The sequence below is a fragment of the Streptomyces canus genome, from assembly GCF_001514145.1.
Lineage (GTDB): Bacteria > Actinomycetota > Actinomycetes > Streptomycetales > Streptomycetaceae > Streptomyces > Streptomyces canus.
The window spans coordinates 227,598-283,410 of sequence record NZ_KQ948668.1 but is presented as its reverse complement, the minus strand read 5'-3'; the positions used below and the strand labels follow the sequence as shown (position 1 = coordinate 283,410).

Here is a 55,813-nt window from a genome sequence, read left to right as displayed (position 1 = left end):
CTGCGAACGCAGATACGCGGCGAACGCGATCGTGAGGCCGACCAGGAGAAGCCCGATCAGCATGAACCCCAGCATGGTGTCCTGCTCGGCCAGAAAGGGCCGTACCGGAAGCGCCAGCACGGCGGCCCCGTCGAGCGCGGCACAGGCCACGACCCAGTTGCGCGGGCAGTGCCGTACGGCGACGAACAGCAGGCACAGCAGGATCGCCAGCTCGCCCGGGCCGAACAGGACGCCGGAGCGCGCCACCGAGTCCACCGTGCAGAGCAGGGAGGCGACGGCCGGCACGGTGGTACGCAGCTGCGGGGTGAGCCGACGCGGGTGCCGGTCCGCAGGCCACAGCACGGCGACGCCACCGAGCAGCAGCGTGGCGGCCAACGGCCAGGAGGGACCGTCGCCCTCGGTCGAGTAGGCCACGTCGACGAACACGGCCGCGAACAGCGCGCCGACACCGGCGCCGCCCGCGCAGCCCCGGGCAGATACGGACTTCATGCCGCTCACCGTATGCGCGGCCGCCGCACACGGGATCGGCCGAACGGTCGAGGCGCCGCCGTGCCGGGCCCGGAGACCATGGCCGTTCGGCCGAGGCGGGCGCCCGTGTCCGCGGGTGAGAGTGGAGCCACGTCCCCCGGCAGGAGTCCTCCGCCCCCGGAGGCCTTTCCTCACTGTCCTCAGGAGCATGCGATGCAACGCACGACCCTCGTCACCGGTGTCGGCGCAGTGGCCGGCGCGGCCGTGGTCTTCGGGCTCGGTACCTACTTCTTCACCGGTACCGAGTCGACCACCTCCCTGGACACGCAGAGCACGGCGTCCGTCGGTGGCCACAAGGCGCTCGCGGCGTACGTCGTCGAGGGCCGCACCCAGAGCAAGTACCACCCCCTGCCGTGGGTCGGCGTGAAGGTCACCGACGTCTCCTGCCCGAGCGGGCTCAAGGCCGTGGCGGGCGCCACCCTCGTCTGCACCGGCAAGAAGAGCGGCGGTGGGACCGTGGACATACCCGTCAGCGTGGTCAAGGCCTCGGCGACGTCCATCACCTGGAAGTTCGACCGCTAGCCGGCAGGGAACCGGCTGACGTGACGAACACCGGTCGCCTTCCGACCGGCACCGGGCCCGGCCGTCACCCTCCGGCCGGGCCCGGTGTCACGACTACACCCCACCCTCGGCCACACCCCACCCTCCTCTCCCTGAGGCATGATCGACCCATGACGAGCCCCACCCCGCCGACAGCGCCCATCCGGGTCCTGATCGCCGACGACCAGGACATGGTCCGTACCGGCTTCCGTTTCTTCCTGGACGCGCAGCCGGACATCACCGTGGTCGCCGAGGCCGCCGACGGGGAGACGGCGGTGCGGCTGGCCAGGGAGGTACGGCCCGACGTGTGCCTGCTGGACATCCGGATGCCGAAGCTGGACGGGCTGGAGGCGACGCGGCTGCTGGCGGGGCCCGACGTCGCCGATCCGATGCGCGTGGTCGTGGTCACCACCTTCGATCTCGACGAGTACGTCTACGGCGCGCTGCGCGGCGGTGCCTGCGGGTTCCTGCTGAAGGACTCCGGGCCCACGCTCCTCGCCGAGGCGGTCCGTGCCGCCGCGGCCGGCGACTCACTGGTCTCCCCCTCGGTCACCGTCCGCCTGCTCCGGCACGTCACGGCGGACCGGACGCCGGAGCCGGTCACCGCGCCCCGTCCCGCGCCGGTCACCGAGCCCCTGACCGACCGTGAGCTCGACGTGGTCCGCCTGGTCGCCCTCGGCCGTACGAACGCCGAGATCGCCGCAGAGCTGTACGTCTCGCTCTCCACGGTCAAGACCCATCTCTCCAGCGTCCAGCTCAAACTGGCCGCACGGAACCGCGTGGAGATCGCGGCCTGGGCCTGGCAGAACGGGCACGCGCGACGGGAGGGCTGAGCCGGCCCTCGGACGGGGCGTTCGAGTCGCTGTTTCCGGGACAAGCTGATCATCGGACGGCACAATGGCGGCAACGGCCGCAGGCACGAGAAGGAGCACAGTCGTGAGCGAGAGCCACACCCCGTCGGGTGCGTCGGCGAGGCTGAACACAGGTGTGGCGCACAACGCGCGCGTGTGGAACTACTGGATCGGCGGCAAGGACAACTACGAGGTCGACCAGCGGGTCGGTGATCATGTCGCCGGGATGTTCCCGATCATCCAGGAGATCGCCCGCGCGGACCGCTGGTTCCTGGGTCGCTCGGTGCGCTTCCTCACCGAGGAGCAGGGCATCCGGCAGTTCCTCGACATCGGCACCGGGCTGCCGACGGTGGACAACACCCACGAGATCGCTCAGCGCATCGCCCCCGACGCGCGGATCGTCTACGTCGACAATGACCCGATCGTGCTGATCCACGCCCGCACCCTGCTGACCAGCACCCCCGAGGGCGTCACGGACTACATCGACGCCGACGTCCACGACCCGGCCGCGATCCTCGAACGCGCCGCGCAGACCCTGGACCTGAGCAAGCCGGTCGCGGTGATGATGCTCGGCATCCTCAACTTCGTCCTCGACACCGAGGAGGCCCGGCGGATCGCGCGGGAGGTCATGGCCGCGATGCCCGCCGGCAGCCATCTGGCCCTGACGCACCCCACGTTCGACGCCGATCTCGGCGGCGAGGGCCAGATCCCGGCCATGAAGTTCTGGAACGAGAACGCCACTCCGCCGATCACGGCCCGCAGCGGCGAGGACATCGCCACGTTCTTCGAGGGACTCGACCTCCTGGAACCGGGCCTGGTCTCCTGCTCTCAGTGGCGTGCCGAGTCCGACTCCCCGGTCGTGGTACCGCAGTTCGGCGCGGTGGCCGTGAAATCGTGACACGGGATCCGATCCGGCCGAGCCCGTCGTGGAGGACGTATGACCACCCTTGCCGACCCCGTTCCCGGCGGCCGTCCCGGTGACGTGGACCGGGCCGCCGCACTGAGCGACGAGCTGGCCGACAAGGGCGTGCGCGGTGTGGTCCTGGCCTACGTCGACACCGCGGGCATCTGCCGGGTGAAGACGATCCCGACGGCGAAGCTGCCCTCCGCCGCGGCCTGGGGCGTGGGCATGTCGCCGGTGTTCGACACGTTCCTGGCGAACGACTCCATCGTCACGACCGACACCCTGGGCTCCCCCGACGGCGATCTGCGCCTCTACCCCGACCTCGACCGGCTCGTGGCGCTGGCCGGGCAGCCCGGTTGGGCCTGGGCGCCGGTCGACCGGATCACGCAGGAGGGCGAGCGGCATCCGGGCTGCTCCCGCACGGTCCTCAGGCGGATCGTCACCGAGGCCGCCGAGCGGCACGGGATCACCTTCAAGGCGGGCGTCGAGATCGAGTGGGCGGTGGGCCGGGGTCCGGCGGCGGACGGTGACTTCGTGCCCGCCGTGTCGGGACCGGCGTACGGCGCCACCCGGCAGGTCGAGCTGGGCGACTACGCGGCCGACCTGCTGGCGGCCTGCGACGAGCAGGGCGTCGAGGTCGAGCAGCTCCATCCCGAGTATGCGGCCGGGCAGTTCGAGATCTCGACGGCTGCCCTGGATCCGGTGGCGGCGGCCGACGTCAGCGTGCTCGTACGGCAGACGATCCGAGCGGTGTCCCAGCGGCACGGGCTGGTCGTGTCCTTCGCCCCGGCCGTCTTCGCGGAGGGCGTCGGCAACGGCGGCCATCTCCACCTCTCCGCCTGGCGCGAGGGCGTGAACCTGCACTCGGGCGGCAAGGGCCGGTACGGCATGACGCCCGAGGCCGAGTCGTTCGTCGCGGGTGTCCTCGCCCATCTGCACGCGCTCACCGCCCTGACCGCGCCGAGCCCGGCCAGCTATCTGCGTCTCCAACCCTCCCAGTGGGCCGGTGTGTTCACCGCCTGGGGCCGCGAGACCCGGGAGGCGGCCGTCCGGATCATCACCGGCACGGCGGGCCGGACCGACCGGGCCGCGAACCTGGAGCTGAAGCCGGTCGACCTGGCCGCGAACCCGTATCTCGCGTTCACCGGTCTGATCGCCGCCGGGCTCGACGGCCTGACCTCGGCCATGCCCCTGCCCAGGGAGATCACCGGCGATCCCGCCCTGCTCGCCGCCGACCGGGCGACCGCCATGGGCGTACGCCGGCTGCCGACGTCCCTCTCCCAGGCGGTCCGGGCGTTCCGCGCCGACGAACAGCTGCGGGCCGCGCTGGGCCCGGTCCTCGCCGACGCCGTGGTCGCCGTGCGCTTCGGGGAGAGCGATTCCGTGGCCGACCTGGACGACGAGCAGATCGCGGCGGCGTACCGCTGGAAGTACTGAGCATGAGCGGACGGGTCCACGAGGCCCTCGACGCAGCCCGGCTGGTGGACCACCACTGCCACGGAGTCGTGGTGGACGGCCTCGACCGGACGGGCTTCGAGTCGCTGCTCACCGAGGGCGCGGCCTGGCCGGGGATCTCCCCCTTCGACAGCCCCGTCGGCGTGGCGGTCCGCCGGCACTGCGCACCCCTGCTGGACCTCCCGCGCCACGCGCCGCCCGACGCCTACCTGGCCCGCCGCGCGGAACTCGGCCCGCAGGAGGTCAACCGCCGCTTCCTGACCGCGGCGGGCACGGACGTGTTCTGCGTGGACACCGGGTACGCGCCGGATGGTCTCACCACACCGGCGGAGCTGGCAGCGGCCGCGGGCGGGACGGCGTACGAGATCGTGCGGCTGGAGGGTGTCGCGGAGGCGGTGGCGGCGCGGGGCGTGGGGCCGGACGCGTACGCGGACGAGTTCCGCGCGGCCGCTCTGGAGGCCGTGGGGCGGCCGGGTGTGGTGGCCGTGAAGTCGGTCGCCGCCTACCGCACCGGCTTCGACCTGGACCCGGCGCGCCCCTCGGACGCGGAGGTCACCCGTGCCGCCGCCGGCTGGCTCGCTCATGGTGGACGACTGGCCGATCCGGTTCTCGTACGGCATCTGCTGTGGACCGCCTTGGACCTTGGGCTGCCGCTCCAGTTGCACACCGGGTTCGGCGACAGCGACATCCGTATGCACCGCGTGGACCCGACCCACCTCACGGACTGGCTGCACCTGACCGCGGGCACGATCCCGGTCCTGCTGCTGCACTGCTGGCCGTATCAGCGGCAGGCCGCCTATCTGGCCGCGGTGTTCGAGCAGGTGTACCTCGACGTGGGCCTCACCCTGCACTACGTCGGCCCCGCACGGTCCCGGGCGATCCTGGCGGAGGCGCTGGAGATCACGCCGTTCCGCAAGCTGCTGTACAGCTCCGACGCGTACGGAGTGGCCGAATTCCATCTGCTCGGCGCGCTGTCGTTCCGGCGGGGTCTGGCCGGACTGCTCCAGGAGCGGGTGGACGCCGACGAGCTGAGCCTGCCGGACGCGTTGCGCGTCGCGGCCTGGACGAGCGGGGACAACGCCCGCCGCCTCTACGGACTTCCCGCCCTGTCCCCCGTCCCACCAGGCGAGCGCGACTGAGCGCCCGCCGTCCCCGGAAAGTATGATCTAGCAATGTCTGACTTGACCGAAACCACGCCCGGCTGGCTGAGCGCCGACGATCTCGAGCAGGCGCGCGCCCGGATGCCCATCCTGTACGTCGAGGCCGTGCCCGTGCGCGTCGACGACAGCGGCGAAGTCACCAGCGTCGGCCTGCTGCTGCGCATCGGACCCGACGGAACGGTCAGCCGGACGCTGGTCTCCGGCCGCGTTCTGCACCACGAGCGGGTCCGGGACGCCCTGTTGCGCCACCTGGAGAAGGACTTGGGACCCGTGGCCCTGCCCCGGATCCCGCCCTCCCTGCAGCCCTTCACGGTGGCGGAGTACTTCCCCACCCAGGGGGTCACGCCGTACCACGACCCGCGCCAGCACGCGGTGTCCCTCGTCTACGTCGTCCCGGTGAGCGGCGACTGCCAGCCCCGCCAGGACGCCCTGGACCTGGTGTGGTTCAGCCCGCAGGAGGCCCTGTCACCGGCGGTGGAGAGCGAGATGCCCGGCGGGCACGGAGTGCTGCTCAAGCAGGCGCTCGCCCACATGGGCTGCGCTGTCTGAGGCCCCGGTCAGTCGGTCTCCTTGCGCTGCGTCGTGCCGGGCTCGCCGCTGTCCCGCGTCCACTCGACGACCAGTTCGTCCTTGCTGCCGAAGCGGACCAGGTGGCTGCCGACGACACCCTCCAGGAGATCGAGGTGCTCGGACTCCGTCTCCAGCCTCAGCAGCAGCGCATCCTCGGTGGCGGTGAGGGAGCCCTTGCCTCCGTTCTGGAAGAGCAGGCTGCCCTCACCGCTCTCCTCGTCCCACGTGGTCCGGCTGCGACGCCCGAGGTGCGAGGCGAGCTGCTTGGCGTAGCGGTGCGGGCGGTCGGTGGCGACGCGGGCTTCGGAGCGGGGCATGGGTACTCCCAGGAGTGCGGTGGCGCAGTACGGACTCGATGCTGCCGCAACACCGGTCGTCCCACGTCCATTCCGCACCCCTCGCCCACCGCAACATAGGTGTGCGGCCTATGTGCGGGTCTTGCTCGTCATGGAGAACTCGTCGGCCTCCGCCAGGTCGAAGTCGCCATGGTCGCTGCCCAGGCCCTGCGCCACCAGCGCCGCCGCGGCACTGCCCAGGATCGCCGCCTCGCGTGGCGTACGGCCCAGGCCCACCCCGCGCAGGAAGCCCGCCGAGAAGGCGTCGCCGCAGCCGGTGGTGTCGACGACCTCGACCTCGAAGGCGGGGACGGTCTCCGTGCCCTCGGCGGTGACCAGGAGGGCGCCGTCGCCGCCACGCGTGACCGCGACCAGGCCCACTCCCCCGGCCAGGAACTTCTTCGCACCGGTCACCAGGTCCTCTTCCTCGCTGAAGCCAAGGATCTGGTCCTCGTTGGGGAGCAGGAAGTCGACGTACGGGAGCAGCGGTTCGATCTGGTCGAAGGTGCCGAGCGCACCCGGTGCGAGCAGGTCCACCGAGGTGGTGACGCCGTGGTCCTTGGCGTGCGCCAGGATGCGGGCGGCGACCTCGGCTCCGATCAGCTCGGGGCCGCCGAGGTGGAGGTGGCTCGCCTCGGCGACCGCGTCCCAGGGCACGTCGTCGAGGCCGTAGGTGATGTTGGCGCCGAGCAGGTGGAGAGTGGGGCGGTCACCGTTGGGGCGGATGGGCAGGACCGTCGCGGAGGTGGAGGTGTCGATACGGCGGACGAGCAACTCGGTGTCGATCCCCGCCTTGTCGAGGAGTTGTGTGAGCAGGTCGCCCGTCGGGTCGGTGCCGATCGCCCCGGCGGTGCGCACCGAGGCACCCAGCTTGGCGAGCGTGAGGGCGGTGCCCGCGGCCGTGCCGGCGGCGGTCATGCGGATGTCCTCGACCAGGGTCGCGCCCTGGCCCTCGGGTATCTCCTCGACCGGCCGTACCAGCACGTCCAACACGTGCACACCCATGGTGACGACGTTCTGTGCCTTCATCGAGTTCCCTCCGGTGCGGATTGCGTGGTGCCGTAGTCGCGGGCGAGGGCGGCCTCGATCACCGCGATCTGCTGCTGTTCGTCGAGGATGCGGGGCTGCCCCAGGGCGGCCGCGCGCTGGTAGACACCGCAGGCCCACTCCAGGAGCAGTGCGTGCTCGACCGCCTTGTCGAGGGTCGGGGCATGGGTGACCGCGCCGTGGTTGGCCATCAGGGCCGCACCGCGCCCCTCCAGCGCGGTGAGGACCGACTGGGCGAGTTCCGGGGTGCCGAAGGTGGCGTACGGCGCGACCCGGACGGTGCCGCCGAGGGCCAGCAACTGGTAGTGGATGCAGGGCAGTTCGTCGAGGACGAGGGAGAGCGCGGTGGCCATCGGGGCGTGGGTGTGCACGACGGCGGTGGTGCCGTAACGGCGGTAGACGCCGAGGTGGAGGTCGAGCTCCGAGGTCGGCAGCAGGCTTCCGGCCACGATCTCTCCGTCGAGGTCCACCACGGTCACCTGGTCCGGGGTGAGCTCGGCCAGGACGGCGCCGGTCGCGGTGATCGCCACGTGGTCCTCGACGCGTACGCTGACATTGCCCGCCGTACCGATGAGCAGTCCCTCGGCTCCCAGACGGCGGCAGGCGTCCGCCACGGCGGCCCGCTCCTCGCTCAGCACCGGGCTTGAGTCGGTCATGCGCGCGACGCTAACCTAAACCTGAAACAAAGTCACGTTCACGTTCGGAGGTTGTCTCGTGAGGTGGTCACGTGGGTGAGCGGAGGTCGTCCCGTGGCTGAGCCCACCCCGGACGCCGAGTCGGCCGCATGGGTCGCCGCCCTGCGCCGCACTCCCCAACAGGCCCGTAGCCGGGCCCGGTTGGCCAGGGTCCTCGAAGCGGCGGAGCGCATCCTGGTCGAGGAGGGCGTCGAGTCGCTCACCACGACCCGGATCGCGTCGGAGGCGCGGGTGTCGGTCGGCTCGCTGTACCAGTACCTGCCCGACCGCGGGGCGATCATCGACGCGCTCGCGGCCGGCTACTTCGCCAAGCTGGAAGCGGCGATGGACGCGCTCGTCGAGGCTGCGGCCACCGAACGCTGGGAGGACCCCGTCGGTGTCCTCGTCGACGCGTACGCGGAGATCTACCGCACTGAACACGGCTTCCGCGCCCTGTGGTTCGGCAGCGGACTGACCGAGCGGACCCGGACCGCGGACCGCGAGCACAAGCGCCGGATGGCCGACGGGATCCGCCGTATCCTGCTCGCCCTGCGGCTCGCCGAGGACGACGAGACCCTCGCCCGCGTCTGCCACGCCGCGATCCTCGCCGCCGACGCCCTCGCCCAGGAGGCCTTCCGCCGGGAAACGAAGGGGGACGCGGCGCTGCTCGAGGAGACCAAGATCCTGCTGCGCGGTTATCTCACGGACATCGCGGCGCGGTACAACGGTTCCTGACGTCTTCTGCGCAACGGGGGTCCGATGCAGCTCACCTTCACCGGCCGGGTGATCGAGTGGCGCGGCCCGGCGCCCTACTACTTCGTCCCGGTGCCCGACCAGGAGTCCGCCGACATAGGTGAGGTGGCCCGGATGGCCACCTACGGCTGGGGCGTGATCCCGGTCGAGGCCCGGATCGGCGAGGTCACCTTCACGACGTCGCTGTTCCCGAAGGACGGCGGCTATCTGCTGCCGCTCAAGAACGCGGTGCGGACACCGGAGGGGCTCGACGCGGGGGACGACGTGAGGGTGGAGATGACGGTCCGCTTCTAGCTCTCACGGGTCTCCTGCGCCACGACGACGGCCACGTATCGTGCAGCCGTGACCGAGACCGAGCCCCTGCGGCTGCCCGACATGCCGTTGCACGATCCGTTCGTCGTCGCCGACGCCGAGACGCGGACGTACTACCTCTACACCTCCAACGAACCGTCCGTCTCGGGTGTGGAGGGCGTCGGGACGATGGTCTACCGCAGTCGGGATCTGCGGGACTGGGCGCGGCCCGTCGTGGTGTTCCGGACGGACGAGCAGGAGGGGATCTGGGCGCGGGACGGCGGGTGGGCGCCGGAGGTGCACGCGTGGGGTGGCAAGTACTACCTGTTCACCACACTGCACGACGAGGGCCGGGTGCTGCCGGTGCCACCGGCCGGGCGGTGGGGCACGCCCTTCCAGCTGCCGAACCATGCGCGCGGCACGATCACCGCGGTGTCCGACTCGCTGCTCGGGCCCTTCACCGCCGTCGACCCGTCCGGCCCCACTCCGCCCGCGCGCCTCATGACCCTCGACGGCACGCTCTACGTCGACCCGGCCGGGCAGCCCTGGATGGTGTACGCGCACGAGTGGCTGCAGACCGTCGACGGGACGATGGAAGCCGTGCGGCTGGCTCCCGATCTGACCGGGACGGTCGGCGAGCCCGTCTTTCTGTTCAAGGGCTCGGACGCGTTCTGGCTCGGTGAGCAGATCCCCGCGGGCGTACCGCACCAGCTCGCGCCCTACGTCACCGACGGCCCGCAGCTCCACCGCACCCCTGACGGTGCCCTCCTCATGCTGTGGTCGACGTACGAGAAGAACACGGCCGGTGCGGACGGCACCGTCAGCGGCGGTTACGTGCAGACCTACGCCGTGTCCAAGTCCGGTGAGCTGACCGGCCCTTGGGAGCAGCGCCGGCCGCTGGTCCGGGACGACAGCGGGCACGGGATGCTGTTCGGGACCTTCGACGGCCGGCTGATGATGATCCTTCACCGCCCTTTCGAGAACGCGCGCGGGAAGCTGTACGAGATGCGGGTCGAGGGCGACGAGTTGCGGGTGCTGCGGCAGTGCACCGATCTGGACGGCGACGACATCAGCGGGTGAACGGTTCGGCCCGCTTGACGTAGGCGTGGTAGGTCGTCGCTGGTCCTCGTCAGCGCCCGGTCGTCGGCAGCCACACCCGCATCGTCGACGGGCCGCGGTTCGCCCAGGAGTTGTACGGCACCAGCAAGATCCCTTCTTTCTCGGCGGCGGGCACCTCGGTCTGGTCCGGCGGCCGGTACGGCCACTCCTCGTCGTGCGGCTCGACGAGTTCACCCGGCGCCACGACCGTGTCACCCGGTCCGTCCACCGGCTCGGCGGTGGTATCCACCCGCACGGCGTCGACTTCCCGTCCGCCCGGCAGGTCCACCGACTCGGCGCAGTACACCAGGGGGCCGCGCTGGACGGCGACCGTCCCGCGTACCGCGTCGATGCGGGGGTCCGGCCCGATCCAGCGCGGGGCGACGGGCAGTTCGAGCCGGATCTCGTCGCCGGGGCGGAAGACGCGGGTGACCGTCGCCGTGCCCGGGGCGACGGTGCGGCGGGTTCCGTCCGCGTCAAGCAGCCGGGCCGTGGCCCCCTCCGTCCATGCCGGGACGCGCAGGGACAGGGTCCATGGGTGGTCCGGGGACCGGGCGATCCGTACGGTCACGGTCCCGTCGGACGGGTAGTCGGTGCGCACGCGCAGGGCGATGCCGTCGACGGAGATTTCGGCGTCCGCGTACTGGTGGAGCTGGATGCCGTGGTCGTCGACGGAAGCCAGATACGCGGGCAGCAGGGCCAGAGTGCGGGCCACGTTGGTCGGGCAGCAGGACACCGCGAACCAGGGGGCGCGCAGACTCGATTCGGCGCGCGGGCTCACGGCGTCCGCCACCGGGACGGTGCCGCGTCGGCGGCGGTGCAGGGTGTTGGCGTAGAAGAAGGAGCGGCCGTCCTCGGAGGGTGAGGTCGCCACGACGTTGAACAGGGTCCGTTCGGCGAGGTCGGCGAAGCGTGGTTCACCGGTGGCGAGGAGGAGCCGCCAGCTGAGCATCACGGAGGCGACGGCGGCGCAGGTCTCCGAGTAGGCGCGGTCGGGCGGGAGGACGAAGTCGTCGCCGAAGGACTCGTCGCGGTGGTGGGAGCCCATGCCGCCGGTCAGGTAGGTGCGTCGGGCGACCGTGGTCTCCCACTGCCGTACGACGGCCGCGAGGAGTTCCTCGTCCCCCGTCTCCACGGCGACGTCCACGGCACCGGCCGCGAGGTAGAGGGCGCGGACGGCGTGGCCGCGCAGGACGGTGGCCTGCCGGACGGGCAGGTCGTCCTGGTAGTAGACGCGGCCGAACTCGCCGTCGGCGAGCGTGCCTCGGCCTCGGCGGTCGATGAAGAGTGCCGCCTGGTCGAGGTAGCGCTGTTCGCCGGTCGCCCGGGCCAGTTCGACCAGGGCGGTCTCGATCTCGGGGTGTCCACATACGCCGTCGATGCCGCCGGGGCCGAAGGTGGCGCACACGTGGTCGGCGGCCCGCTGGGCGACCTTCGCCAGCGCGCCCTCGCCACGGGTGCGGATCTGCGCCACGCCCGCCTGGATCAAGTGGCCGTAGCAGTACAGCTCGTGGCCCCATTCGAGGTCGCTGTAGCGGGGCTGTTGTCCGGGGCGGCCGAAGGCGGTGTTCAGGTAGCCGTCGGGTTCCTGGGCCGAGGCGATCGTCTCGGCGATGGTGTCGAAGCCGGTGCCTGCCCAGGCCATCGCTTCGAGCAGCTTGTAGACGTCGGAGTCGGCGAACTCCCGTCCCCGCCGCTGCTCCACGGGTGCGCTGAAGTTGCCGGTCCAGCCGACGCGTTCCATCCAGTCGCGGCAGTGGTCGAGGGTGGCGGTGGCGTTGACCTCCCTGCGCCCGGCCCAGAAGCCGCCGGTGATCCGGACCTCCTCGAGTCCGAGAGGCCGTAGCCGACCGCGACTCGGTGCGACCGGTACGACAAGGTCCCTGTTCGCCTTCAACAACGCGTCATCCCTTCAGGGCGCCCGACATGAACCCGCGCACGTAGTGCCGTTGCAGAAGCAGGAAAACGAGGAGACAGGGCACGGCGAGCACCACCACGCCCGCCTCGGTGGCGCCGTAGTCGACGGCCCCCATGCTCTGTTGGCGCAGATTCGCCACGGCCAGCGGCAGGGGCGCCTTCTCGCTGTCGGAGATGAGGATCAGCGGGGCGATGAAGTCGTTCCAGGCCGCGAGGAAGGCGAAGAGGCCCACCGTGATCACTCCCGGCCGCACCGCCGGGATCAGCACCCGGCGCAGGGCGCCCGCGGTGCCGCAGCCGTCGACGAGGGCCGACTCCTCCAGTTCGCGGGGGACCGCCTCGAAGGAGATCCTCATCATGAAGGTGGCGAACGGCAGTTGGAACATGGCCAGCACCAGGCTCAGCCCGAGCAGGGAGTTCTGGAGGTGCAGCCGGCCGAGGAGGACGTAGAGGGGGATCAGGAGGGTGGCGTACGGGACCATGAGGATGGCCAGGGTCAGCAGGAACAGCAGGTTCTTGCCGGGGAAGCTGAACCGTGCGAAGGCGTAGCCGCCGAGGAGCGACACACCGACGGTGAGCGCGACCGTGAGGGCCGAGACGACGGTCGAGTTGAGGAGGTAGCGCCACAGTCCGGCGTCGTAGTCGAGGAGGGTGCGGTAGTTGCCGAAGCCGTAGCCGGACTCCTGGGCGGTGCCGGGCTGGGCGCTGACGGAGGCCCAGGTGTTCCAGAGCAGCGGGAAGAGGAAGATGACGGCGAGGCCGGAGGCGACGACGTAGTACGGCGTCTGTCCGAGAGCCCGGGTGCGCACGGCGTGGTCCCCCTTCATGATTCGTCGGCGTGCCGCAGACCGCGGAACTGCAGGGCGTTGAGGAGGAGCAGCGCGGCCAGCACGAGGATCGAGAGGGCCGCCGCGGTACCGAGGTCGAGCCGCTGGAACGCCTCCCGGTAGATCAACTGCACGACCGTCACGGTGCTGTTGTCCGGACCGCCCTTGGTCAGGACGAAGAACTGGTCGAAGGCGAGCAGCGATCCGGTCACGCACAGCAGCAGGGACAGGGCGAGGGAGGGCCGCAGCAGCGGCAGGGTGATGGAGCGGAAGATCTGGCCGCGGCCGGCGCCGTCCATGCGCGCCGCCTCGTACAGCTCGTGCGGGATGCGCTGGAGGCCGACGAGCAGGATCAGCATGTAGAAGCCGGCGAACTTCCAGACGACGAGGAACACCGTCGACAGCAGGGCTGAGGTCGGTGTGCCGAGAAAGGACACCGGGCCGTCGACCAGGCCGAGTTCCTCCAGGGGGCGGCTGAGCGGGCCGGTGGTGGGGCTGTACATGCCCCAGAACAGCAGGGAGGCGGAGGCGAGCCCGAGGGCGCCCGGCAGGAAGTAGACCGTGCGGAAGAAGCCGGTGCCGGGGCGGGACTCCTGCACCAGCAGCGCGAGGAGGAGCGCGAGGCCGAGGAGGACGACGGTGACGATCCCCGTGTAGAGGAGCGTGAAGCGGACCGCGGGCCAGAACAGGGTGCTGTCGGTGACGTCGGTGTAGTTCTCGGGGGTGTTGGCCCCCTGGTCGCCGGCGAGCAACGGCCAGTCGTGGAGCGACATCTGGCCGACGAGGAGGAGGGGCAGGACGAAGAGGACGGCGACGAACACGGCTGTCGGGGTGGCGTATCCAAGGCCTTGGAGGGTGCGGGAGTGCCACAGGCGGCGCTGCCGGCGTTCCGTCCGGACCAGGGGTTCGACTGTCTCCCGGTCCGGTGTCTTCACCTGCATGTCCCTCCTCAGCCGTAGCCCCTGCGGCATGGTCAGTCGGTCAGTGAGGCGGTGACGGCCTCGTTGTCCTTCTCGACCTTCGCCGCGTCACCGAAGACGGCGTCACGCATCAGGGTCAGCCAGGGCCCGTTGGGGTCGTTGAAGGTCTGGCCGAACTTCAGGGCGTAGGGGGTACGGCCGTCCGCCACCAGCTGGTTGATGGTGACCAGGCGCGGGTCGGCCTTGGAGTACTTGTTGGACGCGAGGTCGGTGCGGGCCACCACGTCCTTGTGCGCGGCGACCACGTCGACCTGTGCCTCGTCGCCCACGGACCAGGCGAGGAAGTTCCAGGCCTGGTCGGTCTTGTCGCTGGTGGCGGAGATGCCGATGGCGTCCCCGCCGACGAAGGTGGACTTGCCGCCGTCGGGTCCGGGAATGGGGGCGACACCGAGGTCGAGGTCCTTGGGCATCAGGCCCAGGGTCGTCGACGGCATGGGCATCACGCCGACCTTGCCCTTCGGGAAGACTCCGGTCCAGGTCACCCCGGTCTCGTCGCGGGCGCCGGGGGCCACGATGTCGTCCTGGACCCAGCCGCGGTAGGTGTCGTAGACCTTCTCGGCGGTGTCGGAGGCCAGGAGGGCCTCGGTGCCGTCCTTGTTCAGTACGTCCTCGCCGGCCGCCCAGATCGACGGCCACCAGGTGAAGACGCCACAGCCGCCGCAGTTGCCGCCGAAGAAGGTGCCGCTGACGCCACCGCCCAACTTGTCGACGGCCCGCGCCTGTTGGTCCCACTCGGCCAGCGTGGTGGGCGGCTTGCCGGGGTCGAGCTTCGCCCGGCGGTAGAGGTCCTTGTTGTAGAAGAGCACCGAGAGGTCGAGGGTGTGCGGGACGACGTACTTCTTGCCGTCGTACGTGCCCGCCTTGATGTGCGACTGGGCGAGGTCGTCCGCGAAGGGCAGGGCGTCGATGCGGCCGGTGAGGTCGGCGAAGAGCCCACTGGAGGTGTAGTTCGGGACGAACACCACGTCGGAGGCGAACAGGTCGGGGAGGTCCTTGGAGCCGGCGGCCGCGCCGACCTTGGCCTGGTAGTCGTCGGTGGGGACGACGGTCAGTTCGACCTTGTTCTTGTGGTGGGCGTTGTACGCCTTGACCAGGGCCTCGCTCTGCGGGCGGGTCGCCGCGCGGGTCCACATCGTCAGCGTGGCGCCGTCGTCGACGCCCTTCGCGTCCGCTGTGCCCCCTCCCCCGCCGCCGGAGTCGTCGTCCCCCGATCCGCAGGCCGTGGCGAGGCCGACGGTGGCGGCCAGGGCGACTGCGGCGGTGACGAGTCGGCGGACGGGTCCACGCGATCCGAACGGGCTCCCCATGACGATCCCCCTACGTGACGAGCACCCGGAAGAAACGGGCCGAAAAGGCTTTCGTCAAGCTAGAACCGAGCTCACTGCCCGTCAATCCCCCGCGCAGAACAACGAGTTCAGGTGGGCGAGCGAAAATTCTCGCGTACGGTTGAGAGTGCGCGACGCGAGACAGGAGACCCCGCATGACACCCGCCCCCGGCCCCGCTCGTTCGCACACCGCCACCCTCACCGACGTCGCCCGGCTCGCCGGCGTCTCGGTGGCCACGGCGTCCAAGGCCCTCAACGGCCGCAGTCAGGTGCGCGCCGAGACCCGGCAGCGCGTGATCGAGGCGGCGGAGCGGCTGTCGTTCCGGCCCAACCAGCTGGCCCGGGGACTGCTCGCCGGACGGACCGGCACCGTCGGGCTGCTCACCAGCGACCTGGAGGGCAGATTCAGCATCCCGATCCTCATGGGCGCCGAGGACGCCTTCGGCGCGGGCGAGGTCGCGGTGTTCCTGTGCGACGCGCGCGGTGACGCGATCCGCGAGCAGCATCATGTGCGCGCGCTGCTCGGGCGCCGGGTCGACGGGCTGATCGTGGTGGGCAGCCGGACCGATCCACGCCCCTCCCTGGGCCGCGACCTGCCCGTTCCCGTCGTGTACGCGTACGCCCCCTCCGACGACCCGGCAGATCTGTCGATCGTGCCTGACAACGTGGACGCGGGCCGGATCGCGGTCGAGCACCTGCTGGCCTGCGGGCGCACCCGGATCGCGCACATCACCGGCGACCCGGGCTATCTCGCCGCGCGGGACCGGGCGGACGGCGCCCGGGCGGCCCTCGCGGGCGCGGGGCTGGACTTCGTCGGGGAACCGCGGTTCGCGGAGTGGTCGGAGGGGTGGGGGCGGGCGGCCACCGCGATGCTGCTGGAGCGGCACGCCGACGTGGACGCGGTGCTGTGCGGCAGCGACCAGATCGCGCGGGGGGTCGTCGAGATCCTGCGGGAGCGCGGGCACCGGGTGCCGGAGGACGTGGCGGTCATGGGCTTCGACAACTGGCAGGTCCTGACCTCGGCCTCGAGGCCGCCGCTGACGAGCGTCGACATGAACCTGGAGCAGGTCGGACGGGCGGCCGCCCAGGCGCTGTTCGGTGCGATCGACGGCATTCCCCGCTCGGGGGTGGAGACGCTGCCGTGCCGGGTCGTGATCCGGGGGTCCACGGCTCACCTGTCCTGAACCATGCGGTTGGCGAACTCGGTCATCACCGACCTCTCTTGACACTCCATCAGCTCGCTCCTACGTTGCGAAAACCTTTTAGGTCGTTTCAGCAAAGGGGAGCATCCGATGCGAAGACGAACTCCGCCGCGACGACGAACCGGGACCGTCCCCCAGCGCCTCCTCGTGATCCTGGCGCTCCTCCTGTGTTCCGTCTCCCTCGCGGCCCCGGCCCGTGCCGCGCAGACCATCGGGTTCCCCACCTTCACCGGGCCGGCGATCCCCGCCCCGCCCGTCGCCCAGACCACCGGCGACATGATGCGGGCCATCTACGACGCGGAGAGCTCGGGCACCGACTTCTGGATGGACCGGCTGCTGGCCCGCACCGGCGACGACCCGGCCGGACCCTGGCTGATGAGCCGCGGACGGGCGCTCTTCATGAAGGAGCACGACCCCGCCCGGCTCGGGTTCGCCGGCAAGGTCGCCTACTGGGAGAGCGTCAACGACAACAGCGCCTACACCGTCGCGGTCACCCCGGGCACCTTCACCGAGCAGGTCTCCCAGCGCCGTCAGACGCCCAGCCACTGGAAGAGCGTCCACACCAGCGGCTCGGTCTCGGTCGAGCAGACCAAGTTCATCACCGACAACAACGTCGCCGTGACGAACCTGTCGATCAAGAACAACGGCAGCGGCTCGACCACCCTGCAACTGCGGGCGACCTCGCCGTACGCCACCACGGGCACCGGCAGCGAGCTGACCGGCCAGGTCAACGCCTACAACAACCTCACCACCCTCCGGCCCCGGCTCACCGGCGACGGTTTCAGCGTGTCCGGCGGCGGCCTCAACCGGTCGGTGACGATCGCGGCCGGGGCGACGGTGACCGCCAAGGTGGTCATGGGCTTCGTCACCGACGAGATCCCCGAGTCGCTGACCGAGTACAACGCCTACGCGGGCTACTCCAACGCGACCGCCTTCGCGACCCACGTCCGGGCCTACAACCTGTGGTGGGCGCAGAACGTGCCCTACATCGACGTACCGGAGCCGGCGATCAAGAAGAACATCTACTACCGCTGGTGGCTGATGCGCTTCAACAACCTCGACGCCGACATCCCCGGGCAGACCTTCCAGTTCCCGACCTCCACCGAGGGCGTCCTCGGCTACAACAACGCGATCGCGCTGACCCAGCCGATGCACATCGACGACCTCAAGTACCTGCGCAACCCGGCCTATTCGTACGGGGACTGGCTGAGCGTCGGCCAGGTGTCCAAGGGCGGGCGCTTCCTCGACAACCCGGGCGATCCGGCGAACTGGTCGAACAGCTACACCCAGTACATCGCGGAGGCGGCCTGGAAGAGCTACCAGATCCACGGCGGCCAGCCGGCGATCGCGGGCCAGCTCGCCCACTACGCCGAAGGCGACGTGAAGGGACAGCTCGCCTACTACGACCACGACGACAACAAGCTGATCGAGTACGACTGGGGCGCCCTGACCGGCAACGACGCCGACGCGGTCTCCTTCCACTGGAAGCCCGGGAACATGGACCGCGCCGAGTCCGCCTACCAGTACAGCGGGGCTCTCGCCGCCGCACAGGCCTACGAGGCGACCGGCAACACGGCCAAGGCGACGGAGATGCGCACGCTGGCGAACCAGATCAAGGACGCCATCGTCAATGTGCTCTGGAACCCCAACCGGCAGTTGTTCGAGCACCGGTTGAAGTCGACCAACGAGTGGGTGCCCTGGAAGGAGATCAACAACTACTACCCGTTCTCGGTCGGGGCGGTCCCCGACACGGCCACGTACAAGCAGGCGTTGCGCCTGTACGACGACCCCGCCCAGTACCCGGTCTTCCCCTTCTACACGGCCAATCAGGTCGACAAGAAGGCGGCCGCCGACGCGGGCGAGCCCGGCTCCAACAACTTCTCGACGATCAACTCCACCGTCCAGTTCCGGCTGTACTCCTCGGTGTTGCGCAACTATCCCAACTCCTGGATGAAGGCGACGGACTACAAGAAGCTCCTCTACTGGAACGCCTGGGCCCAGTACGTCGGCGGCGACACCCGGTGGCCGGACGCCAACGAGTTCTGGGCGGACTGGAACGGCAGCGCGATCACCTACCGTTCCTGGATCCACCACAACATCCTCGGCAGCAGCAACTGGACCGTGATCGAGGACGTGGCGGGGCTGCGGCCGCGCAACGACGCCAAGGTGGAGCTCTCCCCCATCGACATCGGCTGGGACCACTTCACGGTCAACAACCTCCGTTACCGGGGCGCCGACCTGTCGATCGTCTGGGACGACCCGGCCGACGGTGTGGTGCGGTACCCGGGCATCCCGGAGGGCTACTCGATCTACGTCAACGGCAACCGGGTCGCCACGGTCGGCTCGCTGGTGCCCTTCACCTGGGATCCGGCCACCGGTGACGTCACCACGAGCGGCACGGTCACCCACCACACGGCCGTCGCCGGGCTCAAGGCGCCGAACCAGGTCGTGCAGGACAGTCCCCGCATGGTCGACATGCTCGCCAAGGCCGGCGTCGACCTCACCGCCGACCTGACCAACGTCGCTGCCGGTGCGACCGTGTCGGCCTCCTCCACCGGCTCCGGCAGCACGGTGGGCGGAGCGGTCGACGGCTATCCCACCAACGAACCGTTCTGGGGCGCCGGCGGATCGGCCGCCCAGGACTGGTACGAGCTCAATTTCGGCACGGCCCGCACGCTCAACGAGGTGCGCCTGTACTTCAAGGACAGCCGCCCGGCGAGTACGGCCTACCGAGCACCGTCGGCGTACACCGTCCAGTACTACAACGGCAGTTCATGGGTGGACGCCCCCAGCCAGACGAAGAGTCCGGCGGCACCGCGTGCCAACTACAACCTGGTGAGGTTCCCGGCGATCAGCGCCCAGCGTGTCCGCGTCCTGGCCACCAACGCCTCCGGCGCCAGGACGGGCCTGACCGAGGTCAAGGTGTTCAACCGGGGCGGTGTGCAGCCACCGGCCAACCAGGCGTCGTCGGCGACGGCTTCGGCGTCGTACACCTCTGCCTGGGAGAGCGTCACCGCCGTCAACGACGGCATCGACCCGCCCTCGTCCAACGACACCGTCAACCCGCGCTGGGGCACCTGGCCGGAGACGGGACAGCAGTGGGCCGAGCTGACCTGGCCGGCGGCGAAGACCCTCAACAGGGCCGACGTGTACTTCTTCGACGACGACCAGGGCATCGACATGCCGAGTTCCTGGAAGCTCCAGTACTGGAACGGCAGCGCCTACGTCGACGTGCCGGGCGCGAGCGGCTATCCCCTCGCCAAGAACCAGTACAACAGCGTCACCTTCACCGCCACCAACACCACGCGGCTGCGGGTGCTGCTCACGAGCAACGGCAGCAACTCCGTCGGCCTCCTCGAAGCAAAGGTGTACGGCCCGTGACCAGATCCAGACTCCTCCTGGCCCTGCTCGTCCTGGCAACGGCCTTCCTCGTCGCACCGCCCGCGTCCGCCGCCGTCTCCTTCACTTCGACGGCCGTGAACCAGAACGGCGGCAACTGCCTCGACCTGCCCGGGAGTTCGACCACAGCCGGTGCCCAACTCCGGGCGTTCACCTGCTCGTCGGGCGCCAACCAGAACCTCTCTTACACGCCCGTCTCCGGTACGAGCGACACGTACACGATCACCGCCCAGTCCGGCCAGTGCGTCGACGTCTACGGCGCCTCCACCGCGGACAACGCGGCGATCATCCAGTGGCCCTGCCACGGCGGCACCAACCAGCAGTGGCGGCTGGTGCCGGTGACGGTCTCCGGAACGGACAAGACCTTCAACCTGGTGTCAGTCGGCTCGGGCAAGTGCGTTGCGCCGAGCGGTGGTTCGTCGGCGTCGAACACCAACCTGGTCCAACTGCCGTGCGCCACAGGCAACGGCAGGGTGTGGCGGCTGCCCGCCTTCACCGGCGGCGGCACCACCCCGGGCACCTTCACCAACCCGCTCTCCCAGCACGGGCCCGACCCCTGGCTGACGTACTACGACGGCTCCTACTACCTCGCCACCACGACCTGGAACTCGACGGTCACCATGCGCAGGGCGAGCACACTCGCAGGGCTCGCCACGGCCCCCGACCAGGTCATCTTCAACCTGACCCGGCCCAACGGGGCGGGCACGATGTGGGCGCCGGAGTTCCACCTGCTCGACGGGCCCAACGGGAAACGCTGGTACTTCTACTACACGGCCGGGCGCGAGCCGTACGACCTGGGCACCCAGCGCATCCATGTGCTGGAGAGCGCCGGACTGGACCCCATGGGCCCGTACAGCTTCAAGGCCGACCTGCTCGACCCCACCCAGGACAACACCTGGGAACTGGACCCGGGCATCCTCCAACTCAACGGACAGCTCTATCTGTTGGGCACCTTCTACAACGGTTCCCAGCCCATGTTCATACGGCCCCTGTCGAACCCGTGGACCGCGAGCGGCACCCGGCGTGTGCTGTCGACGCCGACCTACAACTGGGAGACCGTGGGCGGCGCGGTCAACGAGGGCGCCGAGGTGCTCCAGCGCAACGGGAAGACGTTCATCGTCTACTCGGCCAGCCACTGCTCGACACCCGACTACAAGCTGGGGATGCTCACCTACAACGGCGGTGATCCGCTCAGCTCCTCCTCGTGGGTCAAGTCGTCGAACCCGGTCTTCCAGCGGTCCAACGCCAACGGCGTGTACGGCCCCGGCCACAACGGTTTCTTCAAGTCGCCCGACGGGACCGAGGACTGGATCGTCTACCACGCCAACAGCTCCGCGAGCGGCGGCTGCGACATGAACCGCACCACCAGGGCGCAGAAGTTCACCTGGAACGCCGACGGCACTCCGAACTTCGGCACCCCGGTGGCGCTCGGGGTCACACTGACCGCGCCCTCAGGTGAGTAGTCGGGAGAGGAACGGTGCGAGGGTGCGGGTGAACGTGTTGTGCTGCGGGGCGGCGAACAGCGGGTCGAGGTGGTTCATCCCGTTGTCCGTCTCGTACCTCGCGTACGGGATGCGCGAGTCGGCGACGACCTCGCGGGCCGCCGAGACGATCGTTCCCTTGGCGTAGCTCGTCTGGAAGGCGTACAGCGGAACGTCCAGGCCTGCGGCGTGCCTCAGCCGCAGGCCCAGCGAGCGGGCCGTGTCGGTCTCGGCGTAGAAGTCGGTGACGTCGAGGTCGACCGACAGCCGGGCCGGCCAGTACCACTCCCACACGGCCGGTTCGGGGCCGCCCGCGTACGCGGCGGCGACCCGGCCGATGGGGGTCATGCCCGCGTCGACCCAGCCGCGCGGTTCACCGCTGTCGGCCAGATGTCCCGAGTGCACGCTGATGTCGTTCGGCCAGCCGATGCCGGCGTCCACCAGGGTGCCCAGGAGGGCCGCGTTGGTGACCGGGACCGGCGGCCGCAGGGCGTCGGGCATGCGGGGCTGCAGGACCGAGGGGCCGTCCGGGTCGCGGTGGGCGTACCAGCCCGCGAGCTGGTACCAGATCTGGGTGCTCTCCGCCCGGTCACCCAGCCCCACGGCGCTCAGGGTCATGTCGAAGACCGCGCCGTCCTCGATGGCCGCGAGCCGCTCCTTCACCTGCTCCGGCGAGTTGGCGACCGGCTCTCCCGTCCCGTCGAACGCGCCGCGCACTCCGCCGTCGACCAGCACCAGGGCAGCCACGTCCCGGTACCCGGGGCAGCCGTCGAAGTCCCAGGCGGCGTAGGCCATGGCGGTGGTCGCTCCCCATGAGTGGCCTCCGAGCACCACCCGCCGTCCGCCCCGGGCGGCGGCCCGTACGACCGCGCGCAGATCCTCCAGCGTGCGGGTCAGGCCCCACCCGGCGGCGAAGGCGGAGGCCGCGGGGTCCTGCGAACGGTAGTGACCGTCCAGGTAGTACGCGGCCGGGTCGGCGGTGCGGAAGCCCGAACGGTCGGCCAGGTTCTCCTCCCGCCGGTCGAACGCCCACACCTGCACTCCCGGAACAGCCGCGACGAGGTCCCGGGCCGCCCACCGGAAGTCGTTCGCCGCCCCGAACATCCCCGGGACCATCACCAGCACCGTGCGGGCCGTGTCGGGGCCGACCTTCAGCACATGGACGCGGTCCGTCCCCACCGGGCCGCCGCCACCGCCCACGGTCAGCGGGACATACGGCTCCCGGACCGGTCCGGCGGCCGCGGCCGACCCGGCCCCCGCCGCCAACAGGACGGCCCCACCGGCCATACCGCCCAGCACCGCCCTACGAGACAGACTTCCCGTCACTTCCGTCGTCCTCTCAACTGACCGCCCACAGACGCCGGATGACAACGTACGCCCCCCATCTGACGAGCCCGCACCCGGAGTCGGCCACGCACCTGATCAGCCCCGGAGGGGTCCCTGCAGAGACCCGCCGGTCTCAGATCGCCTCGCGGATCGCCTGTTCGAAGCCCACGACGTGGCTGCGCGCGAGCCGCGCCGCCGTGTCGGCGTCACCGGCGACGATCGCCTCGATCAACGGTCCGTGCTCCTCTCCCCCGGTACTACCCGCAGACCGGTGAGGACATGGACGCGGCCGTGGCGCGCGAGTGCCGGGCGGCCCGGGAGGGGGTGGCGTTCATGGACGCCTCCACCCTCGGCAAGATCGAGATCTGGGGCGCGGACGCGGGCGAGTTCCTCAACCGGATCTACACGAACGCCTTCAAGAAGCTCAAGCCCGGCACGGCCCGGTACGGCGTCATGTGCAAGCCCGACGGCATGATCTTCGACGACGGTGTGACCCTGCGTCTCGACGACAACCGCTACTTCATGACCACCACGACAGCGGCGCGGCGGGCGTCCTGGACTGGCTGGAGGACTGGCTGCAGACCGAGTGGCCCGAACTCGATGTGCACTGCACCTCGGTGACCGAGCAGTGGGCGACGATCGCCGTCGTCGGCCCGCAGTCGCGTGAGGTGGTCGCGAGCCTGGCCCCTGACGTCGACCTGTCTGCCGAGGCGTTCCCCTTCATGGCCTTCCGCGAGACCACCCTGGCCTCCGGCGTCCCGGCCCGGATCTGCCGGATCTCCTTCTCCGGCGAACTCGCCTACGAGATCAACGTCTCCGCGTGGTACGGCCTGGCGGTCTGGGAGGAGGTGGACGCGATAGGCCGGCCGTACGGCACCACCCCGTACGGCACCGAGACGACGCACGTCCTGCGGGCCGAGAAGGGCTACATCATCGTCGGCCAGGACACCGACGGCACGGTCACCCCGCGGGACGCGGGGATGTCCTGGGTGGTGTCGAAGCAGAAGGACTTCATCGGCAAGCGGTCCTTCGCCCGCGCCGACACCGCCCGCACCGACCGCAAGCAACTGGTCGGTCTGCTCCCGGCCGACCGCACGACCCGGCTGCCCGAGGGCACTCAACTCGTCACGGCGGACGTCTCCTTGGAGACGGTGCCCGTGCCGATGCTCGGCCACGTCACCTCCAGCTACCACAGTCCGGCCGTGGGCCGCCCCTTCGCCCTCGCCCTCGTCGCCGACGGACGGGCGAGGAAGGGCCAGACCCTGCTCGCCCCGGTGGGCGAGGCCCTGGTGCCGGTCGAGGTGACCGACTTCGTCCTCTACGACCCCGAAGGGACCCGGCGAGATGGCTGAACCGATCACGGAGGGACCGGTGGCCCTGCGCACGAGCCCGCTGTCCCACCTTCAGGAGCGGATGGGCGCCGCCGCCGTCAGCGGCGCCCGGGGCGTCACCCTGGCCGAACTGCCGTTCGTCACGATGGTGAACATGCGGGTCGACCCCGCGTCCGCGGCGGCCGACCGGATCGGCAGGACCCTGGGGGCGCCGCTCCCCCGCCGGTGCGGCGACACCGCCGCCTCGGGCCTGGATACGATCATGTGGCTCGGCCCCGACGAGTGGCTCGTGCTGTCCCCGGCCGATGCGGGCACCGTGACCGCCAAGGTACGGCAGGCCCTCGACGGCGCTCCCGGCTCGGTCGTGGACGTCTCGGCGAACCGCACCACGCTGGAGCTGAGCGGCCCGGCCGCCCGGGAGGTGCTGGAGAAGGGCTGCCCGCTGGACCTGCACCCCCGCGCCTTCGGCCCCGGCCGCGCGGTGTCGACCACGGTGGGCCCCATCGCGGTGCTGCTCTGGCAGCTCGACGACGCTCCGACGTACCGCCTGCTCCCGCGGTCCTCGTTCGCCGGCTATCTGGCCCGCTGGCTCATCGACGCGATGAGCGAGTACGGCGGACCGCGGCTCGCCTGACGGGTGCCCCACGGAATACGGAAAAGGCCGTTTTCTCATCGCTGAGAAAACGGCCTCCGACCTGCGTGAAGCTGGTCGGGACGACAGGATTTGAACCTGCGACCCCTTGACCCCCAGTCAAGTGCGCTACCAAGCTGCGCCACGTCCCGGTGCCCGCCTGACCTGGGGTTTCCCCTGGCCGAACGTGCAGAGAAACCATACCGCACTCGGGTCGGTGGTCGCGCACCCCTTTCGCCCGCATCACCCCCTGGGCGGATCGGGCAGCCCCAGCCCCGGATACGCGTCGAGCAGCCCGGACGGCGCCGCCTGCCGCCAGGAGTCGGCGAGGATGTCCCGCAGTTCGCCCTCGTCCTCGATCGCGGCGAGGCGGGCGCGCACCCACGCGAACTGTGCCTCGTGATCGGCGATCCAGAACTTCCCCGGCTCGGCCAGCACCAGCTCGTCGCGCTCCTCCTTCGGACAGCGCACGGCGAGGGAGGTCTCGTCCTCGGGCAGCGTGGCGAACATCTTCCCCGCGACCCGGAACGTGGGCATGCTCCAGGCGATCTTCTCCGTCGTGTCCGGCAGGGACAGGGCGACACGGCGTACGTCTTCGGCGTCCGGCATGACAGGCACCGTAGCGGCTGCCACTGACAATCACCTGGTCGGAGCGGTCTCCCCGAGTCGCTTGTAGTACAGGGTGGTCGGCCGCAGCACGCCGGCGGGGTCGGCCGCGTAGTCGGGGATGACTCCGGCGCGGGTCCAACCGGCGCCGCCGTAGAGGCGCTCGGCTGGGCTGTCGGTCTCGGTGTCCAGGTGGAGCAGGGTGATTCCGGCCGCGCGGGCGGCCTCCTCCGCGATGCCGAGGAGCCGTCGCCCGAGGCCGTGTCCGCGCGCGTCCCGGTGCACCATCAGTTTGACCAGCTCCGCCCGGTGGCGGGAGTTGGGTTTGTCGGGGAAGGCCAGGCTGACGGTACCGACCGCGCGGTGACCGTCGTGCGCCGCCCACACCGCCAGACACTCCGCGGCCACCGCGTCCGCGCGCTGCTTCCACCAGGCGACGGCCGCCGCCCGGTCCATCGGTGCGAGGAATCCGATGGAGGCGCCGCCGTCCACCGTGTCGACCAGCAGATCGGCCAACTCGTCCGCACGGTCCAGCAGTCGGACCTCGTCCAGGCGGGTGACGATCACGGCAGGACCACCGCCAGCACATACCGCACCGGGTCGGGACCCGCGCACCGGAACCGCGTCGGTCCCCACACCCGCAGCCGCAGACAGTCCCCGGTGCCGAGGTGGTGCTCGACGTCCTGGGCGGTGACGTCGAGCGCACCCTCCAGAACCCAGATGTGCTGCTCCAGACCTGGCACGGGCGGCCGGTCGTAGGCGAGGTCGGCACCTGCGGCGAGCCGTCCCTCGACGAGTTCGCCGCGCAGCCCGGCGTGCGGCGGCGACACGGACCGCCGTACGAACCCGGAGGCCCGGTCCTCCCACACCGTCTGGTCGGCACCGCGAATCAGCAGCGCGGGCTCGGCCTCGACCTCGCTGAGCAGCTGGGACATGGTCCGCCCGTAGACCCCGCACAGCCGGTTCAGCAGCGAGGCGGTGGGGCTGATCTCGGCCCGCTCGGCGCGGGAGAGGGTGGACTTGCTGACGCCGCTGCGCTCGGCCAACTCGCCCAGCGACCAGCCCCGTTCGGCCCGCAGAGCGGTGAGTCGGACGCCGAGGCGGGTGTCGACGGGGTCCGGCCCGGGTTCATCGCGTTTCACATTCGGGACGCTATCCCATATACGAGAAAGCTCGCTAGCCGTTGCCGGCTCTCTCATCCCCGGCAACGGCTCCGAGCGCGTCCAGCACGGGACGGATGAGGGGGTGCTCCTCCGCTCCCCGTCGCACGGCCGCGAAGACCCGGCGCGTGGGAGCGACCCCGTCCACCGGCCGTACGACCACCCCGGTGAGGTCCATCCCGATCAGCGCCGAACGCGGTACCAACGCCACCCCCGCGTCCGCCGACGCCAGTGCCACCACCGCCCGGAAGTCGTCCGACGAGTGCTCCAGGCGCGGCTGGAATCCGGCGCTCTCGCAGGCCAGGACCACGACGTCATGGCAGGGGTTGCCCGGGTAGGGGCCGATCCACGGGTCCTTGGCGAGGTCGGACAGCGGCACCTCGCCCGCGTCGGCCAGCCGGTGACCCACCGGGACGACCGCGTCGAAGGGCTCGGCGTACAGGGGCACGTGGGCGAGGCGGGGGTCGTCGGCGGGCGGGGCCCCGCGGTACTCCACGGCGACCGCCACATCGACCTGCCGGTCGAGGACCATCGGCAGGCTGGCGTCACCCTCGGCGTCCTGGACGCGGAGGTGGATGCCGGGGGCCGTCGAGGCGAGGCGGGCCACCGCGGGTGCCACGACCAGGGCGATCCCGGTCGCGAAGGAGGCGACCGTGACCGTGCCGGCCACGCCCGAGCTGTAGGCGGCCAGCTCGGCCTCCGCCCGCTCCAGCTGGGCGAGGACCGCGTTGGTGTGGCCGAGCAGGATCTCGCCGGCCGGAGTCAGCCGTACACCCTTCGCACCGCGCTCGACGAGCCGGTGGCCGGTCTCCTGCTCCAGGGCCGTGAGCTGCTGCGAGACCGCGGAGGGGGTGAGATACAGCGCGGCGGCAGCCGCCGTGACCGTGCGGTGGTCGGCCACCGCACGGAGGATGTGGAGCCGCCGCGCCTCGATCATGGGATCGATTATCGCAATACGTCCGGACTAGGCCGCCAGCTCGGCCCTGGCCGCGACGAAGGCGTCGACCGCGCGGTTCACGTCCTCGGTGGAGTGGGCCGCCGAGAGCTGCACCCTGATGCGCGCCTGCCCCTGCGGCACGACCGGGTACGAGAATCCGATCACATACACCCCGCGCTCCAGCAGCAGCTCCGCCAGACGGCCCGCCTCGGAGGCGTCCCCGATCATCACGGGCGCGATGGCGTGATCACCGGGCAGCACGTCGAAGCCCTCCTCGGTCATACGGCGTCGGAACAGCGCGGTGTTCTCCCGCAGCCGCACCCGCAGGTCGTCCGCCGACTCCAGCAGGTCGAGGACCTTCAGAGAGGCTGCGGCGATCACCGGGGCGAGCGTGTTCGAGAAGAGGTACGGCCGTGAGCGCTGACGCAGGAGGCCGACGATCTCGGCACGGGCGGCGACGTAACCGCCGGAGGCGCCGCCGAGCGCCTTGCCGAGGGTGCCGGTGATGATGTCGACGCGGTCCATGACGCCGTGCAGCTCGGGGGTGCCGCGGCCGCCGGGGCCGACGAAGCCGACGGCGTGCGAGTCGTCGACCATGACCATGGCGTCGTACCGGTCGGCGAGGTCGCAGATGTCCCGCAGCGGCGCCAGGTAACCGTCCATGGAGAAGACGCCGTCGGTGACGATCAGCTTGCGCCGGGCACCCGCGGCCTCTTTCAACTGCCGTTCCAGATCGGCCAGATCACGGTTGGCGTAGCGGAACCGGCGAGCCTTGGACAGCCGGATGCCGTCGATGATGGACGCGTGGTTCAGGGCGTCGGAGATCACCGCGTCCTCGGGGCCCAGCAGCGTCTCGAACACACCGCCGTTGGCGTCGAAGCAGGAGGAGTACAGGATCGTGTCCTCCTGGCCGAGGAAGGCGGACAGCCGCGCCTCCAGCTCCTTGTGGACCTCCTGCGTGCCGCAGATGAAGCGGACCGAGGCCATGCCGTAGCCCCACCGGTCCAGGGCGGCGTGGGCGGCGGCGACGACCTCGGGGTGGTCGGCGAGGCCGAGGTAGTTGTTGGCGCAGAAGTTGAGCACCTCACCGGGGCGGCCGCCCGCGGAGACGTTCACGGCCCTGGACTGCGGGGTGTCGATCACGCGCTCCGGCTTGTGCAGGCCGGCGGCGCGGATCTCGTCGAGGGTGGCGCGCAGGTCGTCGCGCACGGAGTCGAACATCGTCAGTCCCTAAGTCAGTTGGTCCAGTCGAGGATGACCTTGCCGCCGCGGCCGCTCGCCGCGTCGGCAAAGGCCGCCTCGAAGTCGCGGTAGCCGTACCGGCCGGTGATCACGGGGGCAAGGTCGAGGCCGCCCTCCAGGAGGACCGACATCGCGTACCAGGTCTCGAACATCTCCCGGCCGTAGATGCCCTTGATGGTGATCATCGAGGTGACGATCCGGGCCCAGTCGACCGGGAACTCCGCGGCCGGCAGTCCCAGCATGGCGATCCGGCCGCCGTGTGTCATGTTGGCGATCATGTCGCGCAGGGCCTCCGGCCGACCGGACATCTCCAGGCCGATGTCGAAGCCCTCACGCAGCCCCAACTCCTTCTGCCCGTCGACAATCTGAGCCTCCGACACATTCAGCGCGAGGCTCACCCCGATCTTGCGGGCCAGTTCCAGGCGCTCCTCGCTGACGTCGGTGACGACGACGTTGCGAGCACCCGCGTGCCGGGCGACCGCCGCCGCCATCAGTCCGATCGGCCCGGCGCCGGTGATCAGCACGTCCTCGCCGACCAGCGGGAAGGACAGCGCGGTGTGCACGGCGTTGCCGAACGGATCGAAGATCGCGGCCACGTCGAGTTCGACGGGGACGCGGTGCACCCACACATTGGCCGCCGGCAGGGCGACGTACTCCGCGAACGCCCCGTCCCGGCCGACGCCGAGCCCGACCGTGGCCCGGCACAGGTGCCGCCGCCCGGCGAGGCAGTTGCGGCACTTGCCGCAGACGAGATGCCCCTCGCCGCTCACCCGGTCGCCAATGGTGATCTCCGAGACGTCGCGGCCGGTCTCCACGACCTCGCCGACGAACTCGTGGCCCAGGACGAGGGGCGTGCGGATCGCCTGCTGCGCCCAGCCGTCCCAGGACCGGATGTGCAGATCGGTGCCGCAGATGCCGGTGCGCAGCACCTTGATCAGGACGTCCCCGGGGCCGACGGCCGGCTCCGGGACGTCCGCGAGCCACAGTCCGGGCTCCGCCTTCTCCTTGACCAGCGCCTTCACGGCTTGGCTCCTGTGGGTGCGAGGGGTGGAAACGCCCTGCAATCTGCCGTACGACGCCGTCCTGGTCCATCGAGGATTTCTTAAGCGGTGCCACAGCTCCGCTTCACGCCCGCTGCGGGGCCTGGTCGAGGCGGGAGACCTGATAGTGGCTGATGCACCAGTCGTCCCCGGCCCGGGTCACGAGTACCGCCAGCTTGACCGCGAGTGCGGGCCGGTCGGTGAACGTGAAGTCGACGTCCAGGTAGCCCATGACGAGGCCGTCGGCGGGGCGCCGCGTCTCGAGGATGCGGTACTCCGCCTTCAGGCCGGGCGGCTGGGAGGCGTAGTACTCGGCGACGCCCTGCCGTCCGACGCTGTAGGGATGCAGTCCCTGGAACACCGCGTCCTCGGTGAAGAGGGCGGCCACGCGCTCCGGTTGGTGGGCGTCGACACCGGCCTTCCACCGGTCGAGGACTCCGCTCAGGATCGCCTTGTCGTCTGTCGAACTGGTCATGTCCGCTCCTAGGTCGATGAATTGACAGTCCGTCAGTGTCCGGCGCTCATACCGCCGTCGACGTGCAGGATCTCGCCGGTGACGAACGGCGCCGTCTCCAGGAAGAGCACGGCGTCCACGATGTCGCTCACTTCGCCCATCCGTCCGACCGGGTGCAGGGCGGCGAGGAACTCGTGGGTCTCCTCCGCGTGCATGGGGGTCTTGATGGTGCCGGGCGACACGGCGTTGACGCGGATGCCACGGGTGGCGTACTCGACGGCGAGGGACTTGGTGGCGGACTGCACACCGCCCTTGGTCAACGAGGCCGGCACGGACGGGACCCTGGAGTCCGCGTTGTCGACCAGGCTCGTGGTGACGTTGACGATGTGACCGCCGCCCTGGGCGAGCAGGTGCGGGACGGCCCGCTGGGTGAGGTGGAAGACGCCGGCGAGGTTGATGCCCGTCACGGTGGCGTAGTCCTCGGCGGTGTACTCCGTGAACGGCTTGGCGACGAAGATGCCCGCGTTGTTGACCACGGTGTCGATCCGGCCGAACCGTTCCACGGCAGCCTCCACGATCCGCCCCGCGGTGGCCGGGTCGGCGATGTCGCCCTGGACGGTGAGGACGTCCGCGTCGTCGACGGGTGCGATGGTGCGGGAGGTGGCGACGACGGCGTAGCCGAGCTTGCGGTAGCCCTCGACGAGGGCGGCTCCGATGCCCTGCGAGGCGCCGGTGACGATCGCGACCTTCTGGTTCTGCGTGCTCATGGTGACCTTCTTCGAGTCGGTGACCGGTACTAGCCGACCGGTCGACTATTTGGAAGGTAGGCCCGTCCACGGGGTGACGGAAGGATCGGCTTCCTACGGCCTGGAAGGCACTGCCTCCCAGCACAGGTCAGCCGGGGATCGCGTACGGATCGTCGGCGGGCAGCCAGGCGTCCGGGGCGTGGATGCCGAGGTCGCCGACGCCCTCGCTCAGCGCGTCGACGACGGCCAGGACACCGGCCCGCTCCTCCTTCTCGCGCCACACCAGGGACCAGGTCCAGTAGACCTTCGGTCCGACGATCTCGCGGCGGACGAGGTCGGGCGGGAGCGGACTGGTCTGTCCCTTGGGCGAGTTGAGGACGGGGCGGGTGCAGCGGCGCACGTGGTCGAAGAACGCGGGGCCCGTGATCGCGCCGTCGGAGATGCGGACCGTACGGGCGCCGGTCGCCTGCGCGAGCTCTTCGGCGTACACGTTCCAGGCGGCCCAGGCGGTGAGATCGTCGTCGATGAGCACGTGGACGTCCCTGGCCGCCACGTCGGGTACGTCGCTGCTGTCGCCGCCCCTGGCGACGGCGTAGAGCCGGTCGGCGCCGATCAGCCGGGCCCGCAGCCCTTGCCTGCGAAGGTCCTCGGTGCGTACCCAGCAGACGGCCAGGTCCAGGCTGCCGTCGGCGACGCGCGCGGCCTGGGTGTGGGAGGGAGCGACCCAGGCGTCGAGGTGCACCTGGGCCACCGCTGCCGTACGCGACATCAGGTCCGGGGGAAGCCAGTTGACGTATCCGAGCCGTACGGACTGCGAGCCGTTCAGGCTGCCGGCCCGGCGTTTGAGGTCGTCGGCGCGCTCCAGCAGGGCGCGGGTGTGCGGGAGGAGGGCGGCACCGGCCTGGGTGAGGGAGACCTTGCGGCGGTCGCGGTCGAACAGCCGGACGCCCAGGTCTCGTTCGAGTGCCTTGATCTGCTGGGAGAGCGAGGGGCCCGCGATGAGCAGCCGCTCGGCGGCCCGGCCGAAGTTCAGCTCCTCGGCGACCGCGACGAAGTACCGCAGCTGGCGCAGTTCCACGGGCGCCATCGTACGCGCGCTGGGAGGCTGCGCCTCTCAGCAGCGAGGAAGTCGGTCGTGGCATCGGTGCAGGTGACGCGCGCACGATGGGCTCACCGACGACGAGCGGAGCACGTCATGCGAGAGTTCCTGGTCGAGATCACCACCACCGTTCCCGAGGGCACCGGACAGGAGGAGGTCGGCCGGCGGCGGGCCGCCGAGGCCGTCCGCGCGAAGGAGCTGGCCGCCACCGGCCGTCTCGCCCGACTGTGGCGCCCCGTGGGCGAGTTGCGCAGCATCGGCGTGTGGCGGGCCGCCGACGAGGAGGAGCTCCACGAGAAGGTGCTCGGTACCCTGCCACTGCGCCCTTGGATGACCCTCACCGTCACCCCGCTCGTCCCGCATCCCAACGACCCCGGCACGAAGTGAGCGCCTCGTCCCCCTGGAGTCATGCCGCCCGGGCCGCGGCGGCGCTCGCGGCAGGCATGGGAGTCGGCCGCTTCGTCTACACCCCGATCCTGCCCCTGATGCACGCCCAGGCAGGCCTGTCCACGGGGGCCGGGGCGAACCTGGCCACCGCCAACTACGTCGGGTATCTCCTCGGCGCCCTCGCGGGCATCCTGGCCCCCGTACTGGTCCGGTCGCGCGCCGTACTGCGCGCCTCCCTGATCCTGCTGACCGGCACGCTCGCCGCGATGCCCCTCACCCACAGCACCACCGTCTGGAGCCTGCTGCGGCTGCTGGCCGGCGTGGCGAGCGCCCTGGTGTTCGTCGTCGCGGCCGGATCCCTCCTGCACCACCTGCGGGACCACCCGCCGCACCTGGCCGGCTGGGCGTTCGGCGGAGTGGGCGGCGGCATCGCGCTGTCCGGCCTGCTGGTCCTGGTGCTGCGGTCCGCCGCCGACTGGCGCACCGCCTGGTGGGCCGCCGCCGTACTGGCCACGCTGCTCGCGGCCGCCTCGTGGAATCTACGGCCGCAGGAGGCGCCCGTCGCCGCCCCGGGCGGGAGCGGTGCGAGGCCCCGCACGCACCGCTGGTTCGGAGTGCTGTTCGTCAGCTACACGTTGGAGGGCGTCGGCTACATCGTCGCCGGGACCTTCCTGGTCGCCGCCGTCGGACAGGAGTCCCCCGGCCGGCTCGGCAGCGGCGCCTGGGTGCTCGTGGGCCTGGCAGCCGTGCCGTCCTCGGCCCTGTGGGCCCGGCTGGGCCGCCGGTGGTCACGCCCCGGACTGCTGCTCACGGCGCTCGTGATCCAGGCGGCCGGCATCGCCCTGCCCGCCCTGGTCGGCGGTACGGCCGCGGCCCTCGGGTCGGCGGTGCTGTTCGGCGCCACGTTCATCGGCATCAGCTCGCTCGCCCTGGCCACCGGAGCGCACCTGCGGTTCCCCCGCTCGGTCGCCCTGCTGACCGCCGGGTACTCGGTCGGACAGATCCTGGGCCCGCCGGCCGTCGCCCCGCTGCTGCACCACGGCTACCACGGGGCTCTCCTGCTGGCCGCCCTCGTGGTCCTGGTCGCGGCCGCGGCGGCCGCCGTGCTGCGGATCGGTTTTCCGCACCACATGGTCGTAAAGGGACACACAGTGCCCGAGCAGCAGCGAGAATCGACCGAGGACGCCCGGCCCGCCGCGGCCGGCCCCTGAGCACTCACCGCCGCACCCGGCCGACTGACATGGAGCCGCTGATGACCACCGCACGGGACCTCGCGATCGTCGTCCTCGATGTGGCCGCCGACAAGCCGGTGGAGCAGGGCGATCTGTCGCTCGTTCTCGCGGGAGCCGAGGTGCTCGACCTCCTCGACGCCCACGCCCTCGCCCTGGACGGCGACCGCATCCTGCCCCAGGCCCCGTCCCCCACGGGCGACCGTCTGCTGGACGATGCCGCCGAGGCACTCGTACGGCAGGAGCCGTACGAGTCGGTCGAGGACTGGCTGTGGCGTCGGGGCCGCGGGCTGTCCGCGGCCTACGTCGACGACCTGGAGCGGGTCGGGCTCACGGCCCGCTCACGGGGCCGCCGGATCCCGCTGCGGACCGGGCGGACGGAACTGGTGGACTCGCCGGCCAGGCGGCAGGCCGAGGAGCGCCGGGCGGCGGGCGAACCCGTCCTCGCCGCTCTGGTGTCCGCCGCCGGGATCGGTGACGAACCGGCCGGGGAACTCGCCGACGACGCGGCCACCGTGCTGGCCGCGGTCGGGGACGCGGTGATGGAACTGGAGGCCGTACGCCAGCGGAAGGTCATCGAGGACGCCGCGTTCGACAACGTCTGGCGCGGTTACTAGGAGCCGGCGACGCCGAGCAGGGCTCGGCAGTTGTCCCACAGGGGGCTCAGGCGCTGGGGGCTGTTGTAGAGCTTGGCGAACATCACCTGGCCCTCCAGCTGGGCCACCACCGCCCGTGCCGCCTCCCGTGGGTCGGACACGGTGACGTCGCCGCGGTCCCGGGCCTCGGCGACGACCGCCTCGACCATGTCGACCTGCGCGTCGAAGATCTCCTGCAGCCGTCCGCGCACGGGCTCGGCGTGGTTGCTCAGCTCCAGAGCGAGGTTCCCGAACAGACAGCCCGAGACCGTGCCGCAGCCCTCCTGGACGGCACGCTGGCCGGCCTCGGTCTGCTCGAAAAGTCCGCGCAGTCGCCGCACGGGGTCCGCGTCGGTGACCAACACGGTTTCCCAGTCCCGCCGTTGGGCCGCCCAGTGCTCGTCGACGACGGCGAGCGCGAGGGCCTCCTTGGACGCGAAGAAGTAGTAGAAACTGCCCTTCGGCACCCCGGCCGCCTTGCAGATCTCGGCCACGCCCAGCGCCGAGTAGCCGCGCCCCTCGATGAGCGAGCGCGCGGCACCGAGGATCTTCTGCCTGGCGTCACTGGTCCGTCCCACACAGCGAGTCTACGTGGGTACTGGACCGGTCGTCTGGTGATGTGGCCGTCAGGCCCGTCACAGCACCGGGAGCCCGTCGGCCTCCCGTCGCTGCAGACGCGCGACCAGTTCCGCCGCCGACGACTTGATGGTCTCCAGGCCGGACTTCCCCCAGGTCCGGGGCTGCACGTCGGCCGCGCACACCGTGCCCAGCACCATCCCCGTGGAGTCGATGAGCGGCGCGCCCAGATAGGAACGGATGCCGAACTCGTCGACGACCGGGTTGCCCGCGAACCGTGGATAGTCGCGGACGTCCTCCAGGACCAGCGCCTTGCGGCGGGCGATCACATGGGGGCAGAACCCATGGTCACGCGCCATATAGCGGCCCACTTCCGGTTTGGCCTCGTCGCCGTCCGCCGGGGGCCGGGCCACGGGAATCCTGAGACCGGCGAAGAACTGCCGGTTCTCGCCGATGAAGTTGACCATGGCGTACGGCGCCCCCGTGCGCTCGGCGAGCCGCTCGGCGAAGGCGTCCAGAGCGGGCTCCGGGCGCTCCCCGAGGTCCAGCAGGCGCAGCCGTCGCGCCCGGTCCGGGGCCTCCTTGTCCTCCGGCGTGAGCAGCAGACGACCGGCCGGGCGTGGTGGGTCGTAGCTCATGGGCGGGTTCCGTCGCTGTGGACGTCGGTCATATGCGGCTCCGTGACGGTGTGTGCGGGGATCACATGTGGGCGCCATGGCTCGGTGCGGGCGCCGGGCTGTGGGCGATGAGATGCCGTACGAGGGTGAGCAGGGTCTGCACACCGGAACTGGAGATCCGTGCGTCGCAGCGCACGATCGGGATCTCCGGCGGGAGGTCGATGGCGGCGCGGACCTCCTCGGGGTCGTAGCGGTACCCCCCGTCGAACTCGTTGATCGCGACGATGAATCCGAGGCCGCGCTGCTCGAAGAAGTCCACGGCGGCGAAGCAGTCCTCCAGTCTGCGGGTGTCGGCGAGGATCACCGCGCCGAGCGCGCCCTCGGAGAGTTCGTCCCACATGAACCAGAACCGCTCCTGCCCGGGCGTGCCGAACAGGTACAGGACGTGTTCCGGATCGAGGGTGATCCTCCCGAAGTCCATGGCCACCGTCGTCTCGACCTTGTTCTCGATACCGTCGAGACTGTCGGTCGCGGCGCTGACCGTGGTGAGCAGTTCCTCCGTGCTGAGGGGAGCGATCTCGCTGACCGCGCCCACGAAGGTCGTCTTGCCTACCCCGAACCCTCCCGCCACCAGGATCTTCAGTGCGGTGGGGAAGGGATCAGAGCTGTCGTCGTAGTCCATCGAGCACTGCCTCCAGAAGAGCCCGGTCAGTCGGGTTGTGGGTGAACTCGGGGGGCTTGGTGGTCAGCGCCCCGCAGTCGACGAGGTCGGACAGCAGCACCTTGGTGACCACCGCCGGCAGCTTGAGATGGGCGGCGACCTCGGCGACCGACACGGGCGCGCGGCACAGGTCGAGGGCCTGCGCGTGCTCGGGGCCGAGGTAGCCGATGGGGGTGGCCCCGGTGGCCCTCACGTGCGACAGCAGGTCGAACGCGATGGACGGCCGGGTGCGGCCGTTGCTGACCGTGAAGGGCCGCACCAGCCGCCCGGCCGCGTCGTCGAGCCAGGGCCCGTCGCCGGCCGCCGCCACGCTCAAGGCCTCATCGCCGGGGATTCGACGGCGTGCTGCCGGGGCGCGGTCACCAGGTAGGGACGCACGCTCTTGACGAGCATCGCCATCTCGTAACCGAGGACGGCGGCGTCGGCCTCACGTCCCGCCAGCACGGCGAGACAGGTGCCGGAGCCCGCGGTGGTCACGAACAGCAGCGTCGAGTCGAGTTCGACGACGACCTGCCGGACCTCTCCGCCGTCGCCGAAGCGGACGCCCGCGCTGCGGCCGAGGGAGTAGAGGCCGGAGGCCAGGGCCGCCATGTGGTCGGCGCTGTCCCCGTCGAGGCCGTGGACCGACTTCACGAGCCCGTCGCAGGACAGCAGGACCGCGCTGCTGGTGTGCGGTACGCGCTGCACGAGGCCGCTCATCAGCCAGTCGAGATCGGATACATGGCCGGTCGGCGCTTCGCTCGCCATGGTGGATCGACTCCTTGAGGTACGAAGGTCTGCGGGAGCGCTGGGGGGTGGGGTGAACGCGGGGGTGGTCATCCGGCGGGTGCGCTCCCGTCGTGCCGGGGGGTGGTGCGGTCGAGATCGAGACCGTGCGCCTCGGATATGTGGGGCCGGCCCATGGGGGTTACGTCAAGGGGGGCGGCGTCCGTGTGGTTCGCGTCGAGGTCGAAGCCGAAGTCGAAGGAGGCGGACGGGTTGGGGGACGGGGCGGTGCGGGACTCCGGAGAGGCGGATGCCGCGGAGCCGGTGTCTGTGTGGGCCGCATCTACGGAAGAGGGGTCCGTGGTGTCCGTATGCGTGTGGCCCGTTGTCACCGCCGTGTCAGAGGGGGCCGAACCCATGTGGGCGGGGTCCATGTGTGCGGACACCGTGTGGGCCCCATCGACGCGGGCTGGGTCAACGGGGTCGGCCTCCCTGCGCGGCGACGGCAGCGTCGTGGTCGGTTCGCCTGGCGCCTGCTCCAGGTGCTGCTGGGCCTCGGCAAGGCTGATACCGCGCTGGAAGGCGGCCATCAGTCCCGGGTCGTGGCCGGCCGGGTACTCGGGATCCTGCCGTGGCACCGGGCCGCCGCGCAGCTGGGGTGCGATGTGCTCCTGTGCGCGGCGTCGGGGCAGCTGGGGTTTGCCCATGGTGCCGCGCACGGTCCCGGTACGCGGGGTGGGCGGCGCGGTCACATGCTCCACGACCAGCCGCCGTTCGTCGGGCCTGATCCCGGGCACGGCCTCGGCGGGGGTCGGCCGCTCGGCGCGCGCCCCGCGCACCGGCAGCGGCGCGGGCCGCCCCGAGTGCGCTCCACCGCCGTTCGACCCGGCACCCCGACCACCGGGCTTCCGCTCGGGCACGCCACGGGCCAAGGACCCGTTCCCGTCGGACCATGCCTCGCCCCCACTCGGTGCCTCCGAGCCGCCGTTCAGGAAGGGCCCACCTCCACGCGCCAGGGAGTCGCTGCCGCCAGGCACCAGCCCGCCACCACTCGGTACGCCTGAGCCACCGCCCAGGAAGGACCCACCGCCACTCGACGAGACGCCGCTGCCGCCGGGCACCTGCCCCGCGCCACTCGGCACCCCCGAGCCACCATCCGGGAGAGCCCCTCCGCCACTCGACGAGAAGCCGCTGCCGCCGGGCACCTGCCCCCGGCCGCTCGGCACTCCCCCGCCGCCATCTGGCGAAGACCCGCCACCCCCGGACAAGCGGCCGCGTTCACTTGGAACGTTCCCCCCGCCGCTCGGTGCCTCCGAGCCACCGTTCAGAAAGGGCGCACCGCCACTCGGCGGAGGATCGCTGTCACCAGACCCACGCCCCCGACGGCTCGACACGCCCCCGACGCCATCCAGCCCAGCCCCGTCGTCGGCCACTACGCCTCCGCCGCCGCGCGTCAGCGACCCCGCACCGTCGGCCATGGATCCGCCGCCAGTCGACGCGCGGTCACCCTCACTTGGGGCGCGACCATTCCCGTTCCGTACGGGTCCGCTGCCGTTTCGAACGACCCGGGCGCCCTGCGACACCGCTCCACCGCTCGTCGTCGTAGACGCCGCGCTGCCGTTGCGTCCTGACTCCGTGCCCCGGGACTCCGCCCGGCGCGGGCCGTCCCCGGGACGCGGCTCGGCGGGCGCGCCCCGGTGCCGTGCCTCATGTCCGGGTCGCGGATGGGCCGGGCCCTGCGCGGATACGGCCGTACCCGCGCCCCCACCCGACCCCACGGCTTCCGGCGACTGCGCGCCGATCGCCCCCGGCGCGGATCCCAGCAGCGCCTGCGGCACCACGAGGACAGCCTGGACGCCGCCGTAGATGTTGGTCTGGAGCCGGACATGGATCCCGTGCCGCTTCGCGAGCTGTGACACCACGAACAACCCGATGCGCCCGTCGGCCAGCAGACTCGCGACGTTGACCTGGTCGGGATCCGCCAACAGGGCGTTCATCCGGTGCTGTTCGGCGACGGGCATGCCGAGCCCACGGTCCTCCACCTCGACGGCGAGCCCGGAGGTCACGAGGTTGGCGCGCAACAGCACTTGAGTGTGCGGCGCCGAGAACACCGTGGCGTTCTCGACGAGTTCGGCCAGCAGATGGATGACGTCGGCGACGGCGTGCCCGCGCAGCGTGCCGTCGATCGGCGGCACGAGTTTGACCCGTGAGTACTGCTCGACCTCGGCGATGGCGGAGCGCAGCACCTCCGTCATGGAGACGGGGTTACTCCACTGCCGACGCGAGACGGCACCGCCGAGGACGGCGAGGTTCTCGGCATGCCGACGGATCCGCGTGGCGAGGTGGTCGACATGGAAGAGCCCCTTGAGCAGGTCGGGGTCCTCGATCTCGTTCTCCAGCTCGTCGAGGATGGAGATCTCGCGGTGCACCAGAGACTGAAGCCGCCGCGCCAGGTTGACGAAGACCTCCAGCTTCTGTTCGCTGCCGGCCTGGCTGGAGAGCTGGGCGGCCTGGACGACGGCGGTGACGGCCCCGTCGTGGGCGCGGGCCAGGTCGGCGGCAAGCAGTTCGAAGTCGTCGGCGCCGTCGGGCGGCCCGCTGCGTGGGCCACCCGACGGCGGAATCTCCCCGCGGCGCAGCCCCTCGACCAGGGCCCGCAGGTCGGCCTCGCGGCGCGCGCTGCTGCGACGCAACGCGCCGACGCGGTCGCTCACCGTCTTTGCGGCGCGGTCGGCCGCCACGGCGGCGATGAGGATGGCCGCGAGGGTCACCGAGACCGCTCCGGCCAGGACTCCCCACAGAATGAGGCTGGGTTGCGCCCCGGTGGAGCGGACGGTGAACAGGACGGCCGCACAGCCGCTGAGGGCGACCGCGATCGGTGGGAGCACGGCCAGCCGCAGCAGTTGCGGCCGTATGTGCGTCTCCGGCAGCGAGGGGGCGGGGCGGGCGACCGGCCGCCCGTGCCGCCCGCCCTCACGGCGGTCTGCGCGTGCGGCCGGGGCACGGAGGTGAGACATCGGTGGTGTCCTTGTACTGGTCCGTCGGTCCTGTGGGCCGGAGGGTCCCGGGCCGGCCGGCCCGGTTCGGCGGGCTCCGGCACGTGCCCCTGCGGGTTGCTGGGCGGGGTGCCGAGCGGGGCGCGCGGCGGCATGATCGTCGGTCACCGGCGCGTCGCCTCCGTCCTCCCCGCACCGCGGCAGTTCGCCGTGGGCATGCGTCATGGCGTACCGGTCGAGAGAACCGAAAACCTCAACCCCTCGTCGCCCGGCGGACACTCACAGTAGTCGCCAACGCGTCAGGTGCGAGCGGCACTTGACAAAGTCCCCCGCGGAGCGTCCCGCTCTGGTATGAGGTTTCGCACGACAGACCGACAAGCAGATCGGCCGGGAATCTCCGAACGAGTGAATACCGATCAGTCCTGGTCAGAAGCGGTCATGTGCGTCCAGCCAGGCTCCCGGGCGTACGCGCACCTCGGATGCCGGGTCAGCCGTTTCCCCGAGCATGACAGACCCACCGACACCCCTCCGGAGCATTGGCCCGAGCATTCCCGATTGTCACTGACCGTGTTGTTCCGCCTCAGTCGCCGGCCACGGCAGGAAGAGCCCGGGACGACGTCGCGCCGGGCCGGGTGCCCGCGTCCGGGAACGCGGTCAGGACCGGCAACTGCCACGCGCCGACGACGAACCCGACGTACCGCACACGGCTGGAGCCCACCGTGCACCCGATCACCCGATCACCCGCAATCCGGCGTCCGCCAACACCGTCGTGGGGCCAGGACCGCGTCCCGTCCTGTCCCACAGGGCACCGCGCGGTCACATATCGGAGAAGGCGCTCGGACCGGGACGGCCACGAACGCCGCCCTGCCCCAACCCGCACCCATCGCCCCCGGACCGGCCCCCACAACACGCGCACGCATCACACCAGCCACCCCCACGCCCGCACGGTCACATAACGGCGAACGACCCCCGGACCAGGACGGCCACGAACGCCGCCCTGCCCCAACCCGCACCCATCACCCCCGGACCGACCCCCACAACACGCGCACGCATCACACCAGCCACCCCCACGCCCGCACGGTCACACAGCAACGAAGGACCTCCTGACCCGGAAGATCACAAACGTCGCCCTGCCCCCTGCCCACCGAAGTCGGCCTCGACCACACGGCCCGCAGCCACCCACACGGAGACCCACCACATGCAGGGATGGCGCCCCCCCTCACCCTCAGCGGCGGCGCAACCGAAGCCCCTGCGCCCACCCCGGCCACAAGGCGAACGGGGCCCCCGCCCCGCTCGACTCCCCCACGCCCCTCAGGCGACTGGCCCGCACCCACCCAGAACCGCAGGGCACCACGCGCCCAGCCACCATGAACCCGCAGCCGCCCCCCAACACGGTGAAGCAGAAAGGCGACCGTGTCTCAGGCCTCGGCCACCGGCACGGGCTCCTCCGCCACAGGTACGGGCTCCGCCACCGTCGGCAACGCCGCCCATCCCCCGGCCGGCGCCTTCGCCACCCCCCGCCACCAAGGATCGGCCACCGGGGCGGCGCCCGGCTCGAACGGCTCCCCCGGCCGAGGCGTGGCCAGCGCGATGCCCGCCTTGTGGGACAGCAACATCGTCCGATCCGCGGGCTCGGCCCAAGGATGCTGCGCGAGATTGAACGTGCCCCAATGGATCGGCAGCAGCACCCCCTCCGCCGCATCCCCGCCCTGGAGATCCAGATGAGACTGCACAGCCTCTTCGGGCGTCATGTGAATCTCCGGCCAGAACTCCGAGTAGGCGCCGAGCTGGATCATCGTCGCGTCGAAGGGCCCGAACGACGCACCGATGTCCTTGAAGCCCTCGAAATACCCGGTGTCACCGCTGTGGTAGACCCGGTGTTCCCCACTGGAGACGACCCAGGACGCCCACAGCGTGTGCTGGGTGTTCCGCAGCCCACGCCCGCAGAAGTGCCGAGCCGGGGTGGCCGTGAGCGTCAGCCCGGCGACCTGGGTCGACTCGTGCCAGTCCAGCTCACGCAGCCGGTCCGCGGACACGCCCCAGTGCTCGAGATGGGCTCCCACACCGAGCGGCACGGCGAAGACGGTGTCCGTCCCGGCCAGTTGCTTGATCGTGGGCATGTCCAGGTGGTCGTAGTGATCATGGGAGATGACGATCACGTCGACCGGACCGAGCGCGGCGAGCGGCAGGGGTACGGGGTGCAGCCGCTTGGGCCCGGCGAAGGGGAACGGGGAGCACCGCTCGCCCCACACGGGGTCGAACAGCACCCGTCGTCCGTCGATCTCGGCGAGCACGCTGGAGTGCCCCATCCACGTCAGCCGCAGTCCGGTGGCGGGCGGCTTGGAGAGGTCGGCGAGGGTCGTGGCATGGACCGGGATCCGGCCTTGCGGCGCCCGCTGCTGCCGGGCGTCGCTGTCGAAGTAGCCCTTGGCGAAGTCGATCGCCGACCCGTCGGGCCGGATCCTGGCGGATCCGCCGGGGTTCTGGAAGACACCGTCTTTGAAGTGGGGGGATCTACGGATACGCGCCATGCGCTCACCGCTCGGGTCCGCACCGAAGGCCGCGGGCTGCAGCGCGCGGAGCCCGGAGCTCAGGGGACGGAAGCCGGTCACGGTACCTCCAGGTGGAGTCGCTGAGGCATCCATTATGGTCCGCCCCTCTGACAATGCCGGCGTCTGTCCGGTCACACGGGTAAGGACGCCGCCGGGGCGGATCACGTTGACAGGGCGCGGCCGGATGCCAATACTGACTCCCCGTTCAGTAGCCGTCCGCCCGCACCGGAGCCCGTGTGACCACCCCCTTGCTGTCGCTCACCTGGACCGACCACGTCACCGGCCACCAGGGCTTCCTCGTCGTCGACCGACTGGTTCGGGGTGTCGCCAGCGGCGGCCTGCGGATGCGCCCCGGCTGCACCCTGGACGAGGTCACCGGGCTCGCCCGCGGCATGACCATGAAAGAGGTCCTGCACTACGACCCCGAGGCGCGGTACATCCCGCTGGGCGGCGCCAAGGGCGGCATCGACTGCGACCCCCGGGACCCGGCGGCGTACGGCCTCCTCGTGCGCTACCTGCGCGCCATGCGGCCGTACATCGAGAGCTGCTGGACGACCGGCGAGGACCTCGGGCTCAGCCAGGAACTGGTGGACCGGGCGGCCGCCGAGGCCGGTCTGGTCTCCTCGATCCAGGCGGTCTATCCGCTGCTCGACGACGAGGCCACGGCCCGGCGGCGGCTCGCGGACGCGTTCGCCGTCGAGGTCGACGGCGTCGGACTCGACGAACTGGCGGGCGGCTGCGGGGTCGCCGAGTCGGTCCTCGCGGCCCTGGATCTGGCCGGAGTGCCGTACCCGGGCACACGCGTGGCGGTGCAGGGCCTTGGCACCATGGGCGGGGCCACCGCCCGCTTCCTCACGCGCGCGGGGCTCACCGTGGTGGCCGTCGCCGACATCAAGGGCACGGTCTTCAACCCCGAGGGGCTCGACGTCGAGGCGTTGCTGGCCGCCAGGGACACCTACGGCACCGTGGACCGCTCCGCCCTGCGCCCCGCCGACCGCGAACTGCCCGGCGACGCCTGGCTGTCGCTCGACGCGGAGGTACTCGTGCCCGCGGCGGTGTCCTACACGATCGACGCCGCCAACCAGGAGCGGATCAGGGCCCGTTGGATCGTCGAGGCGGCCAACATGCCGGTCCTGCCCGCGGCGGAGGCGCTGCTGGCCGCGCGCGGGATCACCGTACTGCCGGACGTCGTGGTCAACTCCGGGACCAACGCCTGGTGGTGGTGGACCCTGTTCGGCGACATCGGCGCGGACGCGGACGAGGCCTTCGCGCACATACGGCGTTCCATGCGTGCCCTCGTCGAGCAGTTGCTGACCCGCGCGGAGGCGGACGGGATCTCGCCGCGCGCCGCCGCCCACGCACTGGTCGCTGACCGGCTGCCGGTGATCGCGGACCGGTTCGGCTGGTACCGCTGACCTGGCCCCTCGAGGCGGCGCCGCACCGAGCGACGGCTTAGGGTGATCCCGTGGCGAGAGTGCGGTTGACAGTGGCCGAGCGGCGCGAGGAGCTGCTGCGGGCGGCCATCGAGCAGATCGAGGCGCGGGGCGTGGCGGCCGTCAGGATCGCCGACGTGGCCTCGGCGCTCGGAGTCAGCAACGCCCTGGTGCTCTACCACTTCGCCACGAAGGAGAAGCTGGTCGCCGCCGCGTTCACCTACGCCGCCGAGGACGATCTGGCCCATCTGCGCAAGCTCCTCGGCCGCCGTACCAGCGCCCTGCGTCGACTGCGGGCGGCCGTTCGCTGGTACGCGCCGACGGGCCAGGCCAAGGGCTGGCGGCTGTGGATCGAGGGCTGGGCGGTGGCCCTGCGCGAGCCGGCGCTCCAGGAGGTCACTCGCGACCTCGACAGGCGCTGGAAGGCGGCACTCGCGGAAGTGATCGCCGAGGGTGTGGCCGCGGGTGAGTTCGACTGCCCGGACCCGCAGGCCACGGCCCTGCGCCTCACCGCCCTCCTGGACGGCCTGGCCGTCCAACTGACGTCCTACGCGGGCGCGGTGCCCAGGTCCCGGGCCCAGACGTGGGTGGACGAGGCCCTGGCCCGCGAACTCGGGCTGGACGGCGCGGAGTCCGCGTAGCGGTCGTACGCGAAACCCGCCCAGCCCCGGCACCGCGCACAGCTCAAGCCACCGAAGCGATCCGGCTCTTGATGTCGTCCGGCGACAGCACACCCTTGGCCGTCACATGGTCCCCGGAGGACTCCCCCCGCAGCCGACGCCCGATCCACGGCACCAGATACTCCCGAGCCCAGTGGACGTCGTCCCGTCGCACGTCCAGCGGACCGCGCGGCGGAAGCGGCGGCCACGGCTGGTCCGGATCCGCCGGCACCTCAAGGCCGAGGACCTGGCCCGCACGGAGCGCCACACGCGTGTGCCCCTCCGGTGACAGGTGCAACCGGTCGCCGTCCCAGGCCCGCCGGTCCTGAATGGTCTTCAGGGACCACAGGTCGAGCACCGGGCAGCCGTACCGGTCGGCGACGGCCCGCACATGTCCGTTGTACGTGGCGATCTTGCCGCGCAGATGCTTGAGCACGGGAACGCCACGCGTGTCGAAGCCGGTCGTCACCATGACCGTGCCGCACACCTCGGTGAGCCGGGCGATCGCCCGCTCGAAGCGCTCGGCGACCTCGTCGGGGTCGGTACCGGGCCGGATGATGTCGTTGCCGCCGGCGCAGAACGACACCAGGTCCGGTGCCAGTTCGACGGCCTGCGGAAGCTGGTCCTCGACAATCTGGTCGAGCAGCTTCCCGCGTACGGCGAGATTGCTGTACCTGAAGTCGCCCTCTGGCCGCCGGTCCGCGAGAAGTACCGCGAACCGGTCGGCCCATCCGACGAACGCCCCGTCGGGGCCGGGGTCGCCGACGCCCTCGGTGAAGCTGTCCCCCACCGCCACGTACGACCCGATCACTGAGCTGCTGTCATTCTTCGAATCGTCTGCCACAGCCGTTCATGATTCACCTTCGAATGTGACCTACGCGACCGTAGGAAGGACTTGACGGGCGGTGAGATAAGCCACTCCTAAAGTGTTCGCCAAACGAGGAATAGCTTTCTCACCGTGAATGTTGACGCTGCGACCGCCACACCCTGAAGTCGCTGATCCGGAAGTGGCTCCAGGTGGTCCGGAAAGCGAAGTGCCCCCTCGTGTAAGGCTCCGGGTCGCTGTAGTCGAAGACGAGCCGCCCGTTGTCCCACCACTGCACCTTGGAGCCGTCGGAGACGATCCGCACCCGGTTCGGCTCGTTCGCGACGAGCAGCGGCTCGGTGTAGTCGTAGATCAGCGGCCGCACACCGGACTCCCCGACGTATCGGCGCAGCCGTGTCGTGGTGTTGTAGTTGGCGCCGTAGCCCGAGTAGTAGGTCTTCAGGAAGTCGTACTCCGCGAGCGCCCCGCCCCGCCGAGTGGCGAAGAGGTCGTCGGGAGACCGGACGTCGACCGCGTTCCAGAAGTTGTTCAGGTCGGACACCCGGTCGTTGGCCCCGCCCTCGGAGACGGGCGTGGCGGTGTACTCCAGGACGTACGGCCCTTCGAGCGGCTGCCTGAACCAGATCGTCGCTCCGGCAGGCACGTCGACCTCCAGCACTCCGCGCTGCGCGGTGACCGTCCCGCCCTGCTCCAGTTCGACGGCCCAGCGGCCGAGGCCATGGCGGAAGTCGTCGTGGGCGATGAGGCGGCGGTGGCGGGGCGAGGCGCTCGCGGTGGCTGCGGGGGCGAGGGCGGCCAGGGCGGCGCCGGCGGCGAGAGCTCCGAAGGCTCTACGGGTGGTCGTCATGCGAGAGCGTTCCTTCCGGGGACGGCTGAGAGTAGGTCGCAGAGAGCCGCGCACGGTCCAGGCGACTCGGTGGTGCGGTCGGCGGGCACTCCCTCGTCGCCGGACACAGTGACCTCCGAAAGCCTAGAAAGCGCTTGCCCCACTACGGAGTTCACTCTCTCCCCACCCTCCCCCGCCTGTCGACGCCCTGGGCGCGCCCGCCACAAGAACGCAATGAAATGATCATGAAGCGCGGACCGGCTCAGGGCCGGGAACACCGAAGGCCGGACCCGGGGATCGGGGTCCGGCCTTCGGTGGTACAGGGAGGCGTGTCAGCCGACGGCGACGCCCTTCGAGCGGAGGTAGGCGACCGGGTCCACGTCGGAGCCGTAGTCCGGCGTGGTGCGGATCTCGAAGTGCAGGTGCGGGCCGGTGACATTGCCGGTCGCGCCGGACAGGCCGATCTGCTGACCCTCGGTCACGGTCTGGCCGGCCGAGACGGAGAGCTGGGACAGGTGGGCGTACTGCGCGTAGTAGCCGTCGTTCAGCTTGATGACGACCTGGTTGCCATAGGCACCGCCCCAGCCCGCGGAGACGACCGTGCCCGCGGCCACGGCCTTGAGCGAGGTGCCGGTCGGGACGACGAAGTCGACGCCGGTGTGGTAACCACTGGACCACATGCTGCCCGCCACGCGGTAACCGGTGCCGATCGTGGCACCAGTGACCGGCAGGGTGTAACCGCTGGAGCTGGTGGTGGCCGAGCTCTGGGTGGCGGCGGTCGACTTCGAGGACGACTTGGACTCCGCCTTCTCCGTCTTCTTCGCCTTCGAGGAGGACGAGGAAGCGGAGGACTCGGTCTTCGTGGTGCTCGTCCTGGCCTTCTTGCCGATCGAGAGCTTCAGACCGGGGTGGATCAGTGACGGGTCGTCCCCGATGGCCGAGCGGTTGTCGGCGTACAGCTTCTTCCAGCCACCGCTGACGTTCTGTTCATCGGCGATCTTCGAGAGATAGTCACCGGCGCGCACCGAATAGACGCGCACCGTGGAGGTCTTCGCGGCGCCCTTCTTCGCGGCCGTCTTTTCGGCGGACTTCTGCGAGACCGGGAGCGACTGAACGGCCTTTTCCGACACGGACTGGGAGGTGGCTGCGTGAGCGCCGGTGGCCCCCATGAACGGGAGGACGAGAGCGGCGCCTCCGGTTCCGGCGACGGCTATCGAGCGGGCGAAACGCTGGGACTTCGGACGGCGGTGCTTACCCTTCGCGGGCATGGTGAATTCCTCTCCGGCGCCTGCGAGGTGAGCTGTCGGGTGCGAGCTGGAGATGCCCGGCCGCGTCGAGACGCGACTTAACCCCAAGCCGTTCCGGAGACCGGAACAGGCGGAACTACCTGTGGGTCCCCCGCTCCTGCCGTGCACGGGTGAGTGAGTGAGCGGAATCCGTTCGGCGGCAGGATTGGGCGTCCGACCGGATCGGTGGCGAACGTAAGCGAACAAGACGCAAAGGGACAAGTGAGAGGTTCCCTGTGTATGCGTTCCCGTTGATCCCTTAAGAGAATTACCGGTCACCCTGCGTGAATCGAACGCCCGTTACACGCCCCGAATCCCCTTGAAAAACCCGTGAATTACGTGAACATGACGGGCGACGCACCGTCACGGATATGACGCTCCTCACGTCACGAATTCACAGGAACCCTGATTCCGGAAGGAGTTGGAAGGAAGCTATTAATTCGGACAGAAGCCCTAGATGCGACGCAGTCGGATAACCGTCGCATCGAGGTCGCCGCGCAAACCGGTACGAAGTCCGTGATGCAGCAACACGGCCCCTCGGTACACTTCGCCCGTTTCGGGGCATTCGTACGACGCTGTCGGGTCGAGTCCGCGCAGCCGCAGCGCCGGGACGGGCTCGCCGTACTGCTGCGCCTGGAGCCAGGCGAGGACGACGGTCTCGTCCCCTCGGACGTACTGCACCGCGCTCAGGCCGCCCCGCGGAGGCCGCAGCCGGTAGAGCTCGCCACGCTGCACCAAGGGCCGGATCTCCTTGTAGAGAGCCACCCACCGCCCGGCCTCGGCGAGCTCCTCCTCGGTCCACTCCGCGAGGTCCCCGCCGACCCCGAGCACCCCGGCCATCGCACTCACGAACCGGAACCGCAGCGAGCTCACCCGGTCGTTGAGCTGAGTGTTGGGACTGTCGGTCACCCAGGCGGCCATCGCCCGCGCGGGGTGGATCTGACTGAAGCCGTACTGAATGGCCAGGCGGTCGAGCGGGTCGGTGTTGTCCGAGGTCCACACCTGGTCGGTGCGGCTGAGCACCCCGAGGTCGATCCGGCCGCCGCCACCCGAGCAGGACTCGAAGGCGACGCCCGGGTGGGCTTCCCGCAAGCGGTCCAAAAGGGCATAGAAGCCGCGTACATGGTCGACCCACAGACGCTGCGGATAGGGGTCGCCGGGCCAGCCCGCGTCCGTGAAGCAGCGGTTGAAGTCCCACTTCACATAGTCGATCGGGGCCGAGGAGAGCAGGGTGTCGAGCTGCCCCCACAGGTACTCCTGGACGTCCTCGCGCGCGAGGTTCAGCACGAGCTGATTGCGGAACTCCGTCCGCTTTCGTCCCGCTTGGTACTGCACCCAGTCCGGGTGGGCACGGTACAGCTCGCTGTCCGGGTTGATCATCTCCGGCTCGACCCAGATGCCGAACTGCATGCCGAGCCCGTGCACGTACTCACCGAGCGGCTTGAGACCGTTCGGGAAGCGGTCGGGGTTGGGCGCCCAGTCGCCGAGCCCTGCCCGGTCACTGGTGCGGGCACCGAACCAGCCGTCGTCGACCACGAACAGCTCGACGCCCATCGCCGCGGCCCGCCGGGCCAGGGTGCTCTGCTGCTCCTCGGAGATGTCGAAGTTCGTGGCCTCCCAGGAGTTGAACAGCACGGGACGGTCCTCGTCCGCGCCCGGGATGACGTACGCCCGCTGGTAGGCGTGCCAGGCACGGCTCGCCCCGCCGAACCCGTCGTCGCTCCAGAGACCGGCGAAGACTGGGGTCGTGAACGACTCCCCGGCCGCCAGCCGGAAGAGTCCCGAGTCGTCGTATCCAGCGCCCCCGGTGATCTGGACGCGCGCGTCGGGGAGTTGCGCGACGGCGATCCGCCAGGACCCCGACCAGCCGAGGGCGACACCGTAGACCTCGCCGCGCTCCTCGGTGGCGTCGGTGTCGAGGGCGACCCAGGGCAGGTGCTGGTGCCCGGTGTGGCCGCGGCGGCTGCCGATGACCTTCTCGCCGTAGGTGAGGGGGGTCTGCGTGAGGAGGGACTCGGCGGCCCAGCGGCCGTGCAGCTGGGACAGTCGCCAGCCGTCCTCCCGGTCGGGCAGGGTCCAGGTGGCGGAGTCGGCGCGCAGCAGCTCGACGGGGGCCGGGTCCTGGTTCTCCAAGGTCACCCAGCGCTCCAGGACGTCGTGGCGCATCCGGTAGTGCAGCGTGACGGTCAGTCCGCCGTCGCGGAACCGCAGCCGCAGCTCGTCACCCTCGGTGTCGTACGCCTCGAAGCTCCACTCGGTGCCGCGCCGCTCGTCGGTGCGCACGGACAGGGCCGGGCGGGTGAAGCGGGGGCCGCCCTCGACGGGGTATTCCTCGCGTCCGTCGAGCGGGGCCTCGAACGGGCGGTAATCGGGCAGCGGGCTGACGGCGAGGGCCTCGGCGTCGGCGAGGGTGATCCGCGGGCCCCAGTGCAGGTGGAGCAGCTCGTCCTCGGCGGTGAGGTGCAGGGCGTAACTGCTGGCCGGCCCGGACAGAATCCATGTACGGCCGCTCTCGGCGATCTCCAGCATCGTGCTTCCTCACAGATTCGAACAGGTGCCAACAGGGGTGCTCAGGCAGCAACATCATCAATGGCCACCCGCCCCGGCTGCAACGGCTGTGGACAAGTCATTGCCGGCCCTGTGGACAACTCATTGCCCCAGGAACCCATGTCGTATGGTCGAGAGCGTGCCCGTCGACGAGCAGCGTCGGCGGAGCCCGGCTGGGAGGAGCCCCCGTGACGCAGCAGATCCCGTCGACCGAACCGGAACTGGCAGGTGTCCGCAACTTCCGTGACGTGGGCGGGCTGCCGACGGCGGACGGGCGGCGGGTGCGGTACGGCGTGCTGTTCCGCAGCGGTCACCTCGCGCACGCGACGGACGACGACGCGGCCTTCCTGGCCTCCCTGGGTCTGCACACGATCTTCGACTTCCGCAACGCGGCGGACCAGAAGCTGGAGGGTCCGGACGTCGACCTGCCGGGCGTCGCCAATGTGAACCTGCCGCTGAGCGACCCGGCGGAGGGCACCTGGTTCTGGAAGATGGTCCGCGACGGGGACATAGAGCAGCTGCGCGAGCTGCTGGGCGACGGCAAGGCCGCGCAGCGGATGATCAACTCCTACCGCACCATGATCAAGGAGCGCACCGCCGAGCACTCCCGGGTGCTGCGCTCCCTCGCCGAGGACAGCGTGCCCGCCCTCATGCACTGCGCGGCCGGCAAGGACCGCGCGGGTCTGTCCATCGCCGTGACCCTGCTCGCCCTGGGCGTGGAGCGCGAGGCGATCGTCGCCGACTACCTGGAGTCGAACGCCAAGCACCGCCGCTACAAGGTGCGCCGCACCAGCACCTCCGCCGACGCCTACTCCCCCGAGGTCATGGAGCTGCTCAGTCCCCTGTTCGAGGCGCGCGCCGAGTATCTGTCGGCGGCCTTCGAGACCATCGACGAGACATGGGGCAGCGTCGAGGTGTATCTGGAGGAGGGCCTCGGCCTGACTCCCGAGATCCGCGAGCGGCTGCGGGACCGGCTGCTCGACTGAGCCGTACGGCCGCTACTGCCCGGATCCCACCTCGAAGAGCAGAAAGATGAAGGCCGCGAAGACGTGGCCGACCGCGAGATAGATGATGAGGCGCACCCACAGGGCGCGGGGGAACTTCTCTTCCATGTCACTCATGGCGTCTCTCCAGAGGTGGGCCCCAGGCACAGCGTGGCCGTGGGACTCTGCAACAGGGTGTGGACGAACAGGAGCTCGACTCCGGCGGGATCCTGGGCGGCGATGCGGTGCGGGGTCAGCGAGTCGAAGTGCGCGCTGTCACCCGGGCCGAGCCGATGTGTGGTGTCACCGAGGCGCAGCCTGAGCCGCCCCTCGAGGACGTAGAGCCATTCCTCGCCGGGATGCACCCGCACGATGTCGCCCTGCGAGCCGTGCGGCACCCGCACCCGCAGGGCCTGCATCCCGCGGCCGGGCGCGCCGGCCGGGAAGTACGTCCAGCCGCCCGCCTCGGTGGGTTCCATGTCGGCCGCGCGCACCACGGAGTCCCGCTCCGCGACCGTCTCGCCGAGCAGTTCCGAGACCGTCGTACTGTAGATGCGGGCCAGCGCGAGCAGCATCGGCAGCGAGGGCTGGCGCTGACCGGTCTCCAGCCGGGAGAGATGGGCGGGCGACAGCCCGGCGGCACCGGCCGCGGCCTCCAGGGTGAGGGAGGCGCGGCGGCGCAGGGCGCGAAGCTGAGGAGCCACCGAGGGCAGCTCCGTGAAGGCTTCCGGAGAGCTCATACCTCCATTGAGCCGCAGCTTTGCCTCTGCGGCAAATTTCTTGCCTCAGAGGCAAAATCCTCAGGACGTGCCGCTACCGGTTGGCCATCGCCTGCTTCACCAGCGTTTTGCTGAAGTCCCACATCAGCCCGCTGCCGCTGTGCGCGTCGTCCATGACGTCGGTGAAGGCGTCGACGAACCGGTCCATCTCCTTCTCCCCGACGACGAGCGGCGGGATCAGCTTGATGACCTCCAGATGGTCGCCGGAGACCTGGGTGAGGATCCGGTGCCGCTGCAGGAGGGGGACGACCACCATCTGCGCGAACAGACCCTTGCGCGCGGCCTGGAGCATGGTCCAGCGGCTGCGCAGCTTCAGCGACTTCGGCCTGCCGAACTCGATGCCGATCATCAGGCCACGGCCGCGGACGTCGGCGAGCAGCTCGTACTTGTCGATCAGCGCGGTGAGCCGGGAGCGCAGCAGGTCACCCGTGCCGCGGGCGTTCGCGACGATCTGCTCGTTCTCCATGACCGACAGGACCGCGAGCCCGGCCGCCATCGCCTGGGCGTTGGATCCGAAGCTCGCCGAGTGCACCAGCACCCGGTCCATCGACGAGTAGACCTTCTTGAAGATCCAGTCCTTGCCGAGGGTGGCGCCGACCGGCACGTAGCCGCCGGAGAGCGCCTTGGCCACGCACACCAGGTCGGGCTCGACCCCGTCCTCGTGCTGGTAGGCGTAGAAGTCCCCGGTACGGCCGAGCCCGGTCTGCACCTCGTCGGCGATGAGCAGCGCCTTGTGCTTGCGCAGCAGCTCCTGCGCGGACCGCAGATAACCGGGCGGGGGCTCGTGGACGCCCTTGCCCTGGATCGGCTCCACGACCAGGGCGGCCACGTCGCCCTTCTTCAACTCCCTTGCCAGGGCGTCGAGATCGCCGAGAGGTACGGCGGTGTCGGGCAGCAGAGGCGCGAATCCGTCCCGGAAGCCCGACTCGCCGTTGACCGACAGTGACCCGGTGGTCAGTCCGTGGAAGGCATGGTCGCAGTACAGGACCCTGGGCTTCCCGGTGGCGTACCGGGCGAACTTCAGCGCGGTCTCCACCGCCTCGGTGCCGCTGTTGCCGAAGAACACCCGGTCCAGGTGCGGGCTGTGGGCGAGGAGCTTCTCGGCCAGCAGCCCGGGCAGCGGCTGGCAGTCGAAGCGGGTGAGGTCGGCGAGCTGGGCGTCGAGGACGTCGTGCAGTGCCTTGCGGACGACGGGGTGGTGGCGCCCCAGGCCCATGACTCCGAACCCGGCGAGCATGTCCAGGTAGTCGTTGCCGTCCGCGTCCCAGAAGTAGGCGCCCTCGCCGCGCTCGTAGACCTTGTCGAAGCCGATGGTGTGCAGCATGCGCGGCAGCTGGTGGTTCAGGTACTTGCCGTGCAGCTCGTAGCGTTCGGCTCCGCGCTCGGCCAGGAGTCTGCCGAGGTCGAACTCCGTGGTCATTCAGCCTTCTCCCTGACTTCGGTCTGTGCCTTCACGGCCAGACTCGCGCTGATCCGCCCCGCCACCTCGACCGGCGTCAGACCGATGTCGGCGAGCACCTCGCCCCGCTTGGCGTGCGCGAGGAACTGCTCGGGGATTCCGAACCGCCGTACGGGTACGTCGACCTCGGCGTCACCGAGCGCCAACGCGACGGCGGCGCCCACGCCGGCGGCCCGGCTGTTGTCCTCGACGACGGCGACCAGCCGGTGTTCCGCGGCGAGGCCCGGCAGCGAGGGGTCGACGGGCTTGACCCAACGCGGGTCAACGACCGTGCAGTTGATACCCCGCGCCTCCAGCAGCTCGGCGGCCTGGAGGCACACCGGGGCCATCACACCGACGGCGACCAGCAGCACCTCGGGCCGCTCCCCGCGATGCAGCACGTCCAGGCCACCGACCCGGTCGATCGCCGGCAACGAAGGTCCCACCGATTCCTTCGGGAACCGCACCAGGGTCGGCGCGTCGTCCACGGCGACCGCCTCCCGCAGCTGCGCCCGCAGCTGGTCGGCGTCCCGGGGAGCGGCGATCCTCAGTCCGGGGACGACCTGGAGGATCGACATGTCCCACATGCCGTTGTGGGAGGCCCCGTCGACGCCCGTGACCCCGGCCCGGTCCAGGACGAACGTGACCCCGCAGCGGTGCAGGGCGACGTCCATCAGGAGCTGGTCGAAGGCCCGGTTCAGGAAGGTCGCGTACACGGCGACGACCGGGTGCAGACCTCCCGTGGCGAGACCTGCGGCGGAGACCGTCGCGTGCTGCTCGGCGATACCGACGTCCCACACCCGGTCCGGGAAACGCGCCGCGAACTTCCCGAGGCCCACCGGGTGCAGCATGGCCGCCGTGATCGCCACGACGTCCTCCCGCTCCTCGCCGATCGCGACTATCTCGTCGCCGAACACCGAGGTCCAGGAGGGCCCGTTGGACGGCGCGAGCGGCTCGCAGGTGAGGGGGTCCATCACACCGACGGTGTGGAAGTGGTCCTCCTCATGGGCCAGGGCGGGCTCGTAACCGCGCCCCTTCTCCGTCAGGCAGTGGACGAGCACCGGCCCGTGGAAGCGCTTGGCGCGCCTCAGTGCCGACTCCACGGCCCCGATGTCGTGTCCGTCGATCGGGCCGACGTACTTCAGCCCGAGGTCCTCGAACATGCCCTGCGGCGCGAAGGCGTCCTTGAAGCCCTTCTTCGCGCCGTGCAGGGACTCGTAGACGGTGTTGCCGACCAGGGGGGTTCTGAGGAGTACGTCCTTCCCCCAGGCCAGCACCTTCTCGTAGCCGTCGGTCGTGCGCAGAGTGGCCAGGTGGTTGGCGAGCCCGCCGATGGTCGGCGAGTACGACCGCTCGTTGTCGTTGACGACGATGATCAGCGGCCGGTCCTTGGCGGCCGCGATGTTGTTCAGCGCCTCCCAGGCCATGCCGCCGGTGAGCGCGCCGTCGCCGATGACCGCGACAACATGCCCCTTCGCTCCCTGCACCTGGCGGGCCTTGGCGAGCCCGTCGGCCCAGCCGAGCGCGGTGGAGGCGTGGCTGTTCTCGACGATGTCGTGCTCGGACTCCTCACGCGAGGGGTAGCCGGACAGGCCGCCCTTGCCACGCAGCTTCGAGAAGTCCTGACGTCCCGTCAGGATCTTGTGCACATAGCTCTGATGGCCGGTGTCCCACACGATGCGGTCGACCGGTGACTCGAAGACCCGGTGGAGCGCGATGGAGAGTTCCACCACCCCCAGATTGGGCCCGAGGTGTCCGCCGGTCCTGGCGACCGCGTGCACCAGGAACTCCCTGATTTCCTCGGACAGTTCACCGAGATCCGATTCGGACAGCGCCTTCAGGTCGCGTGGTCCCCGGATGTTCTCCAGAATGGTCACGCTCGGGCCCCCTTCGGTCCGTGCTGTTCAACTCACGGTGACGGCCGGCTCCCCCGACGCGACGCCGTCCTGCTCCATCTGTTCGGCGATCTTCATCGCCTCCTCGATGAGGGTCTCCACGATCTTCGACTCCGGGACGGTCTTGATGACCTCGCCCTTCACGAAGATCTGCCCCTTGCCGTTGCCGGAGGCGACCCCGAGGTCCGCCTCCCGTGCCTCGCCGGGACCGTTGACCACACATCCCATCACCGCGACCCGCAGGGGCACTTCCATGCCCTCGAGACCCGCCGTGACCTCGTCGGCCAGCTTGTAGACGTCGACCTGCGCGCGCCCGCAGGAGGGACACGACACGATCTCCAGCCGGCGTTGCCGCAGGTTCAGCGACTCCAGGATCTGGATGCCGACCTTGACCTCCTCGACCGGCGGGGCACTCAGCGACACCCGGATGGTGTCGCCGATCCCCCTGCTGAGCAGTGCGCCGAAGGCCACCGCCGACTTGATCGTCCCCTGGAAGGCGGGCCCGGCCTCCGTGACCCCCAGGTGCAGCGGGTAGTCGCACTGCTCGGCGAGCAGCGTGTAGGCGCTGACCATCACGACGGGGTCGTTGTGCTTGACGGAGATCTTGATGTCCCTAAAGCCGTGCTCCTCGAACAACGACGCCTCCCACAACGCCGATTCGACCAGCGCCTCCGGTGTCGCCTTCCCGTACTTCTGGAGCAGCCGCCTGTCCAGCGACCCGGCGTTGACCCCGATCCGGATCGGCGTGCCGTGGTCCTTCGCGGCCCGCGCGATCTCCTTGACCTTGTCGTCGAACTGCTTGATGTTGCCGGGA

Annotated in this window: 54 protein-coding genes, 1 tRNA gene, 1 pseudogene and 1 riboswitch (2 of these 57 only partly in view); of the genes and pseudogenes, 20 read left to right on the top strand and 36 right to left on the bottom strand. The window is 70.6% G+C overall.

Annotated elements, in window-relative coordinates:
• Window positions 1-489: the 5' end (the start) of a sensor histidine kinase gene (locus AQJ46_RS35410; RefSeq protein ID WP_059209442.1), read on the bottom strand. Its footprint begins 657 nt before the window's first position; the window shows 489 of its 1,146 coding nt (coding positions 1-489); the start codon lies at window positions 487-489; its stop codon lies beyond the left edge, outside the window.
• A gap of 192 nt (window positions 490-681) precedes the next feature.
• Between AQJ46_RS35410 and AQJ46_RS35405 the strand changes: the two genes are divergently transcribed.
• From AQJ46_RS35405 to AQJ46_RS35380, 6 genes are all read left to right on the top strand, one after another.
• Entirely contained in the window at window positions 682-1,050 is a 369-nt protein-coding gene (locus AQJ46_RS35405) for a DUF4333 domain-containing protein (RefSeq protein WP_059209441.1), read from the top strand.
• 149 nt (window positions 1,051-1,199) lie between these two features.
• Entirely contained in the window at window positions 1,200-1,901 is a 702-nt protein-coding gene (locus tag AQJ46_RS35400; protein WP_059209440.1) for a response regulator, read from the top strand.
• Between the two features lie 103 nt (window positions 1,902-2,004).
• Window positions 2,005-2,817 carry an SAM-dependent methyltransferase gene (locus tag AQJ46_RS35395; RefSeq protein ID WP_059209439.1) on the top strand — a complete coding sequence of 271 codons (813 nt, stop codon included), beginning with the start codon at window positions 2,005-2,007 and terminating at the stop codon, window positions 2,815-2,817.
• 39 nt (window positions 2,818-2,856) lie between these two features.
• A complete protein-coding gene (locus tag AQJ46_RS35390; RefSeq protein WP_059209438.1) occupies window positions 2,857-4,260 on the top strand; it encodes a glutamine synthetase family protein in 1,404 nt (467 codons plus the stop codon).
• Between the two features lie 2 nt (window positions 4,261-4,262).
• Entirely contained in the window at window positions 4,263-5,417 is a 1,155-nt protein-coding gene (locus tag AQJ46_RS35385; RefSeq protein ID WP_059209437.1) for an amidohydrolase family protein, read from the top strand.
• Between the two features lie 33 nt (window positions 5,418-5,450).
• A complete protein-coding gene (locus tag AQJ46_RS35380; RefSeq protein WP_107104795.1) occupies window positions 5,451-5,987 on the top strand; it encodes an NUDIX hydrolase family protein in 537 nt (178 codons plus the stop codon).
• 8 nt (window positions 5,988-5,995) lie between these two features.
• Here AQJ46_RS35380 and AQJ46_RS35375 read toward each other — a convergent pair whose 3' ends face one another.
• The 3 genes from AQJ46_RS35375 to AQJ46_RS35365 form a co-directional block, all read right to left on the bottom strand.
• A complete protein-coding gene (locus tag AQJ46_RS35375) occupies window positions 5,996-6,325 on the bottom strand; it encodes a DUF2218 domain-containing protein (protein ID WP_059209436.1) in 330 nt (109 codons plus the stop codon).
• Window positions 6,326-6,433: 108 nt separating this feature from the next.
• Window positions 6,434-7,372, bottom strand: a complete 939-nt coding sequence (locus AQJ46_RS35370) for a carbohydrate kinase family protein (protein ID WP_059209435.1) — start codon at window positions 7,370-7,372, stop codon at window positions 6,434-6,436.
• Window positions 7,369-8,046 carry a class II aldolase/adducin family protein gene (locus AQJ46_RS35365; protein WP_059209434.1) on the bottom strand — a complete coding sequence of 226 codons (678 nt, stop codon included), beginning with the start codon at window positions 8,044-8,046 and terminating at the stop codon, window positions 7,369-7,371. The genes AQJ46_RS35370 and AQJ46_RS35365 overlap by 4 nt, the downstream gene beginning before the upstream one ends.
• A gap of 93 nt (window positions 8,047-8,139) precedes the next feature.
• Here AQJ46_RS35365 and AQJ46_RS35360 point away from each other — a divergent pair, with 93 nt between their 5' ends.
• From AQJ46_RS35360 to AQJ46_RS35350, 3 genes are all read left to right on the top strand, one after another.
• Window positions 8,140-8,799, top strand: a complete 660-nt coding sequence (locus AQJ46_RS35360; protein WP_059209433.1) for a TetR/AcrR family transcriptional regulator — start codon at window positions 8,140-8,142, stop codon at window positions 8,797-8,799.
• 24 nt (window positions 8,800-8,823) lie between these two features.
• Window positions 8,824-9,111: a DUF1905 domain-containing protein gene (locus tag AQJ46_RS35355; RefSeq protein WP_059209432.1), complete on the top strand. Its 288-nt coding sequence runs from the start codon at window positions 8,824-8,826 to the stop codon at window positions 9,109-9,111.
• A gap of 81 nt (window positions 9,112-9,192) precedes the next feature.
• Entirely contained in the window at window positions 9,193-10,188 is a 996-nt protein-coding gene (locus AQJ46_RS35350) for a glycoside hydrolase family 43 protein (RefSeq protein ID WP_107117386.1), read from the top strand.
• 49 nt (window positions 10,189-10,237) lie between these two features.
• On the opposite strand, the gene AQJ46_RS35345 is transcribed toward AQJ46_RS35350, so the two are convergent.
• Genes AQJ46_RS35345 through AQJ46_RS35330 form a run of 4 tightly spaced genes read right to left on the bottom strand, consistent with a single transcriptional unit; the run spans window position 10,238 to window position 15,237 of the window.
• Window positions 10,238-12,103 (bottom strand): glycoside hydrolase family 127 protein, encoded by a 1,866-nt coding sequence (locus tag AQJ46_RS35345; RefSeq protein ID WP_059209484.1) that lies wholly within the window; start codon window positions 12,101-12,103, stop codon window positions 10,238-10,240.
• Between the two features lie 7 nt (window positions 12,104-12,110).
• Window positions 12,111-12,932 (bottom strand): carbohydrate ABC transporter permease, encoded by an 822-nt coding sequence (locus AQJ46_RS35340; protein WP_059209483.1) that lies wholly within the window; start codon window positions 12,930-12,932, stop codon window positions 12,111-12,113.
• 14 nt (window positions 12,933-12,946) lie between these two features.
• Window positions 12,947-13,891 carry a carbohydrate ABC transporter permease gene (locus AQJ46_RS35335; protein WP_059209430.1) on the bottom strand — a complete coding sequence of 315 codons (945 nt, stop codon included), beginning with the start codon at window positions 13,889-13,891 and terminating at the stop codon, window positions 12,947-12,949.
• 32 nt (window positions 13,892-13,923) lie between these two features.
• Complete coding sequence (locus AQJ46_RS35330; protein WP_059209429.1) at window positions 13,924-15,237, bottom strand: ABC transporter substrate-binding protein; 1,314 nt, start codon at window positions 15,235-15,237, stop codon at window positions 13,924-13,926.
• A 173-nt stretch (window positions 15,238-15,410) separates the two neighbouring features.
• Between AQJ46_RS35330 and AQJ46_RS35325 the strand changes: the two genes are divergently transcribed.
• The 3 genes from AQJ46_RS35325 to AQJ46_RS35315 all read left to right on the top strand — a co-directional run bounded on the left by AQJ46_RS35325 (window position 15,411) and on the right by AQJ46_RS35315 (window position 21,319).
• A complete protein-coding gene (locus AQJ46_RS35325; protein WP_059209428.1) occupies window positions 15,411-16,439 on the top strand; it encodes a LacI family DNA-binding transcriptional regulator in 1,029 nt (342 codons plus the stop codon).
• 108 nt (window positions 16,440-16,547) lie between these two features.
• Window positions 16,548-19,838, top strand: a complete 3,291-nt coding sequence (locus tag AQJ46_RS35320; protein ID WP_059209427.1) for a discoidin domain-containing protein — start codon at window positions 16,548-16,550, stop codon at window positions 19,836-19,838.
• Window positions 19,835-21,319, top strand: coding sequence for a family 43 glycosylhydrolase (locus tag AQJ46_RS35315; RefSeq protein ID WP_059209426.1), 1,485 nt, complete (start codon window positions 19,835-19,837; stop codon window positions 21,317-21,319). Before AQJ46_RS35320 ends, AQJ46_RS35315 begins: the two co-directional genes overlap by 4 nt.
• On the opposite strand, the gene AQJ46_RS35310 is transcribed toward AQJ46_RS35315, so the two are convergent.
• Entirely contained in the window at window positions 21,308-22,663 is a 1,356-nt protein-coding gene (locus AQJ46_RS35310) for an alpha/beta hydrolase (RefSeq protein ID WP_059209425.1), read from the bottom strand. The two genes, AQJ46_RS35315 and AQJ46_RS35310, sit on opposite strands and share 12 nt — an antisense overlap.
• A gap of 249 nt (window positions 22,664-22,912) precedes the next feature.
• Here AQJ46_RS35310 and AQJ46_RS35305 point away from each other — a divergent pair.
• Both AQJ46_RS35305 and AQJ46_RS35300 read left to right on the top strand, forming a co-directional pair.
• Window positions 22,913-24,015, top strand: a pseudogene (locus AQJ46_RS35305) (glycine cleavage T C-terminal barrel domain-containing protein); the annotation flags it as partial.
• Window positions 24,008-24,628, top strand: coding sequence for a sarcosine oxidase subunit gamma (locus AQJ46_RS35300; protein ID WP_059209424.1), 621 nt, complete (start codon window positions 24,008-24,010; stop codon window positions 24,626-24,628). The pseudogene AQJ46_RS35305 and the gene AQJ46_RS35300, both read left to right, overlap by 8 nt.
• A gap of 72 nt (window positions 24,629-24,700) precedes the next feature.
• Here the strand turns inward: AQJ46_RS35300 and AQJ46_RS35295 are convergent.
• From AQJ46_RS35295 to AQJ46_RS35250, 10 genes are all read right to left on the bottom strand, one after another.
• Window positions 24,701-24,777 (bottom strand) — tRNA-Pro (locus AQJ46_RS35295).
• Between the two features lie 91 nt (window positions 24,778-24,868).
• Entirely contained in the window at window positions 24,869-25,234 is a 366-nt protein-coding gene (locus AQJ46_RS35290) for an MmcQ/YjbR family DNA-binding protein (RefSeq protein WP_059209423.1), read from the bottom strand.
• A gap of 30 nt (window positions 25,235-25,264) precedes the next feature.
• Complete coding sequence (locus AQJ46_RS35285) at window positions 25,265-25,798, bottom strand: GNAT family N-acetyltransferase (protein WP_059209422.1); 534 nt, start codon at window positions 25,796-25,798, stop codon at window positions 25,265-25,267.
• Window positions 25,795-26,373: a helix-turn-helix domain-containing protein gene (locus AQJ46_RS35280; RefSeq protein ID WP_059209421.1), complete on the bottom strand. Its 579-nt coding sequence runs from the start codon at window positions 26,371-26,373 to the stop codon at window positions 25,795-25,797. The genes AQJ46_RS35285 and AQJ46_RS35280 overlap by 4 nt, the downstream gene beginning before the upstream one ends.
• 34 nt (window positions 26,374-26,407) lie before the next feature.
• Window positions 26,408-27,328: a LysR family transcriptional regulator gene (locus AQJ46_RS35275; RefSeq protein WP_059209420.1), complete on the bottom strand. Its 921-nt coding sequence runs from the start codon at window positions 27,326-27,328 to the stop codon at window positions 26,408-26,410.
• A gap of 27 nt (window positions 27,329-27,355) precedes the next feature.
• Window positions 27,356-28,549, bottom strand: coding sequence for a glycine C-acetyltransferase (locus AQJ46_RS35270; RefSeq protein WP_059209419.1), 1,194 nt, complete (start codon window positions 28,547-28,549; stop codon window positions 27,356-27,358).
• A gap of 14 nt (window positions 28,550-28,563) precedes the next feature.
• Window positions 28,564-29,592 carry an L-threonine 3-dehydrogenase gene (gene tdh / locus AQJ46_RS35265; protein ID WP_059209418.1) on the bottom strand — a complete coding sequence of 343 codons (1,029 nt, stop codon included), beginning with the start codon at window positions 29,590-29,592 and terminating at the stop codon, window positions 28,564-28,566.
• A 103-nt stretch (window positions 29,593-29,695) separates the two neighbouring features.
• Window positions 29,696-30,085, bottom strand: a complete 390-nt coding sequence (locus AQJ46_RS35260) for a YybH family protein (protein WP_059209417.1) — start codon at window positions 30,083-30,085, stop codon at window positions 29,696-29,698.
• A 32-nt stretch (window positions 30,086-30,117) separates the two neighbouring features.
• Window positions 30,118-30,831 carry an SDR family NAD(P)-dependent oxidoreductase gene (locus AQJ46_RS35255; protein ID WP_059209416.1) on the bottom strand — a complete coding sequence of 238 codons (714 nt, stop codon included), beginning with the start codon at window positions 30,829-30,831 and terminating at the stop codon, window positions 30,118-30,120.
• Between the two features lie 127 nt (window positions 30,832-30,958).
• Window positions 30,959-31,897, bottom strand: coding sequence for a LysR family transcriptional regulator (locus AQJ46_RS35250; RefSeq protein ID WP_059209415.1), 939 nt, complete (start codon window positions 31,895-31,897; stop codon window positions 30,959-30,961).
• Between the two features lie 108 nt (window positions 31,898-32,005).
• Here AQJ46_RS35250 and AQJ46_RS35245 point away from each other — a divergent pair, with 108 nt between their 5' ends.
• From AQJ46_RS35245 to AQJ46_RS35235, 3 genes are read left to right on the top strand one after another with little or no spacing between them, the layout of a single operon-like run.
• Complete coding sequence (locus tag AQJ46_RS35245; RefSeq protein WP_059209414.1) at window positions 32,006-32,296, top strand: muconolactone Delta-isomerase family protein; 291 nt, start codon at window positions 32,006-32,008, stop codon at window positions 32,294-32,296.
• A gap of 56 nt (window positions 32,297-32,352) precedes the next feature.
• A complete protein-coding gene (locus tag AQJ46_RS35240; protein ID WP_079072547.1) occupies window positions 32,353-33,507 on the top strand; it encodes a YbfB/YjiJ family MFS transporter in 1,155 nt (384 codons plus the stop codon).
• Window positions 33,508-33,548: 41 nt separating this feature from the next.
• Window positions 33,549-34,142 (top strand): GOLPH3/VPS74 family protein, encoded by a 594-nt coding sequence (locus AQJ46_RS35235; protein WP_059209412.1) that lies wholly within the window; start codon window positions 33,549-33,551, stop codon window positions 34,140-34,142.
• Here the strand turns inward: AQJ46_RS35235 and AQJ46_RS35230 are convergent.
• From AQJ46_RS35230 to AQJ46_RS35200, 8 genes are all read right to left on the bottom strand, one after another.
• Window positions 34,139-34,738, bottom strand: a complete 600-nt coding sequence (locus AQJ46_RS35230) for a TetR/AcrR family transcriptional regulator (RefSeq protein ID WP_059209411.1) — start codon at window positions 34,736-34,738, stop codon at window positions 34,139-34,141. The two genes, AQJ46_RS35235 and AQJ46_RS35230, sit on opposite strands and share 4 nt — an antisense overlap.
• 57 nt (window positions 34,739-34,795) lie before the next feature.
• Window positions 34,796-35,374, bottom strand: coding sequence for a GAF domain-containing protein (locus AQJ46_RS35225; protein ID WP_059209410.1), 579 nt, complete (start codon window positions 35,372-35,374; stop codon window positions 34,796-34,798).
• Between the two features lie 61 nt (window positions 35,375-35,435).
• Complete coding sequence (locus AQJ46_RS35220) at window positions 35,436-36,035, bottom strand: GTP-binding protein (protein WP_007386183.1); 600 nt, start codon at window positions 36,033-36,035, stop codon at window positions 35,436-35,438.
• Window positions 36,013-36,384, bottom strand: a complete 372-nt coding sequence (locus tag AQJ46_RS35215; RefSeq protein ID WP_057610221.1) for a DUF742 domain-containing protein — start codon at window positions 36,382-36,384, stop codon at window positions 36,013-36,015. Before AQJ46_RS35215 ends, AQJ46_RS35220 begins: the two co-directional genes overlap by 23 nt.
• 2 nt (window positions 36,385-36,386) lie before the next feature.
• Entirely contained in the window at window positions 36,387-36,821 is a 435-nt protein-coding gene (locus AQJ46_RS35210) for a roadblock/LC7 domain-containing protein (protein WP_057610220.1), read from the bottom strand.
• Between the two features lie 68 nt (window positions 36,822-36,889).
• Window positions 36,890-39,796 carry an ATP-binding protein gene (locus tag AQJ46_RS35205; RefSeq protein WP_059209409.1) on the bottom strand — a complete coding sequence of 969 codons (2,907 nt, stop codon included), beginning with the start codon at window positions 39,794-39,796 and terminating at the stop codon, window positions 36,890-36,892.
• Between the two features lie 559 nt (window positions 39,797-40,355).
• On the bottom strand, window positions 40,356-40,493 hold the full coding sequence (locus AQJ46_RS55625) for a hypothetical protein (RefSeq protein WP_159064090.1): 138 nt from the start codon (window positions 40,491-40,493) through the stop codon (window positions 40,356-40,358).
• Between the two features lie 700 nt (window positions 40,494-41,193).
• Window positions 41,194-42,387, bottom strand: a complete 1,194-nt coding sequence (locus AQJ46_RS35200; RefSeq protein WP_059209408.1) for an MBL fold metallo-hydrolase — start codon at window positions 42,385-42,387, stop codon at window positions 41,194-41,196.
• Window positions 42,388-42,563: 176 nt separating this feature from the next.
• Here AQJ46_RS35200 and AQJ46_RS35195 point away from each other — a divergent pair, with 176 nt between their 5' ends.
• Together AQJ46_RS35195 and AQJ46_RS35190 are read left to right on the top strand one after the other, a co-directional pair.
• Window positions 42,564-43,742 carry a Glu/Leu/Phe/Val dehydrogenase dimerization domain-containing protein gene (locus AQJ46_RS35195; protein WP_059209407.1) on the top strand — a complete coding sequence of 393 codons (1,179 nt, stop codon included), beginning with the start codon at window positions 42,564-42,566 and terminating at the stop codon, window positions 43,740-43,742.
• Between the two features lie 50 nt (window positions 43,743-43,792).
• Window positions 43,793-44,401: a TetR/AcrR family transcriptional regulator gene (locus tag AQJ46_RS35190; protein WP_208612970.1), complete on the top strand. Its 609-nt coding sequence runs from the start codon at window positions 43,793-43,795 to the stop codon at window positions 44,399-44,401.
• 43 nt (window positions 44,402-44,444) lie between these two features.
• On the opposite strand, the gene AQJ46_RS35185 is transcribed toward AQJ46_RS35190, so the two are convergent.
• The 4 genes from AQJ46_RS35185 to AQJ46_RS35170 form a co-directional block, all read right to left on the bottom strand.
• Entirely contained in the window at window positions 44,445-45,230 is a 786-nt protein-coding gene (locus tag AQJ46_RS35185) for an SGNH/GDSL hydrolase family protein (RefSeq protein WP_059209405.1), read from the bottom strand.
• 142 nt (window positions 45,231-45,372) lie between these two features.
• A complete protein-coding gene (locus AQJ46_RS35180; RefSeq protein WP_059209404.1) occupies window positions 45,373-46,092 on the bottom strand; it encodes a DUF6250 domain-containing protein in 720 nt (239 codons plus the stop codon).
• A 311-nt stretch (window positions 46,093-46,403) separates the two neighbouring features.
• Window positions 46,404-47,339: a M23 family metallopeptidase gene (locus tag AQJ46_RS35175; RefSeq protein WP_059209403.1), complete on the bottom strand. Its 936-nt coding sequence runs from the start codon at window positions 47,337-47,339 to the stop codon at window positions 46,404-46,406.
• A gap of 2 nt (window positions 47,340-47,341) precedes the next feature.
• Window positions 47,342-47,513, bottom strand: a riboswitch (cyclic di-AMP (ydaO/yuaA leader).
• A 297-nt stretch (window positions 47,514-47,810) separates the two neighbouring features.
• Window positions 47,811-49,886, bottom strand: a complete 2,076-nt coding sequence (locus AQJ46_RS35170) for an alpha-galactosidase (RefSeq protein ID WP_059209402.1) — start codon at window positions 49,884-49,886, stop codon at window positions 47,811-47,813.
• Between the two features lie 206 nt (window positions 49,887-50,092).
• Between AQJ46_RS35170 and AQJ46_RS35165 the strand changes: the two genes are divergently transcribed.
• Window positions 50,093-50,890 (top strand): tyrosine-protein phosphatase, encoded by a 798-nt coding sequence (locus AQJ46_RS35165; protein ID WP_059209401.1) that lies wholly within the window; start codon window positions 50,093-50,095, stop codon window positions 50,888-50,890.
• 12 nt (window positions 50,891-50,902) lie between these two features.
• On the opposite strand, the gene AQJ46_RS35160 is transcribed toward AQJ46_RS35165, so the two are convergent.
• The 5 genes from AQJ46_RS35160 to ispG form a co-directional block, all read right to left on the bottom strand.
• Complete coding sequence (locus AQJ46_RS35160; protein ID WP_057610210.1) at window positions 50,903-51,025, bottom strand: DUF6126 family protein; 123 nt, start codon at window positions 51,023-51,025, stop codon at window positions 50,903-50,905.
• Window positions 51,022-51,627 carry a helix-turn-helix domain-containing protein gene (locus tag AQJ46_RS35155; RefSeq protein ID WP_059209400.1) on the bottom strand — a complete coding sequence of 202 codons (606 nt, stop codon included), beginning with the start codon at window positions 51,625-51,627 and terminating at the stop codon, window positions 51,022-51,024. Before AQJ46_RS35155 ends, AQJ46_RS35160 begins: the two co-directional genes overlap by 4 nt.
• A gap of 73 nt (window positions 51,628-51,700) precedes the next feature.
• Window positions 51,701-53,086, bottom strand: coding sequence for an aspartate aminotransferase family protein (locus AQJ46_RS35150; protein ID WP_059209399.1), 1,386 nt, complete (start codon window positions 53,084-53,086; stop codon window positions 51,701-51,703).
• Window positions 53,083-54,981: a 1-deoxy-D-xylulose-5-phosphate synthase gene (gene dxs, locus AQJ46_RS35145; protein WP_059209398.1), complete on the bottom strand. Its 1,899-nt coding sequence runs from the start codon at window positions 54,979-54,981 to the stop codon at window positions 53,083-53,085. Before dxs ends, AQJ46_RS35150 begins: the two co-directional genes overlap by 4 nt.
• 27 nt (window positions 54,982-55,008) lie before the next feature.
• On the bottom strand, window positions 55,009-55,813 hold the 3' portion of the coding sequence (ispG, locus tag AQJ46_RS35140) for a flavodoxin-dependent (E)-4-hydroxy-3-methylbut-2-enyl-diphosphate synthase (RefSeq protein ID WP_059209397.1). The gene runs 353 nt beyond the window's last position; the window shows 805 of its 1,158 coding nt (coding positions 354-1,158); its start codon lies beyond the right edge, outside the window; it ends in the stop codon at window positions 55,009-55,011.

Excerpts from the sequence above, each read along its gene's own strand:
- AQJ46_RS35405 (WP_059209441.1), top strand. The coding sequence starts at position 682 with ATGCAACGCACGACCCTCGTCACCGGTGTCGGCGCAGTGGCCGGCGCG.
- AQJ46_RS35400 (WP_059209440.1), top strand. The coding sequence starts at position 1,200 with ATGACGAGCCCCACCCCGCCGACAGCGCCCATCCGGGTCCTGATCGCC.
- AQJ46_RS35390 (WP_059209438.1), top strand. The coding sequence starts at position 2,857 with ATGACCACCCTTGCCGACCCCGTTCCCGGCGGCCGTCCCGGTGACGTG.
- AQJ46_RS35385 (WP_059209437.1), top strand. The coding sequence starts at position 4,263 with ATGAGCGGACGGGTCCACGAGGCCCTCGACGCAGCCCGGCTGGTGGAC.
- AQJ46_RS35380 (WP_107104795.1), top strand. The coding sequence starts at position 5,451 with ATGTCTGACTTGACCGAAACCACGCCCGGCTGGCTGAGCGCCGACGAT.
- AQJ46_RS35375 (WP_059209436.1), bottom strand. The coding sequence starts at position 6,325 with ATGCCCCGCTCCGAAGCCCGCGTCGCCACCGACCGCCCGCACCGCTAC.
- AQJ46_RS35370 (WP_059209435.1), bottom strand. The coding sequence starts at position 7,372 with ATGAAGGCACAGAACGTCGTCACCATGGGTGTGCACGTGTTGGACGTG.
- AQJ46_RS35365 (WP_059209434.1), bottom strand. The coding sequence starts at position 8,046 with ATGACCGACTCAAGCCCGGTGCTGAGCGAGGAGCGGGCCGCCGTGGCG.
- AQJ46_RS35355 (WP_059209432.1), top strand. The coding sequence starts at position 8,824 with ATGCAGCTCACCTTCACCGGCCGGGTGATCGAGTGGCGCGGCCCGGCG.
- AQJ46_RS35350 (WP_107117386.1), top strand. The coding sequence starts at position 9,193 with ATGCCGTTGCACGATCCGTTCGTCGTCGCCGACGCCGAGACGCGGACG.
- AQJ46_RS35335 (WP_059209430.1), bottom strand. The coding sequence starts at position 13,891 with ATGCAGGTGAAGACACCGGACCGGGAGACAGTCGAACCCCTGGTCCGG.
- AQJ46_RS35330 (WP_059209429.1), bottom strand. The coding sequence starts at position 15,237 with ATGGGGAGCCCGTTCGGATCGCGTGGACCCGTCCGCCGACTCGTCACC.
- AQJ46_RS35325 (WP_059209428.1), top strand. The coding sequence starts at position 15,411 with ATGACACCCGCCCCCGGCCCCGCTCGTTCGCACACCGCCACCCTCACC.
- AQJ46_RS35320 (WP_059209427.1), top strand. The coding sequence starts at position 16,548 with ATGCGAAGACGAACTCCGCCGCGACGACGAACCGGGACCGTCCCCCAG.
- AQJ46_RS35300 (WP_059209424.1), top strand. The coding sequence starts at position 24,008 with ATGGCTGAACCGATCACGGAGGGACCGGTGGCCCTGCGCACGAGCCCG.
- AQJ46_RS35290 (WP_059209423.1), bottom strand. The coding sequence starts at position 25,234 with ATGCCGGACGCCGAAGACGTACGCCGTGTCGCCCTGTCCCTGCCGGAC.
- AQJ46_RS35275 (WP_059209420.1), bottom strand. The coding sequence starts at position 27,328 with ATGATCGAGGCGCGGCGGCTCCACATCCTCCGTGCGGTGGCCGACCAC.
- AQJ46_RS35270 (WP_059209419.1), bottom strand. The coding sequence starts at position 28,549 with ATGTTCGACTCCGTGCGCGACGACCTGCGCGCCACCCTCGACGAGATC.
- AQJ46_RS35260 (WP_059209417.1), bottom strand. The coding sequence starts at position 30,085 with ATGACCAGTTCGACAGACGACAAGGCGATCCTGAGCGGAGTCCTCGAC.
- AQJ46_RS35255 (WP_059209416.1), bottom strand. The coding sequence starts at position 30,831 with ATGAGCACGCAGAACCAGAAGGTCGCGATCGTCACCGGCGCCTCGCAG.
- AQJ46_RS35250 (WP_059209415.1), bottom strand. The coding sequence starts at position 31,897 with ATGGCGCCCGTGGAACTGCGCCAGCTGCGGTACTTCGTCGCGGTCGCC.
- AQJ46_RS35245 (WP_059209414.1), top strand. The coding sequence starts at position 32,006 with ATGCGAGAGTTCCTGGTCGAGATCACCACCACCGTTCCCGAGGGCACC.
- AQJ46_RS35240 (WP_079072547.1), top strand. The coding sequence starts at position 32,353 with ATGGGAGTCGGCCGCTTCGTCTACACCCCGATCCTGCCCCTGATGCAC.
- AQJ46_RS35235 (WP_059209412.1), top strand. The coding sequence starts at position 33,549 with ATGACCACCGCACGGGACCTCGCGATCGTCGTCCTCGATGTGGCCGCC.
- AQJ46_RS35225 (WP_059209410.1), bottom strand. The coding sequence starts at position 35,374 with ATGAGCTACGACCCACCACGCCCGGCCGGTCGTCTGCTGCTCACGCCG.
- AQJ46_RS35220 (WP_007386183.1), bottom strand. The coding sequence starts at position 36,035 with ATGGACTACGACGACAGCTCTGATCCCTTCCCCACCGCACTGAAGATC.
- AQJ46_RS35210 (WP_057610220.1), bottom strand. The coding sequence starts at position 36,821 with ATGGCGAGCGAAGCGCCGACCGGCCATGTATCCGATCTCGACTGGCTG.
- AQJ46_RS35205 (WP_059209409.1), bottom strand. The coding sequence starts at position 39,796 with ATGTCTCACCTCCGTGCCCCGGCCGCACGCGCAGACCGCCGTGAGGGC.
- AQJ46_RS35180 (WP_059209404.1), bottom strand. The coding sequence starts at position 46,092 with ATGACGACCACCCGTAGAGCCTTCGGAGCTCTCGCCGCCGGCGCCGCC.
- AQJ46_RS35175 (WP_059209403.1), bottom strand. The coding sequence starts at position 47,339 with ATGCCCGCGAAGGGTAAGCACCGCCGTCCGAAGTCCCAGCGTTTCGCC.
- AQJ46_RS35170 (WP_059209402.1), bottom strand. The coding sequence starts at position 49,886 with ATGCTGGAGATCGCCGAGAGCGGCCGTACATGGATTCTGTCCGGGCCG.
- AQJ46_RS35160 (WP_057610210.1), bottom strand. The coding sequence starts at position 51,025 with ATGAGTGACATGGAAGAGAAGTTCCCCCGCGCCCTGTGGGTGCGCCTC.
- AQJ46_RS35155 (WP_059209400.1), bottom strand. The coding sequence starts at position 51,627 with ATGAGCTCTCCGGAAGCCTTCACGGAGCTGCCCTCGGTGGCTCCTCAG.
- AQJ46_RS35150 (WP_059209399.1), bottom strand. The coding sequence starts at position 53,086 with ATGACCACGGAGTTCGACCTCGGCAGACTCCTGGCCGAGCGCGGAGCC.